General features: G+C 63.5%; 50 protein-coding genes. 36 read left to right on the forward strand and 14 right to left on the reverse strand.

Translation table 11 applies throughout. The features are described from left to right. Positions 1 to 566: 566 nt before the first annotated feature. The 7 genes from ACWGCN_RS25870 (at position 567) to ACWGCN_RS25900 (ending at position 8,417) form a co-directional block, all read left to right on the forward strand. Positions 567 to 767, forward strand: a complete 201-nt coding sequence (locus tag ACWGCN_RS25870) for a hypothetical protein (RefSeq protein ID WP_452457850.1) — start codon at positions 567 to 569, stop codon at positions 765 to 767. A gap of 618 nt (positions 768 to 1,385) precedes the next feature. Next, on the forward strand, positions 1,386 to 2,624 hold the full coding sequence (gene thrS, locus ACWGCN_RS25875) for a threonine--tRNA ligase (RefSeq protein ID WP_452457851.1): 1,239 nt from the start codon (positions 1,386 to 1,388) through the stop codon (positions 2,622 to 2,624). 267 nt (positions 2,625 to 2,891) lie between these two features. After that, the gene (locus ACWGCN_RS25880; protein WP_452457852.1) at positions 2,892 to 3,197 is read left to right on the forward strand and encodes a transposase; all 306 of its coding nucleotides are present in this window, start codon (positions 2,892 to 2,894) and stop codon (positions 3,195 to 3,197) included. 2 nt (positions 3,198 to 3,199) lie between these two features. Further along, positions 3,200 to 4,087 carry an IS3 family transposase gene (locus ACWGCN_RS25885; protein WP_452457853.1) on the forward strand — a complete coding sequence of 296 codons (888 nt, stop codon included), beginning with the start codon at positions 3,200 to 3,202 and terminating at the stop codon, positions 4,085 to 4,087. Between the two features lie 837 nt (positions 4,088 to 4,924). Beyond that, positions 4,925 to 5,566 carry a TetR/AcrR family transcriptional regulator gene (locus ACWGCN_RS25890; RefSeq protein ID WP_452457854.1) on the forward strand — a complete coding sequence of 214 codons (642 nt, stop codon included), beginning with the start codon at positions 4,925 to 4,927 and terminating at the stop codon, positions 5,564 to 5,566. A 41-nt stretch (positions 5,567 to 5,607) separates the two neighbouring features. Beyond that, on the forward strand, positions 5,608 to 6,882 hold the full coding sequence (locus ACWGCN_RS25895) for an oxygenase MpaB family protein (protein ID WP_452457927.1): 1,275 nt from the start codon (positions 5,608 to 5,610) through the stop codon (positions 6,880 to 6,882). A 158-nt stretch (positions 6,883 to 7,040) separates the two neighbouring features. Then, positions 7,041 to 8,417 (forward strand): ABC1 kinase family protein, encoded by a 1,377-nt coding sequence (locus tag ACWGCN_RS25900; RefSeq protein WP_452457855.1) that lies wholly within the window; start codon positions 7,041 to 7,043, stop codon positions 8,415 to 8,417. A gap of 74 nt (positions 8,418 to 8,491) precedes the next feature. Here the strand turns inward: ACWGCN_RS25900 and ACWGCN_RS25905 are convergent, their stop codons facing one another. Continuing rightward, positions 8,492 to 9,142, reverse strand: coding sequence for a TetR/AcrR family transcriptional regulator (locus tag ACWGCN_RS25905; protein ID WP_452457856.1), 651 nt, complete (start codon positions 9,140 to 9,142; stop codon positions 8,492 to 8,494). A gap of 534 nt (positions 9,143 to 9,676) precedes the next feature. On the opposite strand from ACWGCN_RS25905, the gene ACWGCN_RS25910 reads away from it, so the two are divergent. The 16 genes from ACWGCN_RS25910 to ACWGCN_RS25985 all read left to right on the forward strand — a co-directional run bounded on the left by ACWGCN_RS25910 (position 9,677) and on the right by ACWGCN_RS25985 (position 25,720). Next, positions 9,677 to 10,990: an MFS transporter gene (locus tag ACWGCN_RS25910; protein ID WP_452457857.1), complete on the forward strand. Its 1,314-nt coding sequence runs from the start codon at positions 9,677 to 9,679 to the stop codon at positions 10,988 to 10,990. Positions 10,991 to 11,323: 333 nt separating this feature from the next. Further along, the gene (locus tag ACWGCN_RS25915; protein ID WP_452457858.1) at positions 11,324 to 12,046 is read left to right on the forward strand and encodes an SDR family oxidoreductase; all 723 of its coding nucleotides are present in this window, start codon (positions 11,324 to 11,326) and stop codon (positions 12,044 to 12,046) included. Positions 12,047 to 12,059: 13 nt separating this feature from the next. Further along, the gene (locus ACWGCN_RS25920; protein ID WP_452457859.1) at positions 12,060 to 13,814 is read left to right on the forward strand and encodes an AMP-binding protein; all 1,755 of its coding nucleotides are present in this window, start codon (positions 12,060 to 12,062) and stop codon (positions 13,812 to 13,814) included. Between the two features lie 273 nt (positions 13,815 to 14,087). Further along, positions 14,088 to 15,281: an acetyl-CoA C-acyltransferase gene (locus tag ACWGCN_RS25925; protein WP_452457860.1), complete on the forward strand. Its 1,194-nt coding sequence runs from the start codon at positions 14,088 to 14,090 to the stop codon at positions 15,279 to 15,281. 7 nt (positions 15,282 to 15,288) lie between these two features. Next, positions 15,289 to 16,116: an MBL fold metallo-hydrolase gene (locus tag ACWGCN_RS25930; RefSeq protein ID WP_452457861.1), complete on the forward strand. Its 828-nt coding sequence runs from the start codon at positions 15,289 to 15,291 to the stop codon at positions 16,114 to 16,116. Positions 16,117 to 16,214: 98 nt separating this feature from the next. Then, positions 16,215 to 16,928 carry a hypothetical protein gene (locus ACWGCN_RS25935; RefSeq protein WP_452457928.1) on the forward strand — a complete coding sequence of 238 codons (714 nt, stop codon included), beginning with the start codon at positions 16,215 to 16,217 and terminating at the stop codon, positions 16,926 to 16,928. Positions 16,929 to 17,084: 156 nt separating this feature from the next. Then, complete coding sequence (locus tag ACWGCN_RS25940; RefSeq protein ID WP_452457862.1) at positions 17,085 to 18,005, forward strand: NADP-dependent oxidoreductase; 921 nt, start codon at positions 17,085 to 17,087, stop codon at positions 18,003 to 18,005. A gap of 86 nt (positions 18,006 to 18,091) precedes the next feature. Beyond that, positions 18,092 to 19,018, forward strand: coding sequence for a LysR family transcriptional regulator (locus ACWGCN_RS25945; RefSeq protein WP_452457863.1), 927 nt, complete (start codon positions 18,092 to 18,094; stop codon positions 19,016 to 19,018). 197 nt (positions 19,019 to 19,215) lie between these two features. After that, complete coding sequence (locus ACWGCN_RS25950; protein WP_452457864.1) at positions 19,216 to 19,911, forward strand: type 1 glutamine amidotransferase domain-containing protein; 696 nt, start codon at positions 19,216 to 19,218, stop codon at positions 19,909 to 19,911. A gap of 2 nt (positions 19,912 to 19,913) precedes the next feature. Continuing rightward, positions 19,914 to 20,471, forward strand: coding sequence for a TetR/AcrR family transcriptional regulator (locus ACWGCN_RS25955; protein WP_452457865.1), 558 nt, complete (start codon positions 19,914 to 19,916; stop codon positions 20,469 to 20,471). Positions 20,472 to 20,519: 48 nt separating this feature from the next. Next, a complete protein-coding gene (locus ACWGCN_RS25960) occupies positions 20,520 to 21,533 on the forward strand; it encodes an NADP-dependent oxidoreductase (RefSeq protein WP_452457866.1) in 1,014 nt (337 codons plus the stop codon). Positions 21,534 to 21,559: 26 nt separating this feature from the next. Continuing rightward, positions 21,560 to 22,381 (forward strand): aldo/keto reductase, encoded by an 822-nt coding sequence (locus tag ACWGCN_RS25965; protein WP_452457929.1) that lies wholly within the window; start codon positions 21,560 to 21,562, stop codon positions 22,379 to 22,381. Between the two features lie 29 nt (positions 22,382 to 22,410). Then, entirely contained in the window at positions 22,411 to 22,728 is a 318-nt protein-coding gene (locus ACWGCN_RS25970; protein WP_452457867.1) for a putative quinol monooxygenase, read from the forward strand. Next, positions 22,725 to 24,053 (forward strand): aldehyde dehydrogenase family protein, encoded by a 1,329-nt coding sequence (locus ACWGCN_RS25975; protein ID WP_452457868.1) that lies wholly within the window; start codon positions 22,725 to 22,727, stop codon positions 24,051 to 24,053. The genes ACWGCN_RS25970 and ACWGCN_RS25975 overlap by 4 nt, the downstream gene beginning before the upstream one ends. A gap of 25 nt (positions 24,054 to 24,078) precedes the next feature. After that, the gene (locus ACWGCN_RS25980) at positions 24,079 to 24,951 is read left to right on the forward strand and encodes an aldo/keto reductase (protein WP_452457869.1); all 873 of its coding nucleotides are present in this window, start codon (positions 24,079 to 24,081) and stop codon (positions 24,949 to 24,951) included. Between the two features lie 136 nt (positions 24,952 to 25,087). Continuing rightward, positions 25,088 to 25,720, forward strand: coding sequence for a MerR family transcriptional regulator (locus ACWGCN_RS25985; RefSeq protein WP_452457870.1), 633 nt, complete (start codon positions 25,088 to 25,090; stop codon positions 25,718 to 25,720). Positions 25,721 to 25,887: 167 nt separating this feature from the next. Here the strand turns inward: ACWGCN_RS25985 and ACWGCN_RS25990 are convergent, their stop codons facing one another. The 13 genes from ACWGCN_RS25990 to ACWGCN_RS26050 all read right to left on the reverse strand — a co-directional run bounded on the left by ACWGCN_RS25990 (position 25,888) and on the right by ACWGCN_RS26050 (position 43,239). After that, positions 25,888 to 27,591, reverse strand: a complete 1,704-nt coding sequence (locus ACWGCN_RS25990) for an aldehyde dehydrogenase family protein (protein ID WP_452457871.1) — start codon at positions 27,589 to 27,591, stop codon at positions 25,888 to 25,890. A gap of 27 nt (positions 27,592 to 27,618) precedes the next feature. Next, positions 27,619 to 29,631 carry an oxidoreductase gene (locus ACWGCN_RS25995; RefSeq protein ID WP_452457872.1) on the reverse strand — a complete coding sequence of 671 codons (2,013 nt, stop codon included), beginning with the start codon at positions 29,629 to 29,631 and terminating at the stop codon, positions 27,619 to 27,621. Further along, positions 29,628 to 30,605, reverse strand: a complete 978-nt coding sequence (locus ACWGCN_RS26000) for an alpha/beta hydrolase (protein ID WP_452457873.1) — start codon at positions 30,603 to 30,605, stop codon at positions 29,628 to 29,630. Before ACWGCN_RS26000 ends, ACWGCN_RS25995 begins: the two co-directional genes overlap by 4 nt. An 84-nt stretch (positions 30,606 to 30,689) precedes the next feature. Beyond that, on the reverse strand, positions 30,690 to 32,528 hold the full coding sequence (locus tag ACWGCN_RS26005) for an acyl-CoA dehydrogenase (protein WP_452457874.1): 1,839 nt from the start codon (positions 32,526 to 32,528) through the stop codon (positions 30,690 to 30,692). Beyond that, positions 32,525 to 33,661 (reverse strand): FAD-binding oxidoreductase, encoded by a 1,137-nt coding sequence (locus ACWGCN_RS26010; RefSeq protein ID WP_452457875.1) that lies wholly within the window; start codon positions 33,659 to 33,661, stop codon positions 32,525 to 32,527. The genes ACWGCN_RS26005 and ACWGCN_RS26010 overlap by 4 nt, the downstream gene beginning before the upstream one ends. Positions 33,662 to 33,672: 11 nt before the next feature. Continuing rightward, complete coding sequence (locus ACWGCN_RS26015) at positions 33,673 to 35,163, reverse strand: phytoene desaturase family protein (RefSeq protein ID WP_452457876.1); 1,491 nt, start codon at positions 35,161 to 35,163, stop codon at positions 33,673 to 33,675. Beyond that, positions 35,160 to 35,576: a nuclear transport factor 2 family protein gene (locus ACWGCN_RS26020; RefSeq protein WP_452457930.1), complete on the reverse strand. Its 417-nt coding sequence runs from the start codon at positions 35,574 to 35,576 to the stop codon at positions 35,160 to 35,162. The genes ACWGCN_RS26015 and ACWGCN_RS26020 overlap by 4 nt, the downstream gene beginning before the upstream one ends. Positions 35,577 to 36,066: 490 nt before the next feature. Then, complete coding sequence (locus tag ACWGCN_RS26025; protein WP_452457877.1) at positions 36,067 to 37,644, reverse strand: GMC family oxidoreductase; 1,578 nt, start codon at positions 37,642 to 37,644, stop codon at positions 36,067 to 36,069. Beyond that, positions 37,641 to 39,194 carry a long-chain-fatty-acid--CoA ligase gene (locus ACWGCN_RS26030; RefSeq protein WP_452457878.1) on the reverse strand — a complete coding sequence of 518 codons (1,554 nt, stop codon included), beginning with the start codon at positions 39,192 to 39,194 and terminating at the stop codon, positions 37,641 to 37,643. The genes ACWGCN_RS26025 and ACWGCN_RS26030 overlap by 4 nt, the downstream gene beginning before the upstream one ends. 448 nt (positions 39,195 to 39,642) lie before the next feature. After that, positions 39,643 to 40,509 carry a hypothetical protein gene (locus ACWGCN_RS26035; RefSeq protein WP_452457879.1) on the reverse strand — a complete coding sequence of 289 codons (867 nt, stop codon included), beginning with the start codon at positions 40,507 to 40,509 and terminating at the stop codon, positions 39,643 to 39,645. An 82-nt stretch (positions 40,510 to 40,591) separates the two neighbouring features. Beyond that, entirely contained in the window at positions 40,592 to 41,170 is a 579-nt protein-coding gene (locus tag ACWGCN_RS26040) for a PadR family transcriptional regulator (protein WP_452457880.1), read from the reverse strand. A 30-nt stretch (positions 41,171 to 41,200) separates the two neighbouring features. Next, complete coding sequence (locus ACWGCN_RS26045) at positions 41,201 to 41,779, reverse strand: TetR/AcrR family transcriptional regulator (protein ID WP_452457881.1); 579 nt, start codon at positions 41,777 to 41,779, stop codon at positions 41,201 to 41,203. Positions 41,780 to 42,465: 686 nt separating this feature from the next. Continuing rightward, positions 42,466 to 43,239, reverse strand: coding sequence for a FadR/GntR family transcriptional regulator (locus ACWGCN_RS26050; RefSeq protein WP_452457882.1), 774 nt, complete (start codon positions 43,237 to 43,239; stop codon positions 42,466 to 42,468). 177 nt (positions 43,240 to 43,416) lie between these two features. On the opposite strand from ACWGCN_RS26050, the gene ACWGCN_RS26055 reads away from it, so the two are divergent. The 13 genes from ACWGCN_RS26055 (at position 43,417) to ACWGCN_RS26115 (ending at position 57,512) form a co-directional block, all read left to right on the forward strand. Then, positions 43,417 to 44,457, forward strand: coding sequence for an adenosine deaminase family protein (locus ACWGCN_RS26055; protein ID WP_452457883.1), 1,041 nt, complete (start codon positions 43,417 to 43,419; stop codon positions 44,455 to 44,457). Between the two features lie 556 nt (positions 44,458 to 45,013). Further along, a complete protein-coding gene (locus ACWGCN_RS26060; RefSeq protein WP_452457884.1) occupies positions 45,014 to 46,492 on the forward strand; it encodes a 4-hydroxyphenylacetate 3-hydroxylase family protein in 1,479 nt (492 codons plus the stop codon). Then, positions 46,489 to 47,022: a flavin reductase family protein gene (locus ACWGCN_RS26065; protein WP_452457885.1), complete on the forward strand. Its 534-nt coding sequence runs from the start codon at positions 46,489 to 46,491 to the stop codon at positions 47,020 to 47,022. Before ACWGCN_RS26060 ends, ACWGCN_RS26065 begins: the two co-directional genes overlap by 4 nt. A 47-nt stretch (positions 47,023 to 47,069) precedes the next feature. Further along, on the forward strand, positions 47,070 to 48,215 hold the full coding sequence (locus tag ACWGCN_RS26070) for an amidohydrolase family protein (RefSeq protein WP_452457886.1): 1,146 nt from the start codon (positions 47,070 to 47,072) through the stop codon (positions 48,213 to 48,215). After that, entirely contained in the window at positions 48,212 to 48,862 is a 651-nt protein-coding gene (locus ACWGCN_RS26075) for an amino acid synthesis family protein (RefSeq protein ID WP_452457887.1), read from the forward strand. The genes ACWGCN_RS26070 and ACWGCN_RS26075 overlap by 4 nt, the downstream gene beginning before the upstream one ends. Continuing rightward, entirely contained in the window at positions 48,859 to 49,410 is a 552-nt protein-coding gene (locus ACWGCN_RS26080; RefSeq protein WP_452457888.1) for an amino acid synthesis family protein, read from the forward strand. Before ACWGCN_RS26075 ends, ACWGCN_RS26080 begins: the two co-directional genes overlap by 4 nt. 142 nt (positions 49,411 to 49,552) lie before the next feature. Continuing rightward, positions 49,553 to 50,920, forward strand: coding sequence for an aldehyde dehydrogenase family protein (locus tag ACWGCN_RS26085; RefSeq protein ID WP_452457889.1), 1,368 nt, complete (start codon positions 49,553 to 49,555; stop codon positions 50,918 to 50,920). 225 nt (positions 50,921 to 51,145) lie between these two features. Further along, positions 51,146 to 51,685 carry a MarR family winged helix-turn-helix transcriptional regulator gene (locus ACWGCN_RS26090; protein ID WP_452457890.1) on the forward strand — a complete coding sequence of 180 codons (540 nt, stop codon included), beginning with the start codon at positions 51,146 to 51,148 and terminating at the stop codon, positions 51,683 to 51,685. 673 nt (positions 51,686 to 52,358) lie between these two features. After that, a complete protein-coding gene (locus ACWGCN_RS26095) occupies positions 52,359 to 53,099 on the forward strand; it encodes an SDR family oxidoreductase (RefSeq protein ID WP_452457891.1) in 741 nt (246 codons plus the stop codon). After that, positions 53,096 to 54,391 carry a cytochrome P450 gene (locus tag ACWGCN_RS26100; RefSeq protein ID WP_452457892.1) on the forward strand — a complete coding sequence of 432 codons (1,296 nt, stop codon included), beginning with the start codon at positions 53,096 to 53,098 and terminating at the stop codon, positions 54,389 to 54,391. Before ACWGCN_RS26095 ends, ACWGCN_RS26100 begins: the two co-directional genes overlap by 4 nt. Before the next feature lie 5 nt (positions 54,392 to 54,396). Next, positions 54,397 to 54,720 (forward strand): 2Fe-2S iron-sulfur cluster-binding protein, encoded by a 324-nt coding sequence (locus ACWGCN_RS26105; protein WP_452457931.1) that lies wholly within the window; start codon positions 54,397 to 54,399, stop codon positions 54,718 to 54,720. 23 nt (positions 54,721 to 54,743) lie between these two features. Continuing rightward, a complete protein-coding gene (locus ACWGCN_RS26110; protein WP_452457893.1) occupies positions 54,744 to 56,171 on the forward strand; it encodes an aldehyde dehydrogenase family protein in 1,428 nt (475 codons plus the stop codon). Between the two features lie 105 nt (positions 56,172 to 56,276). After that, complete coding sequence (locus ACWGCN_RS26115) at positions 56,277 to 57,512, forward strand: NAD(P)/FAD-dependent oxidoreductase (protein WP_452457894.1); 1,236 nt, start codon at positions 56,277 to 56,279, stop codon at positions 57,510 to 57,512. Positions 57,513 to 57,671 lie beyond the last annotated feature (159 nt).

The raw sequence follows: 57,671 nt of genomic DNA on the forward strand, positions 1-57,671 counted from the left end.
CTGGTACTGCCACGCGGTGAGGATGAAGTCCTCATCGGGAGAGAGCTCGAGCTTCTTCTGTACCTGTACCGCGTCCATCCGCGTGACATTAGCGAGACTGCCCGACAAGTGCTGGCGGATCCGAGCGAACGCAGGACGAGACACGGGCGAGGGTGCTCGCGGGGTCACGGAACGAACGGTGCCTACCTCACGCATCACTCCACAAGGAGTTCGACAAGGTCGGAATACTCTGCAGAACGGTACTATTCGTCGACCAGGGCACCGTTCAGAAGACCGGCCATGCTAGGAGAACAGTTGTGAGGCGCGTAGCTGTTGCTGGATGCATCACAGCTTTGGCGGCTGGGTTGGGCGCATGCAGTGGCGCCGGTATGGACGGCGTGTTCGTGACTCCTTCGGTGGTGGTGTCCACTGGGGCATCAGCGACGTCTGCGGTGAGATCCTCGCTCCCGCCCGCAGCCACTACCGCTGCTGCTGTGGTCGATGCAATGGAGGCTGCAGGCCTTCCCGCCACGGGGCGCGCAGACCGCACCAAAGTAGCTGGATGCGCAGATCTGGGGTGTTCACAGATGATCGCGATTGATCCGGTATCGGTGTACCAGTTCGATGGCGAAGCCGCCGCGGTGAAGTACGCAACCGTCATGTCGAAATCGTCACTGATTTACAGGAACGGCTCGATCGTGCTGCGCTTCAAGCGTGATGGGCCGAGCCCCATCGACAAGACCTTGATTCCGCAATACCAGGCCGCGCTCGACGGGCTTCTTCCGTAGTCTGCGCATCCGTTGCTGCCCAGGGCAATGAGAACCACCACTCGCTTCCGTTGGTCCCACGGTTCGGCGTGGTCCAGCGAATGTCCTCTTAAATCGAAAAGTCCGGCATCGTCAGTCCGTGGGCTCTGGGGCGGTGGATGCCGGATGCTTCCTGGGAAATGCTGTCGGCCGACGCGGCACGGCTTCCCTCATGACTGCCTGGCTACTCGCCGGTACGAGCCGAGGGTGTGGCCGCGTGTGCATTGCCGACCGGTCGAACTCGGCTTGCCGTTCGCGATCGCGCTGGCCGCGCAGTGCGCCTGGGGTCAAGGGGGGCCGAGATCGACCTAGTCGACGTGCCCACTGACTACCGCGCGTCGCAGCCTAGTTGGCGGGCCAGGGAGCCGTACTCGGATGGGGCAGGGCTGGCTGCCGGCGGACGCACCAACGCGCAACGACGCGCATCATGTAGACTACGCCGCCATGGAGGGACATCTCATTTCTACGACGACGCCGGTTACTTCCGGCGACTTCGTGATGGACTGATCACCCCCCAGACATCTCAAGCCCCGGAACAGTGTTCCGGGGCTTGGTCGTTTCCCCGCCTGTTCCGGTACCAACTCACCAGGAGCAGATATTATGGTCGCCGACCACCGGGATCTCAATCTCGACATGGACATCTTCGCCACCGACCCGCTTGCCGGTTCCGGTCTTCCGATGTGGCTTCCTGCCGGGGCCGTCATCCGGGAGGAGTTGCAAAAGCTGGCCAAGGAGCTCGCGTCGGCCGATGGCTGCCTCGGCGTGTTCTCGCCGGTCCTCGGGAAGCGGTCGCTTTACGAGCGTTCTGGCCATCTGAGCAAGTTCAGCCAGGACATGTTCCCCGCCATGCGGATGGGCGAGGACGAGCTGATGCTGCGGCCGGCGAACTGCCCTCATCACGCGTTGATCTATGCATCGGCTCAACGCTCCTATCGTGAACTGCCGCTTCGCTTCAATGAACTGGCTGCCATGTTCCGAGCCGAGCGTTCCGGTGTTGTTTCTGGTTTGAGTCGCGTCCGCCAGATCAACCTCGACGACACTCATGTCTTCTGCAGACCGGACCAGGTTCTCCACGAAGCCGAACTCGGGCTGCGGGCAGCGCTGCGTGCGCAACAGATCCTGGGACTTCCCGTCGATTACGTCCGACTGTCGACCAGAGACGACGCCTCCTCGGCATGGCTCGGTACTAGCGCCCAGTGGGAGCACGCCCAGGACAACCTTCGTACCGCAGGGCGGTCCGTCCTCGACGAGCACGGACTGAACCTGGTCGAAGCACCGGGCGAGGCAGCGTTCTACGGCCCCAAGTTCGATCTGCAGGTTCAGGACGGACGCGGCCGCGTGGAAACCATTGCCACCGTGCAACTCGATTTCAATCAGCCCCAACGGTTCGGCCTCACCTATATCGGCGCAGATGGCGACGAACACCAGCCCGTCATGATTCATCGAGGCACCGTTGGATCGATGGAGCGCGTCACCGCAGCGCTACTTGAACGCTATGCGGGGCGCCTGCCGTTCTGGCTTTCTCCTATCCAGATCGCAGTCCTGCCGGTCGGCGCCGACCAGGACGGAGCAGTGCGTGCGCTCGCCGACAAAGCTCGTCACAGAGGACTTCGTAGCCGAGTGGACTATGACGGGTCATTGGGAGCGCGCGTTCGAAACGCTCGCAAGACGCGAGACCACCTCATCGCGGTCATCGGGCCGACCGAAGTCGCACAGAACAGCGTTCAGATCACCGACGTCGCCAGCCGTGTCCGCACCCAGGTCACCCAGGAACATCTCCTCGAGCTGATGGATGAGGCGTACGTCGACCGTCGGACTGCACTGGATTGGTCTCGGTGAACAGTCGCGTACTCGCTCCGCAGTGCCGAGCGAGTACGCACGACCCCACGCGCTCACGTGCAATCTACCGACCATCATCGACGATCTCCGGCACCGCTTGTCCAGCACCCCGCGGCCCAACCAAGGTCGCCTGGCGGCTAATCGAGAAACGTCAGCCAAGCGACCACAGTAATCGGCGACTTGTCCAAGCGTAATCGAGGCGATGAGGTTCCCCCGCTTTCTCGGAGGGCTCTGACTGTGGTCCAGTAGGACCGGAAGGAGTCATTCGTGGCAGCACCGAAGAAGTACCCGGACGAGTTGAAGGCGCGGGCCGTGCGGCTGTATCGGGAGTCGGACCCGAAGCCGACGATCCGCAAGCTCGCAACGCAGCTCGGGGTGCATCACGAAGCGTTGCGGCTGTGGATCCGCCAGGCAGAAGCCGATGCCGGCGAACGAGACGTCACGCCGACGACCGACATGGCTGCCGAGAACCGGGCTCTGAAGAAGCGGGTCGCGGAGCTGGAGCGAGTCAATGCCGTATTGCGTGATGCGAGTGCGTATTTCGCCTCGGAGCTCGGCCAGACCCGGCGGTGATCGTGGCGTTCGTCAGCGAACACCCACAGCACCCGGTCGAGCTCGTATTACGGGTTCTGGGGATCGCATCGTCGACGTATTACGGCTGGTTGCGGCAGGCGAAGGGGCCGTCACGGCGGCAACTGGCCGACCAAGAGCTACTGGCTGAGATCGTCGACGTTCATACCAGCTCCGCCGGAACCTACGGGTCACCACGCGTGCACGCGATGCTGGCCCGGCGCGGGTTCTCGGTCGGCCGCAAACGAGTCGAGCGGTTGATGCGAGGTGCGGGTTTGCTGGGCGCGTTCCTGCGTAAGAAGTGGCGGCTGGGTTCGACCCGCCAGGATCGGCGTGCCGTCCCTGCCCCGGACCTGGTCAATCGCGACTTCACCGCTGGTGAGCCGGACCGGTTGTGGGTCGCCGACGCCACCCGCATCATCTGCGGTGAGGGCGTGTTCTGGCTGGCCGCGGTCCGGGACGCGTTCTCGAACCGGATCGTGGGCTGGAAATGCTCGGACCGATGCGACACCGAGCTGGTGCTCGGCGCTCTCGAGTACGCGGTCTGGACCCGCGATGTTCGTGACGGGCAGCTGGTTCATCATTCCGACCGCGGGTCGACTTACACGGCGATCCGTTTCGCGAACCGGTTGGCCGACAACGGGATCGCGCAGTCCATGGGTTCGGTCGGCGACAGCTACGACAACGCTCTCATGGAGAATGTCTTCTCCACCCTGAAGACCGAGTTGGTGTATCGAAACAGTTGGCGGACAAGGGAAGACGCCGAGAACGCCTTGTTCGCCTACATCGACGGCTGGTACAACACCCAGCGCATCCAGAAGAAGCTCGGTTGGCGATCACCCGACGAGTACGAAGCCATCTATCATCACCGAGTTCCCTCTGGAACCAGATAATCCGCTCTCCGGATTAGCGGGGGAACCTCACCCGGGCTGGGCGGGCGATTCCGCAATGACATCCAGGCGACGAAACCGGACGAAGCAGCTTGAACCTCTCGGGATGCTCGTCGGGACCAGCTGGATCGGAAGCTCTTGTCGGACTGCGTGGCCGGTCGCGTGCGTATCCGCAATCACTGCTCGCTGCGCGCGCCACCACAAGTCCGAGCTGACCAATGCGAGTGGAGCGACTCGTCCGGCTCGAATCGGTGGCATACGTAGCACGCATCCAGTCGGTGAACTTCCGCGCGTCTCGCCTCATGCGAACGTGCTCGACTTCTTCTGAGCGCGCGGGCGTTCAGTATCGAATTGTCGTCGCTCGGGACAGTCGGCTCCGGGGTGGGCAGCTTGAAGGGCCCCACTGCGCAGGCGCAGGCGGCCCCGCAGCCTGACATCCGGTGTCGGGAGTGCTGTGATGACAGCCGAGTGCAAACGCCTGTCTCGCCCTGCCTGATCGTGCAGCGGCTTCGGATGGGGCTTGGTGGGTGGCTACCCAGTTTGGTCGAGTTCGTCGGTCATCGGTCGCGGTGACTAGGTAGTCAACCTCTGAGCAGGGCGTGGATCGATCGTCTCGATCGAGGTGGCGGGCCGGTACCGTTCGGCCGAAGCCCACCGCGTGGGGGCAATGTAGTGGTCGGAATACGGACGTGTTCGCTGTGGCCTCGGGTAGGAGGTGGCTGAGCGGTGTCCCCTGATTGCCTCATTGGCGAGTTCATCGAAGCCCCGCCATCGCCATCGCCAATCGACCGGCGGGTGGGAGGCGCTGCTACGAGATTGGTGTCCGAGATACTTGCTTCCATGATCGAGAATCGAGGCAGAGGTCGGCCAAAGGCAGGGGAGTCGGTATCGATCGAAGACTTGCTACAGGCGACGTTACGTGCATTCGCCTTGCACGGATACGAAGGCGTCTCGCTGCGCACCCTCACCCGGGAGCTCGGGGTCAGCCACAATTTGTTGTACCAACGCTTCGGGACGAAGGACGAGCTGTGGCGGGCCGCAGTCGACTTCGGATTCGGGCAGTTGGTAGTCCACCTACACGCGCTCGTCGAACCCTCGCCGGCTGATCTGCTCGATCAGCTGAACCTGGCGATCCGCCGATTCATCGTCTACTCGGCCCAGCATCCCGAATTGCTGGGGCTGATGAATAACGAAGGACGCCAAGATACTTGGCGTCTTGCTTACATCTTCGATACCTATCTGGAGCCTTCTCTCGCGTTGGTCAGCGCACTGCTCGAGCAGTTGGTCGACCAGGGCGTGGTGCGGCCGGTGGCACCGCGAACCTTGTTCTTCCTGGTCGCATCTGGTGGGGCGGCACCCTACACGCTCACGCCGCTGGCTGACCGCTTCGATACCGACGCCGTAGTCGACACGGAAGCTGTGGAGGCGCACGCGGCGCTGGTGGCAGATCTGCTCATCGGCGGACTGCGGAAGAATAATTGACAGGTGTCCATTATGGGCCTAGTGTCGGCCCAGTGACCACGATGCCGACTCCATCCGGCTCCGTCCCGAGTGACGAGGCCGACCGTATGCCCGAGGAGTTCACGCGCTACTGGCAGCGTCTGGACGACCCGAGGGTCGTCCGTGCCCGGGCCTTGGCCGAGAAGATAGTCGGCGTCGACCTGTTCCCCTCGGATGCCGTCGTGCGGGAATGGGCCCAGGGGTATTTCGACGCGGACCCGGTCGCGGAAGCCTATGTCGACGAGGCGTACCTGGAAGGCGATCCCCGTCACGGACGTGCGATGCTCGATCAGGCGCTCGAGCGCGGCGTTGGTTCGGTCACCGATGCTCCCGAGACCTTGCACCGACTGATGGCGGAGTTCGAACAGGACCCGGAGTGGGTCGACCGCGACCTTGTCGACCAAGGGGCGCGGGCGTTCCGAAGATTTGGGCCTGCTGTCTTCAGTTTCGCGGGCGCCACCACCTTGATGGCATACACCGAGAACCCGATCGTCCAACCACTGACTCTGACCGGAGCCTACGCCGGAGACACGGCACTGCGCCGCTTCATGGAAACCGCCCGCTTCTGGATCGACGTCTCCGAGCCAGGCGGTCTCGACCCAGCGGGTGCAGGCCGAGCAACCGCGATGCGCGTGCGCATCATGCATGTGTTCATTCGCAGGCGGCTGATGGGTCATCCCGAATGGGACGTCGCAGCATGGGGTGTACCGATCTGCCAGTCCGAAGCCCTGATAACGCTGATGGCCGGCAGTCTGGCGCCCGGGCTCGGGCTCAGGGCAATGGGCTTTCGAACGTCGATGAGCGACGTCGAGGCGATGATGCATTTCTGGCGCTACGTCGGTCATCTGATGGGTGTGCAGCCGCGGTGGTACCCGAACAGCGTCCGCGAAGGCGTGCAACTGTTGGCTGCCTACATGCTCAAGCGAAATTATCGCGCAGCCGACGACGGCATCGAGCTGGTGGAGTCATATCCGCGAGCATTCTCCCCGAGACGAGATATGGGGTGGCCCAGGCGAATTCGAGACGAAGTCAACTATCGTGCGCAACTCGGCTACACCCGGTTCTTCTTGCCTGGCAGCTTCTATCGTCGCTACGACCTGCCGAATCCGTGGCCATGGGCACTGCATCCTCTCGTGCAGTTCCCAATTGTTTTCACCGTCGAGACTGTGCGTCGCCGCAGCAGGAGGGTCGACGATCTCGTCGATCGCTACGCTCGGTTTCGTCGAGAAGCTTGGTGGCGCAACGAGATGGGCGAGGACCGTAGCCGATTCGAGCCAGTCCAACAATTCACGCGCTAGGTTGTGAATTCCTGTTTCTCGATCGTTGGAGCCGACCCCCAGCGTCCCTCGAAACAAATTCGCGAAGTGAACTCTCGGCGCCCGACAGGCGGGCAGCCTTCAGGTGGTTCGGGCGTATCACCCGTTGCTTGCCGACTATCGAAACGGAAGGTGCGGAGATGGCCGGTCACATGCCGCGAGGGCGCTTTGCGCGAGGCGCCAAACTGGGCGGACTTGCGGCGAGTCGAGCTGTTCGCGGCGTCAGTACAAAAATGTCGGTGCTCGGCCGCACCGAGCAGGCACGACAGCGTCTGACCGAACGTTCCGCGATAGTCGCAGCGCAACAGCTCGTCACCGTCCTCGGGGAGATGAAGGGCGCGGCCATGAAGGTCGGTCAGATGCTGTCGGCGCTCGAGCTGGACTTGGTGCCCGAGCCGCATCGAGAGCAGTTCAGAGCCAAACTCGTCGAACTCTGTGATCGCGCACCGACAGTGGCCTTCGCGGACATGCGGGCAGTGCTCGAAGGTGACTTGGGCCGACTGGCGACCGTCTTCACCCAGTTCGACGAAACCCCGATCGCGGCGGCATCGATCGGCCAGGTGTACCGGGCGCAGCTGCGGGACGGCCGTTGGGTGGCTGTCAAAGTGAAGTATCCCGGGGTGGACGAAGCCGTGTCCGCCGATATGCGCAACTTGATGTTTCTCAGCCGGTTGTTGAAGAACGTGCTGCCCAGCGCCGCAGATAAGTCAGTCATCGGTGAGGTGGTCGAGACCATCGGCAGAGAGCTCGATTATCAGCGCGAGGCCACAGCTCAACACCGTGTGGCCACTCGCTACCGCGGGCACCCTTTTATCACGGTGCCAGCAGTGATAGGGGAGTACTGCGGTCCGAATGTGCTCGTGACGGAGCTCATTGATGGGCACTCGTTCGATCGGATTCGGCAGTTGCCCGCGGCTGACAGAGATGGCCTGGGCGAACTGATCTACCGCTTCTATATCAGTGCGCTCTTCGCCGACCACGAGTACTGCGGTGACCCTCATCGGGGCAATATTCTCCTCGGTCGGGACGGGAAATTGGGATTCGTCGACTTCGGGCTGTACAACAGCATCGACGACGCGGACGTCGAGCTCGAACGGGCCGTGATTCGGGCGGCAGCGGAGGGCCGCGCACAGGATGTCTGCGACATGTGGGTCCGCCGTGGCATCCTTGATCCGGATGCAGGCGTTTCGCCGTGGGAGTGCCTGGATTATGTGATGGCGGTCGCGGGGTGGCACCTTGTCGATGAACCGATGACCATTACAACCGAATTGGCCACCAGCGCCGTGGTTCTCGCGGTCGACCCGCGAGTGATGGCGCACCGCGGCATGCGCCATCAGCTTTTGCCGCCCGAGCATGTCTTCTCGCGGCGCACGGACCTGTTCACGCTCGGCGTTCTCGGGCAGTTGGAGGCGACGGCGAACTGGCACACTCTGGCGGCCGAGTGGCTTTACGGCGAGCCTGCAACGACCGATATCGGTCGTGCGATCGAGAGCTGGAAAGCCACCCGGCTTCGTTGATGTGGTTGCCGGCAGGGCTCGATGGCAAGGTCGGTCAACCCCGCTCCACCGCATCCCAGCAGCCCGCCAACGGGCTATTCCCTGCTGCGGGCGCCGTCGAGGAGGAGATCGCAGAAGATATCGGCGATGGCGTCGGTATCGGACGGTCCATCCGGATTGACCCAAGACGACGCCCAGTTTCCGATACTGAGTGAGGCGATCCGGAAAAATTTCGCGTCGATGTCCTGGCGAATCGCGCCCTGGTCGATACCGTCGGCGATGATCTGATCCCAGAGTTGGTCGTAGCGATCGCGAAGGTCGATGATGTCGTCGAGCTTGTCTTCGTCCTTGATCTCGCGGAACTCGGCGAGGACGATGCGGGCTTGTACCCCGTAGCCTGCGCCGAGCTTGAAGTGTGCCCGCATCGCGGAGCGATACCGTTCGACGGCGGGCGCGTCCGAGTTCGCGATCGGCACGACCGTCTTGAGGTAGATCTCCATGTCCAGCCGGGTGATCTCGTAGAGCAGATCCTCCTTGCTGTCCACATGCGAGTAGAGGCTGCCCGACAACAGTCCGAGCCCGTGTGCGACATCGCGGACCGTCGTCGCGTGATACCCCCGCTCACCGAACAATGCGGCTGCGGCGGCCAGGATCTGGTCGCGCATGTCGGGATTGGCGACGTCGCGAGGTGTCGGCGGAGGCGTGATCCGAGGCTTCTTTCGCAACGCGCGTGCTTCGGCGCTCATTGCGTTCTCTTTGACCACGACGCCCACTCCTTCTCGGTTCGGTAGATGACAGGCAGACCCTGCAGGAGCAGTGCACAACTGGACCCTCACGTCGGCCTGGTCGGAATTGTAGATCGCGGCACCTATCCATGCAAGCGCTTGCAAACTGCTGTCTATCTGCAGCTATCCGTGGCGCACGATCGCTTGGTCAGATTCTTGCAACCCCTTGACAATCCCGTCGGCTGAGGGCAAGGTCACACCTTGCTAGCGCTTGCAATCATGCCGAGTCGTTCACAGGCAGAGCGAGTGCAAGGCGTTTCGACGCGTAGGAACTTGACTGACGGCCGGTCCGCGGTGGCTGGTTCGCGGAGTCGATTCTGTCGTCGCGACGCAGTGGCCGGGCAGTGACCTGTGTGTCCGATGTTCACAAACGCTGGCTGACAACGTCAGTGCCTGCTCTGGCGTCGGTGCTGCCCGCCCCTGTCGACGAGGCTGCCCGAGGTAGAGATATCCCGAACCAGTGGATGGCGCTGACCCTGATGATGAGGAGCCGAGATGACCAAACCCGCGCTGCACAGCACGGCTACCGCCAAGGTATTGACGCGGTTGGTACCCCTATTGATGCTGGTCTACGGCTTCAATTTTCTGAACAGAACAAACGTCGCTTTCGCGCAATCTGCGCTCGACGACGCCGCCGGCATCGGCGCCGCCGCCTACGGGCTCGGCTCTGGGATCTTCTTCCTGAGCTATGCCTTGCTGCAGATTCCGAGCAATCTCCTGATGACTCGCGTCGGTCCTCGCCGGTGGATCGCTGTAGCCTCCGCCGCGCTGGGGGTCATTTCGGCGTGCCTGATGTTCACCAGCAACGCGCCGACCTTCTACGCTCTGCGATTCCTGCTCGGCGTCGCCGAAGCCGGAATCTATCCGGCGATCCTGTATTTGATCACGCTCTGGTTCGCAAAGGAGGATCGAACCAAGGTCGTCGGATACGTCATCGTCGGTGCGATCGCTTCCTACGTCATCGGCGGACCGATCAGCGGAGCGCTCATGCTTCTCGACGGTGTGGGCGACCTGCAGGGGTGGCAGTGGCTGTTTCTGCTCGAAGGAATCCCCAGTATTCTGGTAGGTATCGTGATCTGGTACGCGATGCCGGACTCGCCCCGGGATGCGAAGTGGCTCAGTGCCGAGGAGAAGGTGGCGCTGACAAGCGCGGTCGAGGCCGGTAGTGCCGAGGAGATCAAGGGTAGCCTGCTTGCCGGCTTCCGCAATCCGATCATCTTGTGCTTGGCTGCGATCTTCCTGATCAATCAGTTCGCGGGCTATGGGTTCGCGTTCTTCATGCCGGGGATCATCGGGGGGATGGGAGTCTCGGGTTCCTTGGCGATCGGAATCGTCACCGGCTTGGTGTCGCTGGCGTCCGCCTTCGGGGCGGTTGTCACTCCGCGTCTTCAGCGTCGCTATGGCAGGACCGTGGCGCTGATGGCGGTGTGTATGGCCGGCACCGCCGCCTCGGCGATCTTGTACGTGCTGTTCGACGGGCCGCCGGTGCAATTCCTGGCGCTCACACTGGCTGTCTTCTTCATCGACGGGACTCAGCCGATGATCTGGTCGGTCGCGATGGAGCGGGTCTCGGGCACGATGGCAGCCGGAATGCTGGCATTCATCAACACCGTTGGTTTGATCGGAGGTTTCAGTGGTCCGTATGTGTTCGGTCTCGCCCAGGAGATCACAGGCGAGCCGTCGGCGGGTTTCTACGCGCTGATCGCGTCGTTCTCGTTGCTTCTCATCCTGTTCCCCCTGCTGTACGCGGCACTGCGCCGCAGCTCTTCGGAGGCATCGACGGCCGATGTGGTGCCGGTGGCGCCGTGACCGAGATGGTCACCTCGACAGGTCGGGAGGACCTCACACCTCGTCTTGGGCGAGTGGGCGTATCCGCCCTCCCTCCTCCGGCGAAATCTAGCGTCTAACCCGCGAATCTTCTCGGCAGGGCGGGGTTGACAGTTCCATACGGACGGGCCTACATTGCACTTTGCAAGCGCTTGCAATTGCATGTTTTCGCGCTGGCGAGCGCCTGGGTTCCGCGCCGCGGGACGGCGAAATGCAGGCCCGCCTGCACTGGCGGTCCGGCCCGACAACCCCGCCCTCAGAAGCTCCTAGGAAACGCTGACGGCGGTTCCTGAACTCGAAGATCGGAGTACCAACATGAACGAAGTTGCCATCGTGACCGGTGCCGCAGGTGGAATCGGCGCGGCCACCGCACAGCGATTCGCTGACGAAGGAAGGACCGTGCTCGTCGCCGACATCGACTTCGGCGGTGCGGAGCGGGTAGCGGCACGGATCAAGGATTCCGGCGGCGAGGGCGTTGCCGTGGCGCTCGATGTCGCCAACCGTCAGGACTGGGAACGCGCCGCCGAGACCGCGCGCAAGCACGGACGGCTCACCGCCCTGGTCAACAACGCGGGAATCCTCCGCGACAAATCGCTGCGGAAGATGAGCGACGACCAATGGGATGCGGTCATCGACGTCCACCTCAAAGGAGCATTCCTCGGCAGCCAGATGGCCTTGAACGAGATGGCTCCGCACGGCGGTGCGATCGTCAGCATCTCCTCGACGTCGATGCGAGGAAACTTCGGTCAGGCGAACTACTCCGCTGCGAAAGGCGGGATCGCCAGCCTCATGCGCACTGTTGCCATCGAGGGCGGCAAGTACGGTGTCCGGGCCAACTCGGTTGCGCCAGGGACGGTGGCAACGGCGATGCTGGACTCGATTCCCGGTGACGCGGTCGAGCAGGGCTTGTCCAGGATCCCGCTGGGCAGGGTCGCCGATCCCGCCGAGATCGCGGCCGTAATCTGGTTTTTGTGCTCGGCGGAGTCGAGCTACGTGACCGGCCAGCTGTTGTTCGTCGACGGCGGTGTCCTCGGGTGAGGCGGCGATCGAGATGACCGGTACGACGTCGTCGTACTCGGCCGGCCATCTCGACACACGAATCAGCATGGCTTCGACTGCGGTGCGTGCACCGCAGTCGATTGAAGGAAGATCGAAAGGGCGCGTTGTGAGTAATAGTTGGAATGTCGCGGATTGGTTGGAAGTAGTCTCGGGCGCGCGGCCGGGGAGTATTGCGCAGATTCACGGTGAGCGTGCAATCACCTACGAAGAGACGGAGCAGCGGTCGAACGCCGTCGCACGGTGGCTGGTGGACTCGGGATTGCAGCACGACGCGAAGTTCGCGCAGTATCTGTACAACAGTCCCGAATATCTGGAGTGCTTCTACGCGGCGTTGAAGGTCGGAATGGTTCCGGTCAACATCAACTACCGCTACCAGGACACCGAGCTGCAATACGTGTTCGACAACGCCGACGCGGAAGCGATCGTGTTCCACGGTGCGTTCACCGAGCGACTGGAACGCCTTCGCCCGGAGCTGCCGAAGGTTCGTGCGTGGCTGTGGGTCGACGACAACACGGGACCGCGCCCGGCGTGGGCCGCGGACTTCAACGAGATCGTCGCCGTCGGTGCGGACAAGCCGAATCCGGCGTGGGCTCGATCCGGCAATGACATCTACATGCAGTACACCGGTGGGACAACCGGAATGCCCAAGGGCGTCATGTGGCGCCAAAACGACATGCTCGCTTTGTGGTGTGAGCTGGACTACTTCGACCGCTTCGGTCTGGACAATGACCCGGCGACCGCGCTGAGGCAGCTGCCCGACGCCTTGCCCGATCCGGGGCCCCGAACCGTGGTATCGAGTCCGTTGATGCACGGAACCGGTCTGCTGACCGCGCTCGACACCTTGCTCAAAGCCGGAACCGTCATCACCTTGCCCGAGCGCAAGTTCGACGCGCATGCGGTGTGGGCGACCGTTGCCAGAGAACACGCGACCAGCCTCAACATCGTCGGAGACCCTTTCGCCAAGCCGCTGCTGTCAGCTCTCGACGCGGAGCCGAATCGTTGGGAGCTAGACGATTTGAGGGAGGTCACCTCTTCGGGGGCGATGTGGACGAACACGAGCAAGCAGGGCCTGCTTCGACACATCCCTCACCTGACTCTCATCGACTCGCTGGGCTCCACAGAGTCGACTATGGGAATGTCGGTGACTACCAGTGCGAACAACGGGGAGACCGCGAAGTTCGAGCTGAGCGGGCGCACGATCGTGGTCGACGAGAACCACCAGCAGATCAGCGACCCGGGTGTCATCGGACGGATCGCATCGCGTGGCACCGGCGCCGTCGGCTACTACAAGGACCCGGACAAGACTGCCGCCACCTTCCCGGTCATCAATGGCGAGCGGTACACCATCGGTGGCGACTGGGCCGAACTCGAAGCCGACGGAACCATCCGGCTCCTGGGCCGCGGGTCGGTGTGTATCAACACCGGCGGCGAGAAAGTCTTCCCCGAAGAAGTCGAAGTTGTCGCTTGCCAGCACCCGGCGGTCGCAGACGCCGCGGTCGTCGGCATCGCGGATGATCGCTTCGGCGAAGTAGTCGCTGCGGCAGTACAACTGAAAGACGGCGCCCACGCGTCAACCGATGACATCATCGAGTTCGTCCGTGCCCGACTCGCCGGGTACAAGGTCCCCCGCCGCATCGTTTTCGTCGACTCGCTCGGACGAGGCGCGAGCGCAAAACTCGACTACAAAGCACTGCGGGCCTTGGTGATCGCTCGGACATCGACCTCGGAAACAACGCCGGCCCGATAGCGGGTCACCGCCTGCCACGACCCAAGACCTCGCTGCTCGGCGACGTCTTCTCTCGACTGCCCGAGCTCAGTAAGTCGTACGGTCTTCTTTGCGCAGTGAGCTGACTACCGGCACGAAGCTCTGCGCACCGAGCCTGAACGGCGAATCGAACCCATATCGGACGCGTGCTCGAATGCGCCGAGCATCACCGGAGGCGCTCTGCATGCCGGTACATGAAAGCAGTGTCCGCACAGGGCATATCGAACCATGTCCTATTTCTGAATGTGAGAATCAATGAACGCAAAATCTGAAGCGGTCATCGTCTCGGTCGCTCGCACACCGATCGGCAAGGCGTATCGAGGGTCTCTCAACGCGACCTATGGCGCGACGCTCGGAGCCCATGCGGTCTCGGCCGCGATAGAGCGGTCCGGAATCGACCCCGCGCTGATCGACGACGTCATCATCGGCGGCTCACTCGGTGAGGGGACCACGGGCGGGAATATCGCCAGACAGATCGCGATCCGGGCAGGTCTGCCGATCGAGGTCTCCGGAATGACGGTCAACCGCTTCTGCAGTTCGGGTCTACAGGCAATCGCCCTGGCCGCCGGCCGCGTCATCATCGACGACGTGACAGCGGTCGCTGCCGGCGGAGTCGAGTCGATCAGTCTGGTCCAGAATGCTCACCTCAACACCTTCATGGCCGAGGATCCGTGGTTGGCTTCGAACCATCCGGACATCTTCATGCCGATGCTCGAAACCGCCGAGATTGTCGCAACACGCTACGGGGTGAGCCGAGAAACGCAGGATCAGTTCGCGCTCGAAAGCCAGCGCAGGACAGCAGCCGCGCAGATCGCAGGGCGATTCGACGACGAGATAGTGCCTATTTCTACGATGAGGCTCATCGACGACGGCGAGGGGAACGAGCCAAGGCTCGACCCGTGCACGCTGACCGCCGACGAATGCAACAGACCCAACACCACCGCAGAGGGGCTGGCATCGCTGCCGACCGTCATCGCCGGCGGGCATGTCACCGCAGGCAACGCGAGTCAGCTGTCGGACGGTGCAGCTGCCACTGTGGTCATGAACGGCAAAGAGGCCGAACGCCTAGGAATCGAACCGATGGGGATCTTCCGTGGATTCGCCGTCGCTGGTTGTGAGCCGGGTGAGATGGGCATCGGTCCAGTCCTCGCCGTGCCGAAGCTGCTGAAGCGGTTCGGCTTGACTGTCGACGACATCGACCTGTGGGAACTGAACGAAGCCTTCGCATCGCAGGCCGTCTACTGCCGAGATCGTCTGGAAATTCCTGATGACCGAATGAACGTCAACGGCGGAGCCATCTCGATCGGTCACCCCTACGGGATGTCAGGGGCACGAATGACAGGTCACGCACTTGTCGAAGGCAAGCGCCGGGGTGCGCACTATGCGGTCGTGACGATGTGTGTCGGCGGGGGAATGGGTGCCGCGGGTCTATTCGAAATCTACAACTGAGGTGCAGATGTTCGAGATGCCAGGACCGGGCCAACCGATACGCGTCCGAGGACGTGCTCGACTGTTGTTGGCCCCGAACGCAAGCGAATGGACGTTCGAAGGAACGAACACGTGGCTTCTGTCGGAGCCAGGAGACCCGATGTGTGTGGTCGTCGATCCAGGGCCGGCCGACCTCGCTCATATTCAGAGCATCCTCGCCACGATCGGCGGCGATCGTGTCTGCGAGATCTGGCTGACCCACGCCCACGAAGACCATTCCGACGGTGCCGAGCTGCTCGCCGAGATGACCGGTGCCGTCATCCGATCGGCGGATCCACCGCAGGGCGGTACAGCGCTGGCCGATGGCGACCAGCACACGGTGGGCAACCTGGATCTGCAGGTCATCGCCACCCCCGGCCATTCCGCGGATTCGCTGTCATTCTTCGTTCCAGCCGACACGCTGCTACTCACCGGCGATACGTTGCTCGGCGGCGGTACGCCGATCGTCGATCCGGACGGGATGTACGACATGCTGCGAAGTCTGGACAGACTCGCACAGATCGCATCCGAGAGCGCTGGATGTCTCGCCCTTCCCGGCCATGGCCCTGTTATCGACGATGTTCCGGCAGCTGTGGCACACCGTCTGCGCAACCGTCACCGCCGCATAGCGCAGGTCGCGCACTACATGCGAACGACGCAAGCGAGTGCGGAAAGCATTGTCGGCGAACTCTATCCACATCTGACCGATCCCGAGCTGAGAGAAGGCGCGAGACTGTCGGTGACTGCAGCCATGAACTATGTGCTCCAGCATCCGGATCTGGTGCTCGACGGAGCGTCCTACCCCGCCACTCGATAACGAGATAGATCTGTCGTGTCTCGCCGCGTGCGACCACACGGCTTCACTTCGACTGTCCTCGGACATTGTTCTCCAAACCCCACGAAAGGCTTGATGCTATGACGCTCGCGAAGATTGCGGTGCCGGTGATGACAGCAGCTGTCTTGTGCGCAACAGCTGCTATCAGTTCCGCTAGTCCCGTGCCGGACGTTGCACCGCAGAATTCGGTCAATTTCACCGCCACAGCAACAGATACCCAGTCGAAGATCTCGGTGGACTCGGGATCGATCGTCGTCGAAGGTAATGTCCTCAAGATCAAGGCGCCCAACGGAACCGACCTTACCGGCGCGCCGCTGACCTTCCGCGTCGATGATTTCGAGTTCCCGATCGCCGCCGAAGTCAACGGCCGAGCGGCGACGCTGACCCCACGGCTGTCGATGGACGCAGCGACCTACAAGCCGATCGCGCTGCCTTTCGAGGACAAGGCGCCGTGGAAGAACGAGTACGACCGCGAGCAGGCCGCCTGGAACCGGATGACCGCGACGATCGGGCTGGGCGCCAGTCTGGGCACCCTCATCGGCGGCCTCGGTGGTGGTGCACTGGGGTGCGTGCTCGGCGGTATCGCCGGTGCCACAATTGCTTCGGCAACGATCGTCGGACTCTTCGGACCGTTCATCCCCGCAGCCGCACTGGGGTGCATCGGTGGGATTCTCGCCGTTGGCGCACTCGGGACCCTGCTCGGCCAGATGTTGGTCACCGCACCCGTTGCGATCGGCGCCGTCATCCAGTACTTCACCACGATCCAGCAGCCCTTCGTGTCACCCGCCAAGTAAGGGTCGACGGGTTGCCGAGCCGACGAATCGGTCAATTCCGATTCAATTGACTCGACAATGGCTGACATCGAAATTTCAATGGGTAGCCCACGCGTGACGCGCGATACCGTGGTTCCGGCAGCAGCAAATGTCCCCGACCCCGAGGAGTGCATCAGAATGCGTGCAGTGACCTACGACTCGTACGCCCCGGACAATTCCCGACTGCGAGTCGTGGAGGTGCCGGAGCCCCGGGTCGCGCCAGGCGAGGTCCTCATCAGGGTTCGTGCTGCGGGAGTGAATCCTGTCGATTGGAAAGTCATGGCAGGCTATCTGGACCCACTGATGGCTGGAGTGTTTCCGATCATTCCTGGCTGGGATGTCGCCGGTGAGGTCGTCGGCCTCGGACTGGACACGCCGGAGTTCGCGCTCGGCGAGGAAGTCATGGCCTACGCGCGCAAGGACGTGATCCACGCCGGCACGTTCGCCGAGTACGTGTCGGTACCCGCCGCGGCCGTAGCCGCAAAGCCCGATGTGATGGACTGGGCGCAGGCAGGCGGACTGCCATTGGCTGGACTCACTGCCCTGCGCAGCGTGGAACGGCTCGGAATCGAGCCGGGCGCCACCCTGGTCGTCTATGGGGCCGCCGGGGGGGTGGGAAGTCTGGCTGTACAGATCGGTCGCGATCGCGGCGCCCGCGTGATCGGAACGGCATCGTCGGCCAATCACGAGTTCGTCCGGGCACTCGGCGCCGAAGCGGTCGCCTACGGCCCCGGGCTGAGCGATCGAATTCGGGAGCTGGCGCCGGAGGGTGCCACCGCGGTCGCCGACTTCGTCGGTGGTCAGCTCGAGACCACAGAGGCGATCCTCGCGCCAGGGGGAAGGCACGTCTCTGTTGCTGACCCCGCTGTGCAGGATCAAGGCGGAGAGCAGATCTGGGTTCGACCGGATGGGGCGAAGCTGGCCGAACTCGCCGGTTTGGCTGCTCGCGGTGCGCTCACGGTGGAAGTCGCGAGCGCTTTCTCCCTGGACGAAGTCGGTGCGGCGTTCGATCGCAGCCGAACTGGGCGCACCCGCGGCAAACTGGTCATCGTTCCCTGATCCGAGGGTGCTCCGCAGCGGCCAAACCGGCCGAATCGGCTGTCTCCTGCGACGGTGTGATATCGGATTTTCGATAGGGTTGATCGGTGGCCGATAAATCTGCTGATGCTCTGTTCGATCTGACTCAGCTGCGGACGTTCTTGGCGGTGTATCGGGCCGGTTCGATCACCGCGGGCGCGCGTCAGGTCGGGTACTCCCAGCCTGCGGTGACGCAACAGTTGCAGGCGCTCGAGCGACACCTGGGAAGGCCGCTGTTCGAGCGTCTGCCGCGAGGGGTCGCTCCGACACCGGCGGCTCATGAACTGGCAGCGCGCGTCGCTGGTGCGCTCGACACGCTGGCCGCAGTGTTCACACCCGATCGCCCGGATACCCCGCCCGTTCCGGAGCCGCCCGTTCTGCTGGGTGGTCCTGCGGACTTTCTGGCGGTAGTAGGAATGCCGACCCTGGCTCCACTGATCGCTGAAGGGGTCAGAGTGCATGTGCGGACCGGTCTGACCGATGATCTGCTGGCCGACCTACGCGCAGGCAACCTCGACCTGGTCATCTCGACGCAGCGCCCACGTGGCCGAACGCTGATCGCCGATGCGCTCTGCGACGAGACGTTCGGGCTGGTCGCGGCGCCAGAGGTCGCTGCGAGGATCGACCGTGCCCGGCTCGCCGAGGAAGGCTCCACCGCGTTGGCGGGCGTGCCCCTGCTCAGCTACGCCAGCGACTTGCCGATCCTGAGACGTTACTGGCGCCATGTCTTCGGCACTCGTCTCGATGCCGAAGCGGCACTGGTCATCGACGATCTGCGCGCGGTGCTGACGGCGGTGTGTGACGGGGCGGGCATCAGTGTGTTGCCCAGCTATCTGTACGAATCCGAGTGTGCGGCGGGCCGCATCGTCGAGTTACTCGAGCCAGAAGACCCGCCGATCAATACCGCCTTCCTGGCACGCCGGCACGGCGCTGCAGGCCGGGGGCATGTCGACCGGGTGGCCCAACATTTGCTTGCCGAGGCGCGCCGCTGGTGATCGGGCCCTGCCTGGGTATTGAAATTCTTATAAGAGACATCGGAATTGCTATTGGCATTCGGTAACCCGCCGGGGCTAGCTTCGAGATGTCGCCGCTGACAGTTCGTGCGTGGAATGTCAGAACATCCACCCAGCGGACTCGCAGCGCGAGCTTCGACGATTTCAATGCTGAATCGACCGCATACGAAAGGCGGACCATGTCCAAGATCTTGTTCGTAATGACCGGTGTCGACTACTGGACCCTGGCCGATGGAACACGCCACCCCACCGGCTACTGGGCCGAGGAGTTCGTCGTTCCCTTCGAGACTCTGAAAGAAGGCGGCCACGAGATCGTGGTCGCCACACCCGGCGGCGTCGTTCCCACGGTGGATCAGGCCAGCTTGGCGCCCGAGGTCAACGGCGGTCAGGAAACCTCCGACCACAGGACCGCCATCATCTCCGCCAGCGCGGAATTGAACAACCCGGTCAAGCTGGAGGACACCCAGCTCGCCGACTACGACGCGGTGTTCTACCCCGGTGGTCACGGACCCATGGAAGACCTTGCCGTCGACCCCACTTCCGGTGCCCTGCTCGTCGCGACCCTGGACTCGGGCAAACCCCTGGGAATCGTCTGCCACGCGCCTGCCGCGCTACTGGCCGCGACACGTGCTGATGGCGTCAATGCCTTCACCGGTTACCGCCTCACCGGATTCACCAACGCGGAAGAGATCCAGGCCGGGCTCGCCGACAAGGCCAAGTGGCTGCTGCAGGACCGGCTCGTGGCGTTCGGCGCCGACTTCTCCGAAGCCGAGCCGTGGACGCCGAACGTGGTGGTCGACCGCAACCTGGTCACCGGCCAGAACCCGGCCTCCTCCGCGGGTGTGGCCGAGGAGCTCCTGAAAAAGCTGTCCTGATCATGGCCGCCGACCGATTGGACGAGGTCCTCGACGCCGCCTATGAGTGCCTGGCCCGCTACGGTGCCCGACGCACAACCGTCGACGATATCGCCTCGGTAATGGGAGTCTCCCGGTCGGCGGTCTACCAGTACGTCAGGAGCAAGGACGATGCGGTCCGACAGCTCGCCGGGCGCCTGCACGACCAAGCCTTCGCTCGCGCCGCCGACGCAGCCACCGCGGACGGCACTGCCGCCGAACGTATCCGGGGCGTACTGGCCGCAAAGTTCGACCTGGTCCTGGACCTGCGCGCAGGGTCACCGCACGGTGCCGAACTGCTGGACCAGCGGGCCAGGCTGTTCGGCGATATCTGCACCGCATTCACCGACAATCTGCGCAACCTGCTGATCGAACTGTTCACCGCAGCAGATACCGCCGCCCCACACTCTCCCGACCTGCTCGCCGATGCCTGCATCGCCTTGGTTGCCGGTCTGGAATCGAGCACCGAGCCGCGCCGATTGTTCGATCCCGCGGTGACCGCGCTGCTCACCGGGCTACTGCAGACGCACAACAGCCAGTAGCTCTACTTCAACCAATTTGGCGAAACGTCGCCTATCGAAGGGTTTTCCATGTCTTTTTCCAGCCGTGAATGGCATCTCATCGCTCGTCCGTCCGGCGAACCGGCACCGTCGGACTTCCGGTTCGAAACCACGACCGTCCCAGATCCGGGACCGGGCCAGATCGTGGTCCGCAACGAGTTCGTATCGGTGGACCCCTACATGCGGGGGCGGATGAACGAAGGCGAGTCCTACATTCCGCAGTTCGAACTCGGACAAGTGATGGACGGCACCGCTGTCGGCACCGTGGTCGCGTCCGGAACCGACGCTATCGGTGTCGGTTCCACGGTGACGCACTTTCTCGGGTGGCGCGAGTACGCGCTGGTCGACGCGACACAGGCACAGCTCGTCGACGCCGAACGCGTAGCCGCCCAGTCCTATCTCGGGGTGCTCGGCACGACCGGGCTCACGGCATGGGGTGGGTTGAAGGAGATCGCTCCCGTGCGTGAAGGCGATGTCGTGTTCGTTTCCGGAGCCGGTGGGGCGGTGGGATCGGTGGCCGGGCAGCTGGCGCGCAAACTGGGCGCGGCCAAGGTGATCGGCTCGGCCGGCGGACCGGACAAGGTCCGCAGACTCACCGAGGAGTTCGGCTTCGACGCCGGAATCGATTATCGCGCAGGCGATCTGGTCGGGCAGCTCGCCGCGGCGGCACCGGAGGGGATCGACCTGTACTTCGACAACGTTGGGGGCGAGCACCTCGATGCCGCACTCGTGCAGATGAACCGATTCGGGCGCATCGCACTGTGTGGTGCGATCTCGGTCTACAACGACACCGAGCCGCGGCCCGGGCCCAAGTATCTCGCGCTGGCGATCGGCAAACGAATCACCCTGCGGGGCATGAATGTCGGCGACCACGCCCATCTCGCCCCCGACTACATCGAGCAGGCGTCGGGCTGGCTGTCCGACGGGTCCTTGGTGGCTGAGGAGACCGTTGTCGAGGGTCTCGAGAACGCGGTGGAGGCGTTCGGAGCCATGATGCGCGGCGCCAACACCGGAAAGATGCTCGTCCACCTGAACTACGCCTGACCGGACAGGACGCGACCATGAATCAGATCACGTTGAACAACGGTGTCGCCATCCCGCAGCTCGGATTCGGAGTGTGGCAGGTCGAAGACGACCAGGCATACACGGCCGTGCGTCGTGCGCTCGAGGCCGGGTATCGGCACATCGACACCGCGCGCATCTACAACAACGAGCAAGGCGTGGGCCGTGCGGTCAAGGACTCCGGCCTTGCGCGAGATCAAGTCTTCATCACCACCAAGCTGTGGAACGACGATCAAGGCAGGGACGCTACGTTGCGCGGGTTCGAGGCGAGCCTGCAACGACTCGGTACCGACTACGTCGATCTCTACCTGATCCACTGGCCCACGCCGGTCCAAGACCGCTACGTCGAGACCTACCGTGCGCTCGAACAGATCTATGCCGAAGGCAGGGCAAGGGCTATCGGGGTGTCGAACTTCACCGCGACGACGTTGACACGATTGGTGCAGGAGACCGCAATTGTGCCCGCCATCAATCAAATCGAACTACACCCACACTTCGCGCAGGGCGCGATGCGTGAGCTGGCTGCATCGTTGGGGATCGTGACCGAGGCATGGAGCCCGCTCGGCCAGGGTGGATCGCTACTGCGACAACCGCAACTGATCGACCTGGCGCGCAAGCATACGAAGACACCCGCACAGATCGTGCTGCGCTGGCACATCCAGCTCGGCAACATCGTGATCCCGAAATCGGTGACACCGTCACGCATCGCCGAGAACATCGACGTCTTCGGCTTCGAACTCGACAGCGACGACCTGGCGGTGATCAGTGGACTGGATCGAAGCAGCGGCCGGATCGGTCCTGATCCGGACACCTTCAACCTGCTCAGCTGAGCCGCACCCCGCAAGAAAGGGCAATCATCGTGTTCAGCCGGATCGTCACCTTACAGATCAGGCCCGGCGCGCGAGAAGCATTCTCGACCGCCATCGCCGCCAACGCGCACAGCTCCGTGCGAGACGAATCCGGATGTGTGCGTTTCGACGTCTGCGCCGATCGCACAGATCCCCAACGGTTCGTAATCTACGAGGTCTACACCGACGCCGCAGCCGCCGAGGCCCACCGCACGACTGATCACTACCTGCGCTGGCGGTCACTCGCCGACCAGTTGGTCGAGCCGGATTCTCAGGTGATCTACAGCACCGACCTGCAGATCAGCGCCGCAACCGAGTCGCTGTTGTGAACGCAGCTACCGCGCTCACGGCCGCGCAAGTGGTCGCACACCTGCGAGCGACCTTTGCCAGCGGACGAACCCAGCCGGTGCAGTGGCGCATCGACCAGCTCAACCGACTGCGTGCGCTGTTCACCGAAAACCGCGACGACATCCTCACAGCGCTCTACGCGGATCTGCGCAAGCCCAGAGCAGAAGCCGAAGCCGTCGAGATCGACTATCCCATCCGCGAAATCGACTACACGTTGGCCGAACTCGCAAGGTGGCTGGCACCTGAGGACGTCGATTCCGCAGCGTTGGTGCACCTGCCCCTGGGCGCATCAGCAGCGACCCGGCTCGAACCCCTCGGCACGGTGTTGATCATCGCGCCGTGGAACTACCCGATCCAGCTACAACTTGTTCCGTTGATCGGCGCGCTGGCAGCAGGTAATACCGCGCTGCTGAAACCGAGTGAGCTCACCACCCACAGCGCGGCCCTGCTCAGCCGGTTGGTGCCCCGATACCTGGATCCGGATGCGGTGACCGTGGTGCAAGCTGGTGTGGAGGAGACGACTGCGTTGTTGGCAGAGCGTTTCGACCACATCTTCTACACCGGCAACGCCACTGTCGGCAGGATCGTCATGCGCGCCGCGGCAGAACATCTCACTCCGGTGACCCTCGAACTGGGTGGAAAGTCGCCGGCCTACGTGGACCGCGGCACCGACCTGAGTGTTGTGGCCGATCGCCTCGCCGAGTCGAAGTTCCGAAACGCGGGTCAGACGTGTGTAGCTCCGGACTATGTTCTCGCCGACCGCGAGACCAGCATAGCTCTTGCCTCGGCACTCGAAGTCGCTGTCGAGCGCCGCTACGGGCGCAATCCGCAATCGGCAGACTCCTATGGTCGGATCGTCAACGAACGACACTTCGACCGAGTCGCCGCCCTGATCTCCTCGGGGCACATCGCGTTCGGTGGACAAACCGATCGCCAGGATCTCTACATTGCCCCGACGGTGCTCGTCGATGTCGATCCGCACGATCCTGTCATGCGAGACGAGATATTCGGACCGGTGCTGCCGATCGTCGAGACAGCCGACCTCGACGAAGCTATCGCTTTCATCAATGCCCGCGACAAACCACTGGCTCTGTACGGCTTCACTGAAGACGACGCCGTACGTCAGCGACTCGATGCTGAAACATCCTCCGGTGGAATCGGTTTCGGTCTGTCGATCGCCCATCTGCGCATCCCGGACCTGCCGTTCGGCGGTGTCGGTGCCAGCGGAATGGGCAACTACCACGGCTGGTATTCGCTCGCGACATTCAGCCACCGCAAAGCCCGTCTCGATGTACCGCTGCGCTGAGCACGCCCGACCAGAAGGAACTCACATGACAACAGATTTCGACTCCCGACCTGCTGACCGATCCGGCATATTCCGGATCGGCGGCGATCTCCCGGTCAACCGGCTCGGGTATGGCGCGATGCAGATCACTGGCCCTGGGGTGTGGGGTGAGCCCGCCGACCCGGACGAGGCCGTGCGGGTTCTACGACGCGCGGTCGAGCTCGGTGTCACGTTCATCGACACCGCCGACTCGTACGGACCGTTCGTCAGTGAGCGATTGATTCGAAAGGCCCTGCATCCCTACGCTGATGAGCTGGTGATCGCGACCAAAGGCGGACTGACCCGCTCAGGACCAGGCGATTGGCGACCTGTCGGCCGACCGGAATACCTGCGTCAGCAGCTACATCTGAGCCTGCGCAATCTCGACGTCGATCACATCGACCTCTACCAACTCCACCGTATCGACCCAGCGGTCCCCCTCGCCGACCAACTCGGCGAACTCCTGCTATTACAGTCCGAGGGAAAGATCCGCCATATCGGAGTCTCGGAGGTTACCGTCGACCAGCTTCGGGAAGCTCGCCAGATCGCCGACGTCGTTTCCGTGCAGAATCTGTACAACCTCGCGAACCGCTCCGCCGAAGATGTGCTCGAGTACGCCGAGGACAACGATATTGCGTTTATCCCGTGGTTCCCGATGGCCACCGGTGAACTCGCCCGCCCGGGTGGTCCTCTCGCCGCCGCCGCGTCCGCCCACGGTGCGACTGCTGCGCAGCTGGCACTGGCTTGGTTGCTGCGGCGGTCGCCGGTCATGGTTCCGATTCCAGGAACTTCCAGGACGGCACATCTGGAGGAGAACCTCGCGGCGGCTGACATCGCGCTGACCAGTGCGGAATTCACCGCACTGGCCGAGGCGATCTGACGCGTCTCCACGAGTGACCGACATCGCTGGCGTGCTCGGATAGGTCGTTCCTGCCGAGCCGACCAGAGATGTCGACACTGTGCGCGGCAGGACCGATAGAGCGACACGACACTATGGAACGCGGGGCTCGAGGGAAATGCGAATCGGCGAATTGAGCGCCCGGTCTGGCGTATCCATCTCCACTATCAAGTACTACATACGGGAACGGCTGTTGGCGCCCGGCGAGCTGTCGAGGTCCAACCGGGCCAGCTACAACAGCACTCACTTGCACCGGTTGCGGTTGATAGCGGCGTTGTCAGAGGTAGGAGGGTTGTCGATTGCGACGTTGACCGAGGTGCTCGGCGCTGTCGACCGGCCAGATCTTTCGATGGGCGCTTCGTTGCGTGCGGCGTTGACGTGGGCACACAACACGGCGGTTTCCGTCGATGACGACGAGTGGCATAGCGCGCATGACGAGGTGGAAGAACTGCTGGGGCGTGAGGGTTTGGATGGGCGATGTGCGCCGACCGCGATGAGCGGAGTTGTCGGTGTCGTGGTGCAGATGCGGCGGTTGGGCTACCAGGACTGGGGCAACGAGGCGATCGGCAAGTATGCGAAAGCCTCGAAGCTGATTGCGGCAAAGGACGTCGACTATGTCTTCGCACGTGGCAGTAGGAGCGAACAGATCGAGAGCGCGGTAATAACGACGGTGCTCGGTGAGGCAATGCTTCTGGCGATCCGGAAAATTGCTCACCAGAGTGTGCAAGCGAACCGATGCGGCAACCTCTGAGATCTGGCCGCAGATTCAGACACTCGACAACGTCAACGATACGGCTCCCTGTCGCAGTCGCAGGGAGCCGTATCAGTGTGTAGGACGTGGCAGACGTCAGTCGGTTGTGTTCACGCAGAATTCGCGGCCGTGTCGGTGGGGCGAGGTCGGTTTCGGCTCGAGTCCTCTCAGGCACGCATCGCTGAGAGGACGACCCCGATCAGCCGTGCTAGCGATGGCCTGGCCGTGTATTCGGCGATGCGGCGCCCGGTGACGGCAGCGCTGCGAGCGGTCACGAACCATGGTGGCGTCGGGGACAGCGACGCCTCACCGTGCAAGACCGAGCGGGGAAACCGGCGGAACGGACCGCGAACGACCGTGCGTTCAGTGTTGTCGAGTAGAAAGGCGTTGTGCACGATCCCGATGCCGCTTTGTGCGTCGGCGAGCGTGTGCCCGGGGAACGCACCCCAGGTGGCGCGCGGGGTGAAGAACCCGACGGCGCTCCAGGCATTGATGCCGATGGTGCCGTATCGCAGCGGTTCGAGGAATGTATCGATATGTCGACCGAGTTTGCGTTCGGTGGCAGGGTGGATGACAATGCCCGCGCCGAGGGTGCCCATGAGTTCATTGTTGGCGAAATCGACAGCGGTGGTGAGGAATTCGGCGCCGATTCCGGGAAGGGTGCGTATGCCGAGGGCACTGGCGAAGGCTTCGGTGTGCTCGAAGTCGAGGGGGTCGCCGTGGTCGAGGTCGATCAACAGGCGCCGACCGTCGCCGCCATGACGTTCGACCACCGGTGAGTCGGCGGCGAGATCGTCGAGCCGCTGGGCAGCCCCGGGATACCAGGGTGGGCGAGGCGCGGCCACGTCGAAGGCGCGCCGCAGCTCGTCCAAGAAGGCCTCGCGTTGCGGCCAGTCCGAGCTCAGGACCAGTACCTGTGACGACACGCAGGTGTGACCTGCGGTGTGCAGTCGCTGGGTGGCGATGTGCTCGGCTTGAAACCGCAGATCGGCCCGGCTCCACTTGCTCGGCACCACGATCACCGGGGCGACACCGCCGAGCTCACTGCTCATCGGCTTGCGCAGTACCGCTGCTCCCGACCGTTTGCGCTGCGCACCTTCGGGCCCGGCCCCGAACGCGATGGCGTCGTGGGTGGCGAGGCTGCCGGTGACATGAATGTGGGCGATGTCGGGGTGGCCCGCCAAATAGGCGCCGACGGAGCCGTCTCCATCGACAATGCGCAGTACACCGTGTTCGATCAGTGGCCGCAGCGCTGCGGTCAACGTCGGTGTGAGCCGCGCGAGGATCGGGTTCGTTTTCAGTAGCACGACCCGGTTGTTGGCGATCAATTCGTAGAGCACATCCAGTGGGGCGATCGAGGTAATGTTGCCCGCGCCGAGGACCAGACCGATGCCCCCAACTCTGGTCGGGGTGCGTGCGCCGAGGCCGGCGTGTGCTCGGGCTGCGTTTTCGGAAATCCCCGGCTGTAGCCATACCCGAGCCGTGAAGCCGCTGAACAGGATTCGGTCGGCAACGCTTGCGGGCATGGCCTGTACAGTCAGTCGGCCGCCGGGCGCGCGCCCGAATTTGGTTCCGGCGATGGGGGAGTGACCGGCCCGGATTTTGGCCAAGGTCGAGGTGAGTGCGTCGAGGCCGTTGAGGAAAGCGTAGGGCCCTGCAGTCCATTCCTCGCCTACCAGCGGGGAGGATGGTTCGAGGAGCTTGATCGCGGCTGCGGTGACTGCCCATGCGCGCATCTGCGCGGCGGTGGTGTCGTGTACTTGCCGGAGCAGCTCGATCCGATCAGCAGTGGTGGTTTCGGCCCATATCTTGGTTCCCGTTTTCAGGTCGGCTATCGCGGAATCGAGGTCTTGGCGTTGGTTCGGGTCCATGTCGGCTCCGTTGTCTGGGTGGGGGTATCAGAGGGTGGCGGCCAGCCGTGTGCCCTGGTCGATGGCGCGTTTGGCGTCGAGCTCGGCGGCGAGGTCGGCCCCACCGATCAGGTGGGGAGTGTGTCCGAGTGCGATCAGCTCGTCGTAGAGCTCGCGTTGGGGTTCCTGGCCGGTGCAGACGATGACGGTGTCGACCGGCAGAACCTGGGCAGTGCCGTCTATCTGGAGGTGCAGTCCGTCGTCGTCGATTCGTTTGTAGGTTGCGCCGGCGACCGTGCTGACACCGCGGTTCTTCAGTTCGGCGCGGTGGATCCACCCGGTCGTTTTGCCGAGTCCTGCACCGACCTTGGACTTCTTGCGCTGCAGCAGGGTGACTGTGCGGGCCGCGCGGTCATGCTGGGGCTCGAGCAGCCCGCCGGGACCGGTGTAGGCGGCGTCGACTCCCCAGCGTGTGAGGAATCCGGGGATGTCGTGACTGCCGGATTCGGTGATGAACTCGGCTACATCGAATCCGATGCCTCCCGCACCCAGGATCGCCACTCGCTCGCCGACTGGGGCGCTGTCGCGGAGGACATCGAGATAGCCGAGGACCATCGGGTGATCGATGCCGGGAATCTCTGGTGCGCGCGGAGTCACGCCCGTTGCCACGACTACCTGGTCGAAACCGGTCAGTTCGTCAGCAGTGACACGTAGACCGAGGCGGACGGTCACTCCCGTCTCGTCGAGGCGATACCGGAAGTAGCGCAGAGTTTCGTCGAACTCCTGTTTACCGGGAACTTTGCGGGCGACATTGAGCTGGCCGCCTATGGAGTCGGCGGCGTCGTAGAGCGTGACGCGATGGCCGCGTTCTGCCGCGGTGACCGCGCAGGCCAGACCGGCTGGGCCGGCTCCGACAACTGCGACGGTCTTGGTCGTGCGTGTGGGGGACAGCTCGAGCTCGGTTTCGTGGCAGGCTCGTGGGTTGACCAGGCAGGACGTGATCTTGAGCGAGAAGGTGTGATCGAGGCAGGCCTGGTTGCAGCCGATGCAGGTGTTGATCGCTTCGGGGGTCCCGGCCGCGGCTTTGGCCACGAATTCGGGGTCGGCCAAGAACGGCCGGGCGAGGGAGACCATGTCGGCATAGCCCTGTGCAAGCAGTTCTTCGGCTTTGTCCGGGGTATTGATCCGGTTGCTGGTGACCAGAGGCACCGAGACTGCACCCATCACTCGTTTGGTGACCCAGGCGTAGGCGCCGCGGGGCACGGAGGTGGCGATGGTCGGAATGCGTGCTTCGTGCCAGCCGATGCCAGTGTTGATGATGCTCGCTCCAGCGGCTTCGATCGTCTTGGCCAGCGCGACTACTTCGTCGAAGGTCGACCCGTCGGGCACGAGGTCGAGCATCGACAAGCGGTAGACGATGATGAATTCCTCGCCCACCGCTTCCCGGATCTGGCGCACGATCTCGACGGGGAACCGGGTCCGGTTCTCGTAGGATCCGCCCCACCGATCTGTTCGGTGGTTGGTGTGGCGTGCGATGAATTCGTTGATCAGGTAGCCCTCCGATCCCATCACCTCGACTCCGTCGTAGCCGGCTTGCTGGGCCAGCACGGCGCAACGTACGTAGTCAGCGATGGTTTGATCGATCTCGGCGTCGGTCAGCTCTCGGGGCACGTGCGGGCTGATCGGTGCTTGCAGCGCGCTGGGCGCGACCAGGTCAGGATGGTAGGCATAGCGGCCGAAATGCAGGATCTGCATTGCGATCTTGCCGCCTTCGGCGTGGACGGCGGTCGTGACAGCACGATGGGGTGCGGCGTCGGCCTCGGAAGTCATCATCGCGCCGCCTGGGTAGGGCCTGCCTGCCTCGTTGGGGGCGATGCCGCCGGTGACGATCAGTCCGACTCCGCCGCGTGCGCGTTCGGCATAGAAGGCGGCCATCCGCGCGAACCCGTCTGGCGCCTCTTCGAGGCCGACGTGCATCGACCCCATCAGGACGCGATTGCGCAGGGTGGTGAAACCCAGGTCCAGCGGCGCGAGCATGTGCGGGTAGCTCGAGGTGTTCATCGGGTGCTCCAGTTCGAAAGGAAATCGGCGATGTGACCGATTGCGGCCCGGCCCTCCGGAATGACGTCGGCGAAGATCGGGAAGACGTGGACTTGGTCGTTCCATTCCTGGTGTACGACATCGACGCCGGCACGAGCTGCGGTGGCCGCCAGCTCCCTGGCGTCGTCGCGCAGGATTTCGGTGCTGCTGGCGATGATCATCAGTGGCGGGAAACCGCTGTAGTCGCCGTCGCGCGGCGCGAAAATCAGCTCGTTCGGGTGTCGTCCATCGGTGAACAGACGGCCGAGGACCGGCAATTTTGCTGTGGGCAGCAGGTATTCGGACGAGTCGTTGACCCGATGGGATTGGGCTGAACAGCTCAGATCGATCCACGGCGCGATCGCCACGACGGCGGTGGGAAGTTCCTCACCGCGACGCTTCAGGGCGTGGACGAGGGTCAGCGCAAGGTGTCCACCAGCAGAGTCGCCGCCGACGGCGATATCGCGGGGGGAGTATCCCTGCGCGCGCAAGCCGTCGTAGGCGTGGAGCGCGTCGTCGAGCGCATCGGCCGGATTGTGCTCGGGAGCCAGCCGATACACGGCCAGGAACACCGCGCGACCTGTTGCGATCGCCAGCCGCGCGGCGAAACCACGGTAGAGCTTGGGGCTGCCGAAGAAATAGCCACCGCCGTGGAAGTAGAGCACGATCTTGCCGGTGTCGATCCCGTGCGGACGTACCCATTCACCCTGTCCGGGCCCTGTGCCGGTGGGGGTGACCACCACAGACCGCGGCGCTGATACCAGCCGCTCGGTGCGGCCCACTGTGCGCCGCACGCGGACCAACTGCTCAGCAGTGACGGGTCCGGATTCGAGTACCCGGCGCCCGATGTGGCGCAGGACGCGGTTGACGATCGCGGATCGGTGCGTCGGTGCGTCGGTCGGCTGCGCGGTCTCAGCGAGCCTGATACTCCGACGTTTTTCACCGATTGTGGGCATGTCCTCGGTCTCCTAGTGCTGGAAGTTCCAGTGCAGTTGATGGGTGGGGCGCAGCGGCGTCGATGCGCCCCACCGATCCGCCGCTCAGAGGGCGGCTTCGTCGAGCTCCATGACGTCGTTGTCCAGGTTCGACAGCACCACCCGTGTCGCGGACAGCGTGGGCAGGACGTTGCGGGTGAAGTACTGGGCCACTGCGATTTTTCCCTGGTAGAAGGTCTCGTCCTCGGGCGTTCGACCGTGGTCCAGGGCTGCCGCCGCGATGTCGGCGTGGCGCAGAAGTTGCCAGCCGATGAGGAGATCGCCGACGGCAAGCAGATAACGCACCGATCCGAGTCCGACCTTGTACAGTTCTTCGGGTTTCTGCCGGGCGGCCATGGCATGGCCGGTCAGGCTTGCCGTCATCGCGTTCACGGTGGCCAGTGCGGCCGCGAGCTGGGCCCGCTCGGCGGTGAACCGACCCGGTCCCGCGGCGATGAATTCCTCGATCTGAACGGCGAGATGCGACAGAGCGACACCGTTGTCGCGCAAGATCTTTCGGAAGAAGAAGTCCTGCGCCTGGATGGCGGTGGTGCCTTCGTAGAGCGAGTCGATCTTCGCGTCGCGTACATACTGTTCGAGCGGGTAATCCTGTAGGTAGCCGGAGCCACCGAAGACCTGTAGTGACTCTGAGAGGTACTGGTAGGCGCGTTCGGAACCGACACCCTTGACGATCGGTAGCAACAGATCGTTGACCCGCGCGGCCATCGCCGGGTCGGCCCCCGAAACATGCTGCGCGAGTTCGGGGTCCTGGTGCGCGGCGGTGTACAGGTAGACAGAGCGCAAACCCTCGGTGTAGGCCTTCTGCAGCATCAGTGAGCGACGCACGTCCGGATGGTCGATGATCCGTACCCGGGGAGAAGTGGGGTCGTCTTTGCGAGTCAGGTCGGGACCTTGCACTCGGCCTCGGGCGTAGTCGAGCGCGTGCAGATAGCCGGTCGACAACGTAGCGATCGCCTTGGTGCCCACCATCATTCGTGCGTTCTCGATGATCCGGAACATTTGGGCGATGCCGTCGTCTCGGTTGCCGATCAGCCAGCCAGTGGCGGGTATCCCGTGACCGCCGAAGGTGAGCTCGCAGGTCGCCGAGGCTTTCAAGCCCATCTTGTGTTCGAGGCCGGTGGCGAAGACTCCGTTGCGGTCACCGAGTTCGCCGGTCTCCAGATCGAAATGGAACTTCGGAACGAAGAACAGCGACAGCCCCTTGGTGCCCGGGCCCGAGCCCTCGGCGCGCGCGAGAACCAGGTGGACGATGTTGTCGAACAAGTCGTCGGAGTCGGCGGCACTGATGAACCGTTTGACACCTTCCAGGTGCCAGGTTCCGTCCTGCTGCGGTATGGCTCGGGTCCGTGCGGCACCGACATCGGAGCCGGCATCAGGTTCGGTGAGCACCATGGTTCCGCCCCAGCCCTGTACTGCTGCCGTTCGGGTTCGTTGCTGCTGGTCGGCATCGCCACCGTGGAACAGCGTGGCCCCGGCGGTGCCGAGCGCGAGAATGAACGCCGCGGGCTGGGACCCGAGAACCATCTCACCCAGTGCCCAGTACAGTGCCCGAGGGATGACGGTGCCACCCACTTCCTCGGGGACACCGAATTTTTCCCAGCCGAGATCCTGGAGCGCGCGGTAGCTGCGCTTGAACGACTCGGGCAAGGCGACCGTATGGGTTTCGGGGTCGAAGCGAGGTGGGTTGCGGTCCGCGTCAGCGAAAGAAGCACCCAGCGGCCCTTGCGCGAGGTCGCGCATCTGGCGCATCATCGCCTCGACCGTGCCGGTGTCGAGGTCGGCGAATCGGTCGTGGCCCAAGACCTTTTCGAGGTCGAGTGCCTCGAAGAGGTTGAACCGCAGATCGCGCAGATTGCTGCGATAGTGGCCGTCGTGTGTGGTCACAGCTCAAGCTCGACATCGGTGATCGGGTAGGCCACGCAGGAATGGGTGTAGCCGGAGGCAGTGTCGGACAACCGCAGTTTGGCCTCGTCCGCGGTGTACACCTTGCCTTTGCAGATCCGCACGCGGCACAGGCTGCACTCACCCGACCTGCAGGCCGCTTCGGGGCGGATCCCGTTGTCCTCCAATGCATCCAGCAGCGGCCGATTGCGTGGCGTCCGGAATACCTGTGCGCCGACGGTGACGCTGACCTCCTCGGTGGGGTCAGCCCCGGCCGGCCAGCCGGTTTGCGCGGTGGGATCGGCGGGCGCGCCGTTGGCTTCGAACCTTATCCGCTTGCGGGGCTGGCCGAGCGCGGTCAATTGGTCGAGTGCATAGGGGTAGAGCGCCTGTGGGCCGCAGACATAGACCATGCGGCGGTCGAGCTCGCCCGCCAGTGCCGAGATCGTATCGGCAGTCAGGAAGCCGGTGGCACCGGTCCAGTCTGCGTCGGGCTCGGCGATGACATGGTCGACTGTGATGGTGGGCTGCGCGGCAGCGATCGCGTCGAGTTCCGCGCGGAAGATGATGTCGGAGCCATCACGTGATCCGTAGATGAGGTGGAAGGTCCGTTCGAGACCGCGGTCGGTGATCTCGCGGATCATGCTCATTGCCGGTGCCACACCGGACCCGCCTGCGAGGAAGATGACGTCGCGGCCGTGGAAGAGCGGGTTGTGGTGGAAGGTGCCCATCGGCGCGGTGGTGGTGAGCTGGTCGCCGACTCGGGCGGTGTCGATGAGTAGATTGCTGATTCGTCCGCCGGGTACGCGGCGCACGGTCAGGTCGTAGTAGTCGCGACGGGCCGGACTCGAGGAGATGGCGTAGGGGCGGCTGGTGTTGCCGACGAACACGTTGATGTACTGCCCGGCCAGGAACGGCGGCAAGGTGAGGGCGTCGCGTCCCTCGAGCCGGAAAGTTCTTGTGCTCGGGGTTTCCTCGGTGATCGCGGTGACAACCAGGTGCAGTCGCTTGGGGTGGTAGGTGTCGATGGTGGACCGAGTCAGGGCGTGGTGGTCTTCGGTGTCGGGGATGCGGGTTTCGATACGGGCGACGACATCGGCGCCACCGTCGAATCGCTCGGCGAGAGGGTGTTTCACAAGGTGCTCCTTCAGGCGGCTTTGCGGCGCAGCAATCGGCGGGCCACGCGGGCGCCGGCTTCGAGGGTGGGTTGGAACCCGCCGACTCCGGCCCACGATCCGGCCAGATGTAGTCCGGGAAGGTGGGTTTCGCGTTCGCTGTTGCGGAACAGCCAGCCTTCAGCGATCTCCTGGTCGTAGCCATAGATCGCGCCGCCTGGGTGCCCGAGGTAGCGCATCATGGTCAACGGTGTGGCGACGTCGACTTCTTCGATTGCATCGCGCAGACCGGGGGTGAGGGTCTCGCACATGTCGATCAAGGACTCGGCATAGGCGAATTTGGTGCGCGCGTAATCTTCCGGGGCCACCTTGTACCAGGGGTCGGCGTACTGCAGCGTCATCAAGCTGATGTGCGTGGCGCCGGTGGGGGAGAAGCCGATCGGCGCGACATCGTAGGCGGAGACGCACACGAACCGAGCTGGTGCACTGAGTGATTTACTCGAGGCGTAGGCGCGGTCGGCGTCGGCGTCGGCGCTGATGAAGCTGGTGCTGGTGGTGAAGCCCAGTTCGGCGGGACTGGCGTCCAGGCCCATGTGCAGCACGAATCCGGATACGCCGATACGTCGGGTCGCGAGATCGGAACTGATCTCGGCAGGCACGTCGACGCCGTCGAGCATGCCGTAAGTGATCGGAAGGGAGGCGTTGGACACGACATCGGGCGCGATGACGTCGGTGCCGTCGTCGAGGTGGACGCCGAGCACCCGGCCGTCCTCGGTGAGGATCGAGCGGACCTCGGTGTTGAATCGGACATCGCCCCCGGCTTGCAGGAAAGAGTCCAGGATCGCTGTCGACATCGCCTGTGACCCGCCGCGCACGTGGAACGGCTTGTATTCGAAGTAGGCGAACAAGGTGATCGCCAGGTCCTGGAATGCCAAGTTCGACGGCGGCTGGCCGAGATAGGTCCAGTAGATGCCGAGCGCGTACTTGAGACGGTCGTCATCGAAAAACTCGTCGAGTACCTGCTGCACGGTGCGCAGACCGTACTTGAACAGCATCGGATCGAGCTGGTCGACCGGCATCCCGCGCATCGCCGCGACCTGCCAGAACGTGATCTTCTTGACGAGGTCGAAGAATTCGCGGGTTCGGGCCGCATTGCCGGGAAACGAGGCTTCGACGGCGTCGATCGCACCGTCCCAGTCCGCAGGAAGGACGAGATCGACCTGGCCCGGGATGACGGCCCGGTAGAGGTCGTCTTCAGCGACGAAGTCCAGTTTGTCGGCGATGCCGAGCTGTTCGAACAACTTGTTGCGCAGGGTCATCGGCTGGCCTTCGACGCCGACTCCGGAGAGTTGGTGCAGCGCGACCTCGAACTCGAAGCGCCCTCGGCGAAACGAGGTCCCGCAGCCGCCGGGCACGTTGTGACGTTCGATCAGTAGTGTCCGTGCACCGGAGCGCTGCAAAGTCGCCGCAGCGGTCAGGCCCGCGTTGCCGGCGCCGATGACGATGGCGTCGTAGTCGTTCACGCCGTGCCCGCTTCTGCAGCGATCTGGGCTGTGGCCTCAGCTTCGATCCTCGGGATCTGCGCTCCCATCGCGTCTTTGAGGGCCAAGGCCGCCGAGAGCGGGCGCACCATCACCGTGAAGTCGTCGATCTTTCCGTCTTCATCGAAGTGCAGGAAGTCGCAGCCGGTGACCTTCTTGCCGCCGACGTTGGCCTCGAAGACGAACGCGTGGTCGCGTCCGCCGACGTCATCGAACTCGCGGACGTAGTGGAAGTCCTCGAACACTCTCAGCACGGCGCGCAGAAACGCGATCGTGATCGCCTTGCCCGGGTACGGCTTGAAGACCACGGGGCTACTGAAGACCACGTCGTCGGCGAGCAGCTTCTCGAGTGCGTCGGGGTCTTTGGCTTCGACAGCCATGCGGAACGGATGCATCACACCTCATATAGTCAATTTGTTGAGCATGTTGACGCTTCGAACTCTAGCGCGCGACATGTTAGTAGTCAACAAAGTTAATAGTCGTGTTTGTTTCTATCGAAGTTGTTCTGGTCTTGAGTGCGAGCCCTGGTCGTGAACGTTTGAGGTGAGCGTTGCCGACCACAGGGGAGGGGCCAGCCGCGGATGGTATGACCAGCAGCGATGTCTAGGTGGTCCGTGCCCGATCAGTGGGCCGACCTGTAAGGATCTCGGTGTTTGCTCCCTGGACCTTGTTCGGGGAGCAGGGTCGGGTCGATCTGACTGCGAGCGGATCGCGCGTGTCGATTAGCGCGCGTGTGGCGGCGCCTACCGGTCGGCGAATCGCTGCGCACATAGTGGTAGTGGTGCCTTGGTCGGTCCGGTGGTCACGAGATTTTGCACCGGGTCGGTGTCTGCCCGGAACACGGATGGTCGGGAGAGGCTCGTGCAGACCATCCGCGTGCGGGGTTCAGGATGTGAGAAGAAGATCCGCGCAGCGCTCGCCGACGACCACGGCTGGCGCGTGGGTGTGACCTCGGATGATGGTCGGCATGATCGAGGTGTCTGCGATGCGCAACCCGTGGACCCCTCGCACTCGCAGCTGAGGGTCCACCACGGAGGTTTCGTCGGAGCCCATCCGTGCGGTGCCGACCGGGTGATAGATCGTCTGTGCGATATCTTCGACTGCTGCGGTGACCAGCGCATCAGGGGTTAGTCGGTGGCCGGCGACCGGGCGAATGTAGCGGCCGTTGCAGTGGCCCGCTCGGGTCATGGTCTCGATGAATCGTCGACAGATGTCAACCCCAGCGCGGAAGGCTGTGTCGTCAGCGCCGTCCGGGTCGCTGAGGTAGCCGGGATCGATGATCGGCTTGGCCGCCGGATCTTTGGAGGCCAGTCGGACTGTTCCGCTGCTCTGCGGGCGCAGGAGCACCGTGCCGACGGTGAATCCATGGCGGTCGGGCTCGGTCAGCCCCTCGTCGATGAACGGAACCGGCAAGAACACGATCTCGAGATCGGGCAATTGTAGGTCGGCATTGCTGTGGACGAACCCACGTGCTTCGACGACGTTGGATGTCAGTGGACCGCGTCGGCGGGTGAGGTACTGGGCGATATGGCGAGCCCGACCTGCCGAGAACAGCGTCGGCGCCTCCGACTCGACGGCCAGGCCGGTCACGAGGTGGTCGACCAGGTTGGTTCCCACGGCGGCAGCGGCGGCAACGACGTCGATTCCCAGGCTGCGCAACTCGACGGGGTCGCCGATGCCCGACAGCATCAGCAGCTGGGGCGTGTTGACAGCGCCGGCGCTGATGACGACCTCGCGGCGCGCGATCGCTCGACGGATCGAGCCTTGCGCGCTGTATTCCACGCCGATCGCGCGCTGGCCATCGAAGATGACCCTGTTCGCTCGTGCGCCGGTGACGATCTCGAGATTGCGTCGGATCTGAGCGGGTCGCAGATAGCCGTCCGCGGTGCTGAAGCGCGCGCCGCGCGACTGGGTTACCGTAGTCGGCGCGAATCCGGTGAACATCGAGTCGGCTGCGTCACTGGTGGAATAGCCCAGTTGTTGGGCTGCGTCGAGGAACTGTGCCGTGTACGGGTTCGGTGACCGGAGCTCTTCGATGTGGATACCCAGACCCGAAGAACGACTGGTGATTTTGTCCAGGTACTTCGAGACGGCCGCGAAGGACCAATCCGGTCCCGCGATCGAGGCCCACTCGTCGTAGTCGGCAGGAAATCCTGGCACCCACATCATGGCATTCATCGACGAGCTGCCACCGAGGGTTTTGCCGCGGGGCCAATAGACGCTACGACCACCGAGTCCCTTCTGGGGTTGTGTCGTGTAGTCCCAGTCCACCTCGGTCCGGAACAGCTGCGGGAAGGCCGCCGGGATACGGATCGCGGTCTTGCGGTCGGCAGGCCCGGCTTCGAGGAGCACAACAGAGTGCCCAGCCGCGCTCACTCGACCCGCGACCGCGGCGCCTGCTGAGCCGGCGCCCACGATCACATAGTCGGCAACGTTGTCGGCAGCGTCTGTCTCGGAGCTCATCGGCCCAGCTCCCGCTTGAGAATCTTGCCAGTCGAGGTCATCGGCAGCGTTTCACGGAACTCGACGATTCGAGGATACTTGTACGCGGCGAATTGCTCTTTGCCCCAGGCGATCAGCTCGTCTTCGGTGGTCGGGTCACCGACGGTCTTGAGCACCACTGCTTTGACTTCCTCGCCGAGGGAAGGGTGCTCGACGCCGATCACCGCGACCAGCGAGACAGCCGGATGAGTGATGATTACCTCTTCGATTTCTCGGGGGTAGACGTTGTAACCGCCGCGAATGATGACTTCCTTGGCCCGGTCGACGATGAAGTAGTAGCCGTCGGTGTCGCGGCGGGCAAGGTCACCGGTACGGAACCAGCCGTCGTGCAGGGACGCCGTGCTGGCTTCGGGCCGGTTGTAGTACCCCTTCATGATCGGGTGGCCCTTGATAGCGATCTCGCCGATCGAGTCGGGATCGTCGGGTATCTCGTTCCACGCGGGGTCGATCAGTTTCATCTGAACTCCCCAGATCGGCTTGCCGATCGATCCGGGGCGGTTCTGCCCGTTGATCGGCGTGAAGCAGACCGCGGGGGAGGTCTCAGACAGTCCGTAGCCCTCCAGGACGCGCACGCCGAGCCGCTCGGTGACTCGATTCAGCAGATCGACCGGCATTGCGGCGCCGCCGGACAGCGCGAATCTCAGGCTGGCGGTGAGTTGGTCGGCGTCGTCGGCATTGGAGAGAGTGCCGAGTAAACCGTGATACATGGTCGGCACTCCGGCGAAATGGGTGACGGATTCGGCTCGCATGATCTGCAGTGCCCGGGCCGGATCGAATCGGGGCATCAGAACGACAGTCCCGGCTGAGGCGAACGCGGTGTGCAGTTGCAATGTCTGTCCGAATGAATGAAACAGCGGCAGAGCCACCAAGTGGACCTCAACGCTGTTCTCATCGCAGATCAGCCGTTGAGCGCTCAGGGCGTTGAGGACCAGATTGCCGTGTGTGAGCTCGGCGCCCTTGGGCTGTCCGGTCGTACCAGAGGTGTAGAGGATGACCGCGGTATCGGTGGACTCGGTCGGCACGCTGTCGAAAGCGGGAGAGCGCCCGGACAGGGCTTGGGCCAAGGTCGCGACTCCCTCGAATGGGGAGGGTGTGGTGGGGTCGGCGGTAATGACGAAGAAGTCGCGGCAGCTATCGGCTTGGTCGAATCCCGCCCGCCCTTCGGCTGACATCGGAAGTTCTGGGGTTCCCTCGAAGCAGAAGTAGGCTACGGCGTCACTGTCGTTGAGGTGGTAGCCGATCTCGCGGGCTTTGAGCAGCACGTTCAGCGGTACGACAACACCGCCTGCCTTGAGGATGCCGTAGTACACGATCGGGAACCACGGCACGTTGGGACACGACAGCGCGACTTTGTCGCCGATCCCGATCCCGTGCTCCACAAGGAGTTCGGCGACCTGGTTGGCGGCCGCATCGACTGTCGCGTAGGTCAGCCGAGTGTCCCCAACAACCAAGGCTTCGCGGTCGGGGTGATTGCGAGCGGCGTCTTCTAGCAGCACGGAGAGGTTGAGCACGTCACGCGCCCCGTCCGTGATCGGCGCAGTGTCGAGGGGGAGGTGGGCGGTGTTCGAACATCATGACTCCCATAGTCAATTCAGTTAATAGGTGCAACTGCGAGCATATGACATGGATCACCACCTGTCCATGGTTTTCTGGGTGCAAAAGTTAGTAGTACTCAAATCCGCTTTTGCTGTTCCTGTACCTATGTGGTCCCGCAGGTCAGGTTGATTCAGCTCGCGGCAGGCGGGCGGTATCGCTGGGAGTATGCCGAGGAGGCTCGCCGTCGGGATATCGCGACTGGGAGGCGGTGGTGCAGGCACGCGGCACCAGTATCCGGAGAGGGTGAGGGGGTTGTATCTGCGTGTTCGGCACCGATGAGGATCGATCGGGGATCATTGTGCCGAGGTTCTACGGCGTCGGCGAGCGCGAACTACGGCGATGGAAGTGACGCGGCTCGGGAAGTCACGTCAGCGTGGGTGGAACGATCCGGCGCGCTAGGCGAGCGGGGTACGACGGGGGTGGGCGCCACGGTGTCGCGTCGTCGACCGGCCACGCATATGTGGGAACGGCACCGCGCAGCAACAGGTGAACGTCGGGCCGGCCCAGCTCGATCGCTGACCACTCGTAGAGTGGCCGAAGACGCGGAGCGATCACGCCGATGTCGAGCAGTCGTCCGAACCCGTGCTCGTCCGCGATGTAGGTTTCGACATCGTCTCCGAGCGGGTAGCGATGAGGCAGGATGCGTGAGATCGACAAGAACACCCCCGTCATCCCGAGTCTGGGATCGCCCAAGGCAGGTGCCACCGGGGCGAGCCAACCCAGCGCAAGTCGCGGTGCCGACACCAGGGCGTGCGCGTACAGAACTCGCAGGAGGACCAGATTCATGAAGAACCGCTCGGTTCGGCTCTCCTGGGCGGCGAGGTCGATGTTCGACAAGTACGCGGCGACAATGCTTCCGTTGTGAGCGCGATACCAGTTTTGTGCTGTCGGCTTCGTGATGAACTGCAGTGACAGTTGCACGCTCGGCGACGACGGAGTTCCGGCCATTCCTCGCGCGATCGCTCGAGCTTCCCAGCCGTCGCGCAGCAGCTGCTCGTTGACCGCCCGCCACCAAGGGCTGCCGGGTCGCGGTCCTGACGCGGGGTGGAGCAGACCGCGTCGTAGCTGCCATTGCATGAATGCAGACGCGGCGCGTCGGAACGGCAACCGCGGCGAGTGGCTGTCGTCTTCTTCGTAGAGGCGGCGGAGTGAATCGAGACGTCCCTGCGGATCATCGCGGACGCCAGCCACCTTCTGTGCCGCATACATGCTGGCAGGGGAGGTCGGCATGCAAGCATTGTGTCACCACGAGGCATGGACTGAGGCGACATGTCGGTGGTTTGGGTGAATCGGAGCGGACTGTCGCAGTCGATCAATTCGCTGCGCGTACGGGGACGGCAGCGGCGCGCCGGTCGATTACTCCGAGTGTCAGCTCGGCCCAGCGTAGGTTCTCCTGCTCGAACGCGATCCCGCGAAGCAATGTCAGATACGGGCCGATTCGCTCGGCTTCGTCGAAGTAGGCATGTTCGTCGGTGCCGTCCAGTAGCCGAGCCCGAAGTCGCTCGTAGCGGGAGAGCTTGGCCTGCGCCCATTCGCGCCGCTCGGCAACGGATGAGCGGATGGCAGCGACGTCGCCTACATCCACAGCCTGCACCATGACGAGTAGTTCCTCGCGAATTGCGGGCGGTTTCGCGCACTCGGTGGTGAACTCGACCAGCGCCTGCACTCCCGCCTCGGTGAGGGAGTACATGCGTTTGTTGGGTCGGCGCTCCTGCTCGACGAGGCGGGCCTGGATCAGGCCCGCCTCGTCCATACGCTCGAGCTCTCGGTAGAGCTGTTGCGGGGTTGTCGTCCAGAAATTCGCGACCGACGCGTCGAAGCTCTTGGCCAGGTCATACCCGGACGCTTCGCCTTCGAGCAGTGCAGCGAGAACCGCGTTTCGGAGAGACATACCCTTCAGTTTATCAGTAATGAGTAATATTCAAATTGTTGACCTTACCCGTGACACGGCCGGTTCGGATTCGAGGCTGGTCATGATCTCTTTCGCCCATGCGGTGGTGACTGCGTTGGGCTCGATCACTCGCATGGCGGCCATAATCGACAGAAGTGCTCCGGTGGACATGAAGGTTCGCGCTTGCGACACGTCAGCGCCGGTCACTTCCCGGAACAGCTCATATACTCGGCCGACTCTGGACCTCAGTGCGTCGCCGATGACTGGATCGCCGCTGGCGGACAGACCATGCAGCAGAACCAGAAGCAGCTCGGGCTCGTTGCAACACAGCGCCCGACAAGCCTCGGTGACGGCGTCGAGTCTCGAGTTGGCACCAGCATCTGGAGTGGCCTGGGATCGTGCCACGAAGCCGACTTCGAGACGGTCACACGCGCGGCAGACAGCAGCGAGAAATAGTTGCTTCTTGCTGCCGAACAGTCGAAAGACGTAGGTCTGCGATACCCCAGCGCGGCCGGCGATGTCGCCGGATCTGGCTGCTGCGTAGCCGGTCTCGGCGAACGCGCAGACGGCGGCGACCAGTACCTGTTCCCTGCGTTCGGTCGCATCCATTCGCGTTCTTGGCACGCTGTGTCACCTACTCTCTGGGATCCAGATGGTCACCCGCGTCTGCGTGCTGCTGCCGACATCGCTGGTCAGGTCCGCAGCGCCGGCTCTCGGCGGTCGGTCTGACATGCCGGAATGCAGTCGAGCTTCCTTGCGCAGAGGCAATTACTCAAATAATACAATAGTAGTGTTGTTGTCCGGTTTCAATGGCTCGGGTGGCGAGCCGTCTGCTCGGCGGGCACTGCTGCGGTGGCGTCGCTTCGAACACGCCTTTCATCCAGGACGGCCGCCTGCGCCCTTCGTCGTCTGCCGGTGATGCCTGGCAACGAATAGCCAGGTCGCGGACGCATCACGGGTCGTACGGGTCGCGACGCACGAGTGGTCGACTGCCAGGGCGGCTTGTATCGGCACGTGGGGGGACAACAGCTCATCTGTGCGAGCTTTCGGAGCCGCGCCGGGTGGACGGCCACGCGGGCCGGCCCGCCCTCGCCATCTGCGGGGGTTGCGGGCGGTGTCGTCGCGTACGCAGCAGTTGGCAGGTGGGGGGAGCGCCGCGCTTTCGGTGTGGTCGAGCAGATGGTGTATGCGAGTGGGGGAGAACGCTTGTCAGCGGTCCGGGCTTCCTGTCTCGAAAGTCGACCGAGCAATGTGTCCGAACGGGCGGCAGGTTGACGCGGTTCCGCGAACCCGTGTCAGTCTGGGCTCGACTCGCCTGGGTCTGCTCGTGGATAGGAGGATTGCCCGTACATCGCGGCAGTGAGGTGGCTACGTAAATGAGCGACGTGGGAACGAGCAGCTGTTTCGGCGGCCTGGGGATCCCGGCCGAGGATGGCGTGCACGATATCGTCGTGATCTTTGCGATCGGTCAAACTGTGCAGGTAGGGGTAACGCGTTCGCTGTTCGTTGAGCAGTGGCCGCATGACCGTCATGAGCTGCTGGATGATCAAGTTGTGTGACGCTTCGTAGATGATGTCGTGGAGCTCTACATCCGTGGCTGCAAGCGCATCTCGGTCGTCGGTAGCCGCAGCGTGCCCACCGCGGGCGTGGATATCCATCATCCGCGCGATGTCCTCCGGCGTCGCGCGCATCGCAGCAAGCCGCGCAGCTTCCGGTTCGATCGCTGCACGGAACTCCATGACATCGATGAAGACCGAACGAACATCGTGTCGAGTCATCCGGATCAAATCCGCGAACAACGTCGATGCGGCCGAGGCGTCCGGCTCGGCGACGTAGGTGCCATCACCGTGGCGAATCTCGAGAACGCCACGCGCCGACAGTCGAGCAGCGGACTCGCGCACCACCGTCCGGCTCACGCCGTATCGGGAAGCCAGCGCCTCGACCGACGGAATACGGTCGCCAGGACCGAGCTGGGTGGTGATCATCTGCATCAGTTCGCTGGTGACACGTTCGACGAGCGACCCGCGCGCGGCCGACGTACGAGGCGCTGCTCGATCTGAAGCATTCATAAGGCGATTGTGCCAGCCCGGCCACGTAAGACATCACACGTGTCCACATCTCGACGCCGCAGCGCCGCAGCTGTTGACTACCGGTCAAAGACATCATATGTCTGTAGCTGTAGACATCATGTGTGTATGCCCTTAGGATCGAGGAAACGAGCAGCAGTCAGAGAGGCAGGTCACAGCGTGCACTTCGATCAGTTCCTTCGGGAGGTCCCCAAAGCAGAGCTGCATTGTCATTTTTCGGGCACGGTGCGCCACAGCACGCTCGTCGAGCTGGCGCGCCGGAACGGGTTCGTGCTGCCACCGTCGTTGGAGCAGGCCTACAGCTTTACCAACTTCGAAGAGCTCATCGACATGATTCGCGTGGCCACGCAAGTCTTTCGTACTGAGGAGGATTTCGCTCAGGCTGCCTACGAGGCCATGGCCGATGGTCTGGCTGACGCAAACGTGGTTCACCGTGAGTTGTATCTCGAGGTGCAGTACCACATGTCGCAGGGCGTGCCGTTCAAGGTCGTGATGGATGGAATCACAGCCGGATTGCGGGCGGCCAAGGAAGATTTGGGGGTCACCTCGCGCGTGATCGTCGCAGTCGACCGCCAGCTCAGTTCCGGCGAGGATGCCGTCGACATCGTGCGCCAGACCCTGGCTTACGAAGACGAGTTGCTGGCCGGGATCGGGCTCTCCGGACCGGAAGGTGCCGGACCGCCGCAGTTGTTCACCGATGCGTTCGAGCTCGCGTACCGCGAGGGGCTGCACCGCACCAATCATGTGTGTGAAGACAATCAGCCACTGGCACTGGCCCCGGCATCTCATTACGCGATCAGCCGCGACCTGCTGCATTGCGAGCGCTATGACCATGGCAACAACCTCGTGCACGACCCCATCGCGCTGCGCCAGGCGGCAGCCGACGAAGCGTCTTTCGCTGTGGTGGCCTTCACCTCGGCCGAGAGCCGTCGGCAGCGACGCTGGGACTCGATCCATGCGATGGCCGACGCCGGCCTGAGGCTGACGATCAACTCCGACAATCCCACGATGTTCGGCGTATCCGTGAGCGACTCCTATAACCGGATTTTCGATGAGTTCGGATGGGGAGTATCGGAAGCCCGCACCGTTGTTGAGGAGTCGTTCCACGCATCGTGGCTTTCCCCGGCGGAGAAGAGCGCGGCCTTGTCGAAAGTCGACGAGGCATTCGGCGCCCTTGCGAAGAATTTGGTTGCCGATTAGCCGGACGGTGCCCACGGGATTTTTCTCATCTGCCGGAATGGCGTGAGGGCTGCTGGCTCGGTCGAATTGCTCCGGGATCGGATCGGCGGAGATTGTGATTGGTAGGGTGCTGCCGCGCGGAACCGGGAGTGGTCGCCAGCCGCCGGCGGTCGACCGATTCGAAGCGAGCTCGCAGGCGTTGTCACCTGTGTGTCCTCTGCTCTCGTAAAGCTCCGCTCCGCCCGTCACTCGCATCGGAAAATCCCGCGCAGTTCGATTTGGTGCGACGGGGCGCGCCGAATCGGTCTCCCGTCATCCTCGACGTATCGACATATCCGAAGGCGGCCGAGATCTCCGCCTCGTGCGTTCGGTGTGTGCCGAGAATTCTCGTACTTCGGTGCGATTGTGCGTGCTGGCTGATCCGCCTGAGCGGCGTGGTCAGCGTGCAATCGTAGATGCCGAAGAAATTTCGCCAAACTATATGCGTAAGAATCTTACGCAATGTACTGTTGTGTTTTCCTGCACGGTGCGGAAACATCCGCCACAGTGCGTCATTTCGAAAGGAAGAGTGCACCCAATGCGAAGCGGAGCAGAATACCTGGCCAGTCTTGACGACGGCCGATGTGTGCTGATCGATGGTGAACCGATCGACAGCGTTGTCGATCATCCAGCGACAGCGCCGATCGCGCGGACGGTCGCGAAGATGTACGACTTTGCGGCCGATCCTGCGAACGAGATGATCTACGTGGCGCCGGAAACGGGCCGGGAGGCCAACCGGGCATACATGACACCGAGGTCGGTCGATGATTTGCGGACCCGCCGCGAAGCGCACATCAAATGGGCTGGCTTGACCAACGGCTTCGTTGGTCGCAGTCCCGATCACGTTCCCTCGACGATCGCGGCCATGGCGGCCCATCGCTCGATTTTCGACGAACAGGGCACACAGTTCGGCGATAACATCGCACGCTTCTACCAGCGTGTACTCGACCGCTCGTTGTTCGTGGCTTACGTGATCATTCCCCCTCAGGTTTCCCGCGATACCATCGCCAGTGGCTGGGGTGAGGACTTCCTGCAGCTCGGAGTCGTCTCATCGGACGAGAAGGGCATCATCGTGCGCGGGTCGGCGATGCTGGCCACGTCCGGCGCCGTAGCCGACGAGCTCTTCGTATCGTGCATCAAGCCGTTGAAGCCCGAGGACAAGGACTTCGCGGTCAGCTTCGCTATTCCCATGGCGGCTGCCGGACTCAAGCTACTCGAGCGCCGACCCTATGCACCCTCCGCCACCAGCGTCTACGACTATCCGCTGACCGCCCGGTTCGATGAGACCGACGCCTTCGCCATCTTCGACAACGTATTCGTCCCGTGGGACCGGGTATTCGTCGACCGCGATCCTGACGTGCTCAACCGCAGCTTCCACCAGTCGGGTGCCCACGTGTTCGCCAACTGGCAGGCGCAGGCCCGCCTGTCGGTCAAGCTGGACTTTCTGTTGGGCATCGCCCACTCCATCGCGTCGATGAACAAGGTCGACAAATTCCCCGGTGTTGTGGAGAAGCTGGGAGAACTGGCCAGCTTGGCGGCCTCGGTCACCGCGAGTCTGCATGCCGCCGAGTACGACGCCGTCATCGACGCAGACGGCTTCGCAGTGCCTAGCCGACCTGCCGTCTACGGACAGGTCGCCCGCCAAGCCGACCTCTACCCCCGCGTCATCGCGATCATTCGTGACCTCTGCGGGGGTGGGGTACTGCAGGTTCCTTCCGGAACGGCTGACATGCACAGCAGCATCACCCGTCCCGACATCGACAAGTACATCGTGTCGCCCGGTGTGAGCGCCGAGGAACGGATCAAACTGTTCAAGCTGGCCTGGGATGCGGTCGGGTCCGAGTTCGCCGGCCGCCATCAGCAGTACGAGATGTTCTACAACGGGGCGCCGTTCCTGACCAAGATGTGGGCCTACCAGCAGTACGACTACGCTGCGGCAATCAAGCGGGTCGACGACTTCCTGAGTCAGTACGACCTCGACACGCCGATCGTACCCGCAGCGGCGGTGCACTCGTGACCACCACAGTCGGCGACGAGCGAGCACTACCGGACGTGGACGCCAGTGATCTGCGCCGGGCGATGGGCCGATTCACCACCGGCGTCGCGCTTGTGCTGACCGAGACCGGCGGGGAGCCACACGGCGCAACGATCAACTCTCTGACATGGGTTTCGCTGCAGCCTCCTCTCGTGCTGGTCAGCCTGGCCACCGCCAGTCGAGTGGCGCGGGCGGTCCGCACCAGTGGCTCCTTCACGGTCAATATCCTCGGCTCGCGCCAACAGCGGATCGCGTCGACCTTCGCCAAGCCTGGCGATGGCAAGTTCGACGGCCTTGAGATCCATCGCGGGACCACCGGATTGCCCGTGGTCCCGGGTGCGCTTTCGACCCTGGAATGTTCGGTCGAGCGCGAAATCGAAGCCGGTGATCACTCCATCCTGCTCGGTCGGGTGCATCACGCCCGCCACCGCATCGGCGAGCCCCTGGCGTTCTACTCCGGCCGCTTCGGCGGATTCAGCGACCCCGACAGCGAATTGGACATCTGGTTCTGAAAGGAATTGCTTTCGTGTCTGTAGCAATCATCAATATCGGCGCCTCGTTGACCGGTGCGCGCGACGGAGCCGAGATCGACGGCGACGCCATCGTGACCGATCACGGGATCATCACCTGGATCGGACCAACCGGCGAGGTAGATCGCGCCGCTCACGAACACATCGTCGACGCCGTCGGCGCCACAGTCATACCCGGTCTGATCGATTCGCACGTGCACTCGACCTTCGGCGACTACACCCCGCGGCAGAACACGATCGGATTCCTGGAAAGCTATGTGCACGGCGGAACCACCTCGGCGATCTCGGCCAGCGAGGTACATGTGCCAGGCCGACCCACCGACATCGCGGGCGTCAAAGCATTGGCGGTAGCCGCGAACCGCTGCTACCAGTCTTATCGTCCAGGCGGCATGCGGGTTTACGCTGGCTCGGTCATCCTCGAGCCCGGTCTCACCGACGCCGACTTCCGTGAACTCAGCGACAACGGTGTCTGGCTGGCCAAGGCCGGCTTCGGCGCGTTCGCCACTCCAGAGGCTTACGCGCCGGTGGTCGCGGCGGCCAAGCGCAACGGAATAAAGGTCATGTTCCACACCGGCGGAGGCAGCATCGCCGGGAGCCTGGCCAAAATCACCGTCGACGCACTGCTGGAAGCACGCCCCAATATATCCGGCCACTGCAACGGAGGACCCACAGCGCTGACTCGCGACGAAAGCCGACGTCTGGTCGTCGAGGGCCACGACATCGCCCTGCAATTGGTTCACGCCGGCAACCTGCGGTCGGCCATTCACTATGCCGAGCTAGCTCTCGAACACGACCAGTTCCACCGCATCCTTATCGCTACCGACACCCCGACAGGGACCGGGGTCATCCCGCTGGGGATGCTGCGCCAGATCGCCGAAATGGCTTCGCTGGGACCTTTCTCGAGCCGGCAAGGTGTCATCGCGGCGACCGGAAACGTCGCAGAGGTCTATGAGCTCAATTCCGGCCGGCTCGAGGTCGGACGCGATGCGGACCTGGTCGTCTTCGACGCACCTCTGGGCTCAACCGCAGACACAGCCTTCGACGCTCTTGATATCGGCGACATTCCCGGCGTGGCCTGCGTCATCACCGACGGGGTCATCCGCCTCACCAAGAGCCGCAACACCCCTACCCCGAAACGGCAGGTTAGTGTCACCTCCCAGACGGTGGCAGCATGACCACCCCAGCCGCCCAACTCCGTCCCGAGGATCCGACCTCGATAGAGGCCAGATGGGGTCTGCGCAAACTGCTCACCCTCAGCGAGGAGATTCTCACCGAACAAGGACGCGCGGTGGACGGTTCGATCACCCGCGTCGCCGCTATCGCGGTCATCGCCAACCCCTGGATCGGAGATCCCGTCGACTCCGACCTGTTGACCCCCGGACGCGAAATCGCTGCCAGGCTGGCGAAACTGCTCACCGACCGGATCACCAGCCACCTGGGCGGAGCCGAGCACATCGAAGCCTTCGGCAAAGGCGCGGTCATCGGCACCGCTGGCGAACTCGAGCACGGCGCAGCGCTGATCCACACCCCCTACTACGCCAACCTCCTGCGCGCATTTCTAGCCGGCGACACCGTGATCGCCTTCGCCGATGACCGCGGGGACGCCGGGACCGCATTGGTCGTACCACTCGGCCGCAAGGACGCCGGACCCACCCGCAACCACTTCCAGACCGTCACTGCGCGAGTACCCGATGCTCCCGCACCAGATGAGATCGCCATCGTCGCCGCGGCATCGAACGGTCCACGGCCTTTCCCCCGTTCCGGAGATCGGACCACCGACCAACCCATCTCGCTCGAAGACCTCACAGGAGTCCTGCAATGAACATCCGCAAGATCGTCACCATCGTCGAAGAAGTCCTGACCGAAGGCGGACGCGCCGTCACCCCACCGGCTCGCCTGGCAGTGGTCGCCGCCGTCATCGAAAACCCCTGGAAAGGCCAGGGGTTCGTCGCCGACCTCAGTCCCGGCATCGATGCCAACGCCTCCGAGCTGGGCGCATTGCTCGCGCCGCGTGTGGTCGCCGCACTCGGTGCCACCCCCGAAGCGTACGGCAAAGCCGCAATCGTGGGCATCGACGGCGAAATCGAACACGGCTCCGGCCTGATCCATACTCTCAAGTTCGGCGACCACTTCCGCAAAGCCGCACAGGCGACCACGCTGCTCCCCGCAGTCGAAAAGCGAGCAGCGTCGGGCACCGTGTTCGACATCCCTCTCAAGCACATCACCGACGCCACGATCCGCTCTCACCATCAAAGCGTCGAAGTGCGCATTCCCGACGCGCCTCACCCCGACGAGATCGTTATCGCCCTTGCCGCCGCCGCGCAGGGTCGCCCGCAGGAGCGCCTGGCCGCGCTGTCCACCGAGCAGTAGATCTCGTCGCCATGCCATTGTCGAAAGGCACGCTATGACTGACACGCTGTCCACTGCGCGAGCATCCCAGCTCTCGCCGCGCGTTCAGCATTGGATCGCGGGGAACAGCATCGAATCCGCGATAGAGATGCACCGTCGAGCGGTGAACCCATCAACCGGCGGCCCCGGCGCCGAGGTCGCCACCGGAACGCCCGCCGATGTCGACATCGCCGCCCGGGGAGCGCACGACGCTGCACGGCGATGGCGCAAAGTCGCTTCTGCGCAGCGCTCGCGCATCCTGTGGCAGGTCGGACAACTGATCCGCCGAGACCTCGACACCCTCACAGCGATGGAGATCGAGGACACGGGCAAGCCACGTGCCACCGCACTTGCCGAGATCCGCGGCGCTGCCGAGTACTTCGAGTTCTACGCCGGGCTGGTCAACCTGCCCGCCGGCGAAGTTCTCGATGTCGCACCGGATCTCCACGTGTACACCCTGCGTGAACCGTTCGGTGTCATCGGTGTGATCACGCCGTGGAACTTGCCGATCAACCAGGCCGCACGAGCAATCGCGCCCGCGCTGGCCGCGGGCAATGTCGTCGTCGCCAAGCCCGCGGAAACCACCTCGCAAACCACCGTGGCCCTTGCCCGGCTAGGTACCGAAGCGGGCTTGCCTGACAACGTGCTCAACGTCGTCTGCGGAAGCGGAACCGAAGTAGGTACAGCGATCGTCGAGCACCCACTGATCAGAAAGGTCGTCTTCACAGGTTCGGTCGGAGTCGGCCGACAGATCGGACACATGGCGGCCGACCGCATCCTGCCGTTGACCCTGGAACTGGGCGGCAAGTCGGCCAATATCGTTTTCGAAGACTCAGACCATCAGTTCGCTGCTCGCGAAGCTGTGCGCGCCTTCACGACGAACTCCGGGCAGGTGTGCTCCTCTGGAACCCGGCTGCTGGTGCAACGTACGATCCACGACGAATTCGTGCAAGCGGTGGCGAGCCTTGCCGCCGAGTTGCGTCCCGGCGAGAACCTCGGGCCTTTGATCACCCACGATCAATACCGAACGGTGCTGAAGTACTTTCAGATCGCCGAGGAAGAAGGCGCGCATGCCGTGGTCGGGGGCAACTGTCCGACCTCGGACCATCTCGGCAACGGCTTCTTCGTCAACCCGACCATCTACACAGGAGTCCACAACCAGATGCGGATCGCCCGCGAGGAGATCTTCGGGCCCGTCCTGGTGGTGATTCCCTTCGACACCGAGGACGAAGCGATAGCAATCGCCAACGACTCGGACTTCGGCCTCGTCGGCGGTGTCTGGTCACGAGACCTCACGCGGGCGCTTCGTGTCGCCGAATCCATCGAAGCAGGCCAGATCTACATCAACACCTGGTCCACGGCCGCGGTGCAGGCACCGTTCGGCGGCCATAAGGCCAGCGGCTATGGACGAGAAAAGGGCATCGAAGCTCTCAACCACTACACACAGGTCAAGAGTGTCACTATCGCTCTGAAGTCTGCCGGCCCGGGATAGGCAGGTCCTGCGATCCGGCCCGGTGCGACACGCGGCACTACTGCCCGAATACACGACCAACGCGGAATTCCATCAGATTCTTACGTAAGCTGGATTCGTATCGGGAGCGAGGTCGTCGGGTGCGGCCCGGGCGCGGAAGCGAGGCATCATATGGCGGGGCAAGATCCGAGCGCCTCCGACGGGGGGTCATCGCCAGTGGCGGTGACTGCGGCACAAGCTGCTCCGTTGACAATCAATCGTGAGGAGCTCCTCCGCAACGGCAGCGATCTGAAGTTTCGTGAGCTCGTTCACGGCCTGATCGCTCTGAGTGCACGCCACCAGCAGGTCAGGGCTGGGCACGCGCGCGTGATCGGATTGAATCCTTCCACCTACACAGTGCTCGTAGCGGCCGCTCACCTCGGTCGGCGAAATGGCGAAATCCTCATCCGCGAGATCGCCGACCATCTCATGGTGACGCCGACCCACGTCTCGGTTGAGACCAACACGTTGGCCAAACGGGGACTCATGTGCAAAGAACGCAGCAAGGAAGATTCGCGGGTCGCTGCGATCACGATCACCGACGCTGGCTGGGAAGCCTTGGCACACCTGGCCCCTGTCCAGTCGCGAGTCAACGACGTCCAGTTCGCCGATCTCACCAGCGACGAGTTCGACCAGATCCACAGGCTGGTCAGGCTGCTGGTGCGAAACAGTGACAGAGCGATCGAAATCCAACGCCACCTCGTCGCCATGGGTGATGACGACACGGCGCCGGTCGACAAGCCCTGATTCCGAAGTGAGCGTCACGTCGACCGCCCGCGGTCTTCGTCGTCGGATTGCACCGTGGTGGTGTGCCGACTCCTCGCTGACCCGTCGCATCACAGCGACGGGCGGTCTGCGGCTATCCCATGGCCGCGTCGGGGATCGCTGCTTGCCTGATGTCCCTCCCTCGGCGGGCGCCGTGACCTTATGTGCTCGCTGGTAGAACCCCCGCGGGAATAGTTTCTGTCGATGTGCGGGCGCGGTGGGTACCGGTGAATGCTGATGCTGCATTCGGAGGCCGGCAGTTGTATCTGCTTTCGCGCCGCGCGGACTCGCGATATCCACGCTGGTGAGCCTCGGCTCGGGCTGTCAACTCAAAGTTTGCTCAAACATCGCGTGTGGCTTGTTACCTGGAAGTTATGGTCCAGTTTCAAATAACTCAATGTATTGACGAAGAAACTTAGGTAATCTACTGTGTGGTGGAGCACACGCGAAAGGTACGACCGGCACCGCCGACGTAGCGGCACAGGACCGCTCGACATCCCGACAGTGCGGGGCTCCAGCGGCGGAAGTGATCCGCCCACACCCACGGAAACCGTGTCGCAGAGCGGCAGGTTACGCGCCCTCCACGCGCTGCATTACGCGCCGGGTACCTGCAATTCGTCGTGGCTCTCACAATCGGTGGAAGGAAAACGAGTTCATGAATCTTTCGGGCAAGGTGGCCATCGTCACCGGAGGCGCCTCCGGCTTCGGCGCCGCCATCACCGCGGTCCTCGAGAAGCAGGGCGCGATGGTAGCGGTATTCGATCTCAAGGACGAGCCCGAGGGCTCTGGGCAAGGCTCCGGCGGGCTTCACTTCAAATGCGACGTCGTCGACAGCCGACAGGTCCAACAGGCAGTCGACAGGGTTGTGGAAGAACTGGGCCGCGTCGATATCTTGATCAACAATGCGGGATGGAGCTATCCCAACAAGCCAGCCGTCGAGAATTCAATCGACGAGATCGACAAGGTGCTGAATGTCAACATCAAGTCGGTGTTTCTCATGTCGCAGGCCGTCGTCCCTGTCATGAGGAAGCACGGCGGCGGCACCATCATCAACATCGGTTCGGCCACCGCTCTGCGGCCCATCCCAGGTCTGACCTGGTATGCCGCGACCAAGGCCGCGATCAACCTCGTGACCAAGACGATGGCGCTGGAACTGGCCGCCGATGGCATCCGTGTGAATTGCGTGGCCCCTGGCCTGGCAGCGACCGCCTTGTTCGAGGCATTCGTCGGCATGCCGGACACCGAAGACGTCGAAGCTCAGTTCGCCGCTATGAACCCGACGCGCCGGCTGACGGACCCGATCGACGTCGCCAACGCCTGCGCGCATCTGGCTTCCGACGACTTGGCCTACATCAACGGCGTGATCCTGCCTGTCGACGGAGGGGCCTCGGCATGACGACCAACAACCCGAAAGGTGACGCGATGCCCAGCCCTGTGGGTTGCCCGTACCAGCGAAAGACCGCACCGGCAGACCTTGTTCAGAGCACGTCGACCTCCGACGTTGCCCCGGTACCCACTGTCGACATCGACCCGTACGCGGAAGAGTTCTTCCGCGACCCCTATCCGTGGCACGAACAGATGCGCGAGGCGGGCCCAGTTTTCACGATCGATCGCTGGAACCTGTTCGGAGTAGCTCGTCATGCCGACGTGCGAGCGGTACTCGCCGACCCGGACTCGTTCTGTTCCGGCGACGGCGTCGGCCCCACCAACTATTCGAAAGACGGCCCGCCGCGCCCACCGATCATGGTGCTCGAGGACGACGGAGACGAGCACTCGCGGCTGCGCGCGATTTACAATCGGGTGCTATCCCGCAGATCCGTAGCCGCCTTGCGCGAACATTTCACGGACGTGGCCGAGAAAATGGTCGACCAAGTATTGGAGATGCGTTCCTTCGACGCCGTCCCGGAACTCTCCGAAGCCTACCCGCTCTCGGTGTTTCCCGATGCGATCGGGCTCAAGAAGGAAGGTCGGGACCGACTCCTGCCTTTCGCCGACCTTGCGTTCAACACCCACGGCCCGGCCAACGACCGCCGCCGCGAGTCCATCGAGAAGATGCAGGAATACCTGCCGTTCCAGATCCAGTCGTGCCAGCGAGAGAACATCGCCGACGACTCGATCGGGGCCACCATCTTCGCCTACGCCGACGAGGGCAAGATCTCGCACGCAGACGCAGTAGCCCTGATGAGCCCGTTGTTCACCGCCGGCATGGACACGACCGTGAATACGCTCTCGGCTGCGCTCTACTGCCTGGCCGTCAACCCTGACCAGTGGCAACGGTTGCGCGAAGACCCGAGCCTGTCGAGGAGCGCCTTCGAGGAAGCTGTCCGCTACGAGACACCGATCCAGAGTTTCTGCCGCACGACGACCCGTCCCGTCGAAATCGGCGGCACTCCCATCGGAGCCGGGGAGAAGGTCATGATGTTTTTCGCCGCCGCCAATCGTGACCCGCGGCGATGGGAGCAACCGGATTCCTACGATCTCTCGCGCGATCTGTCCGGTCACGTCGGCTTCGGCGCCGGAGTCCACATGTGCGCCGGGCAGCTGATCGCCAAGCTCGAGGGCGAGATCCTCCTGGGTGCTTTCGCGCGAAAAGTCCGCTCCATCGAGATCACCGGACCGGTCACCCGCAGGTACAACAACGTCATGCGCGGCATCCGCAGTATGCCGATCACCATCCTGCCGAAGTGAGTGCCATGCTGAAAATCGTCTACATCCAGGCAGACGGCTCCTCGCACACCGTCGAATCCAACCCCGGCGAAAGTGTCATGAACGCCGCGGTGCGGGCAGGAATCGACGGGATAGTCGGCGAATGCGGCGGCAACGCGATGTGCGCCACTTGCCATGTCTACGTCGACGAAGCAAGTGCCGACGCCTTCCCGCCGCGCAGTGATGACGAAGACTTCCTGCTCGATGACGCCGCCAGTGAGCGCACCGACGCCAGCAGGCTCGGCTGCCAACTGATCGCGCGAGCAGACACCGACGAAGTCACCGTCTACGTCCCCGAAACCCAGTACTGACACCAAGAGCAACCGAGGTAGTGGTGAGAAATCAAAAACTCGACGGCCCCTTCGTCCTGTCCATCGCCGGTCGTACCCGCGCGAGCACAGAGACCGCACCGGTCGTGAACCCGGCAGATGGAACAGTGGTCGCCGACGCGCCCATCGCGTCTGCCGCCGACCTCTCCGACGCGCTAGCCGCGGCCACCGCCGCCTTTCCCGCATGGTCGGACAAGTCGATCAAGGAGCGTGGCGACTACCTGCGCACCTTCGCCCAGGCCGTATCCGACCATCTCGAGGAGTTGGCGACCTTGCTGACCCTGGAGCAGGGAAAGCCCCGGCACAGCCTGGCTGCCGAGGAAATGTACGGCGCGATCGAATTCCTCACCGGCACCGCAGACCTCGATCTTCCGGTGCAAGTGCTGCGCGACGGTCCCGAACTTCGAGTCGAAGCGCATCGAGTCCCACTCGGCGTCGTAGCGGCCATCACGCCATGGAACATGCCCGTCGTCCTCAGCATCGCGAAGCTGGCGCCCAACCTCCTCGCCGGGAACACGATCATCCTCAAGCCTGCACCGACAACGCCTCTCACTCTGCTGCGCATCGGGGAACTCGCGAACTCGATCTTCCCCCCCGGCGTCCTGAACGTCGTCTCCGGCGGCGATCTCGTCGGCCGGCGGTTGTCCGAGGACCCCGCGGTCAAGAAGATCACCTTCACCGGTTCGACCGCAGTGGGCAAACAGGTCCTGCGCGCTGCCGCAGACGGCATGAAACGCGTTGTCCTGGAACTCGGGGGAAACGACCCCGCGATCGTTCTCCCCGACGCCGACTGGCGCGCCATCGTTCCACGATTGTTCTGGGGGGCCTTCTACAATTCCGGACAGGTGTGTATCGCCACCAAACGGCTGTACGTGCACGAAGGTATCTACGACGAATTCTTGCGTGAGTTCGTCGAATTCGCTAAAACGATCACAGTCGGCGACGGTATGGACGGCGCCACCGACTTGGGTCCCGTGCAGAATCGCGAACAGTACGGCAGGGTAGCCGAACTCATCGCGGACTGCCGGGCCAACGGCTACGAATTCGCCTACGAAGGCATCACCGCAGGCGACGAAGCGGGATACTTCATCCCGGTGACCATCATCGACAACCCGCCCGAAGACAGCAGGATCGTCCAGGAAGAACAATTCGGACCTGTGCTGCCCATCCTGCGCTACTCCACTGTCGACGAAGCAGTGCAACGCGCGAATGCGACCACGATGGGTCTGGCGGCGTCGGTGTGGGGCCCAGACGCCCCGGCAGTTGCCAATCGCCTGAACGCGGGAACCGTGTGGATCAACGGTATCCACGTGTTCGGGCCGGACATCCCGCTGGGCGGACACCAGGAGTCCGGGTTCAGTGTCGAGCGCGGCGTGGCCGGCCTGGAAGCCTGCACGAACCTGAAGATCCTTACTCACGTTTCATCCGCCTAGCGCGCTCCGACACGGAGCCCGCTTGCTCCCTGCACACCAGCTGCCAGCAGAGCACGCTGGCAGCTGGATGTGCTCGGGGGACGGCCTCATCTGAAAGAAGTGATTATGGCGAACTCACACGAGAAGGTCGTCGTCATCGGTAGCGGACAAGCCGGAATCGAACTGGCGGTTGCGCTTCGGGCACGAGGGCACACCGGCTCGATCTCGATCATCGGTGACGACCCCGAGTTCCCCTACCAGCGCCCGCCGCTGTCCAAACACCTGCTCGAGTCCGCTACCGACACTCCGATGCCACTGCACGGTGGCCCGGTCTTCCGCGACAAGGACATCGACTTGCGTCTCGGCGCCGCGGCCACGGGGATCGACCGGGAGCGCAAGGCTGTCGGCCTCTCCAGCGGCGAACGAGTCCCCTATGACCACCTCGTACTTGCCACCGGCGCACGCAACCGTCTACCGAACCTGGCAGGTCTGCATCGGGATCGAGTGCTCGGGCTTCGCACGCTGGCAGACGCGAGAAGGCTGTTCAACGTCCTGGCCGATCTTCGCCACGTCGCGATCATCGGTGGCGGGTTCATCGGACTCGAACTGGCAGCTCTGCTTCGCGAGCGCGGTATCGCTGTCGATGTCGTGGAACGCGCGAGCCGGTTGATGTCGAGATCGTTGTCTGCCGCGGCATCGGATCACTTGCTGGAGTTTCACCGGGCCTTGGGAACTCGTATCCACCTCGACACCGAGATCAGCGGTCTGACCTATACATCACGGGGAACAAGTTTGCGGCTCAACGAGGCCGAGGTCTTACACGTGGATCAAGTGATCATGGCCGCCGGAGTACAACCGAATACGGAACTGGCTGATGAGGCCGGGCTGGCTGTGGGCAACGGTGTTCTCGTCGATGCAACGATGGCGACCGAGGATCCGGCGATCTCGGCGATCGGTGACTGTGCGGCACACCCGAACCCTTTCGCGGGTGAAACGATCATTCGGCTGGAGTCAGTGCAGAACGCGGCCGACCAGGCGCGGACCCTGGCTGCCCGACTGACGGGCAATCCGCACCCCTACAAAGCGGTGCCGTGGTTCTGGAGCAACCAGCGTGACCTCAAGCTGCAGATTGCGGGCTTGTGCCTCGGGCACGATGACACGGTGGTGCGTGGCGACAAAGCCAGCGGTCGATACTCGCTGTTCCTTTTTTCCGGGCACCGGCTGGCGGCAGTGGAGAGCTTCAACACGCCACGTGACCACATGGTGTCACGCAAACTGATCGAAGCCGGGGTTCCTGTCCCCAAAAAGCTCGTCGCCGACTCCGAATTCGATCTCACCGGACTCATGCCGTCACGGCGCTGACGGCTGTCTTGTACATCTCGATTCGGATCGCGATTGCCGACATCGCCCAGAATGGTCAGCTGGCTGCACCCGAGAAGATTGATCGTCTTCGGGGTCATCTGTGCCGGCTGCGTCACTCGTAGGCGCCCCGAGCCGTGCCGTGTTCCTACCTGTATTGCG

The sequence above is a fragment of the Nocardia sp. NPDC055050 genome, from assembly GCF_053608345.1.

Coding starts and splice junctions, on each gene's coding strand:
- ACWGCN_RS26100 (WP_452457892.1), top strand. CDS start 53,096: ATGACGACCAACAACCCGAAAGGTGACGCGATGCCCAGCCCTGTGGGT.
- ACWGCN_RS26035 (WP_452457879.1), bottom strand. CDS start 40,509: ATGCCGACCTCCCCTGCCAGCATGTATGCGGCACAGAAGGTGGCTGGC.
- ACWGCN_RS26080 (WP_452457888.1), top strand. CDS start 48,859: ATGAACATCCGCAAGATCGTCACCATCGTCGAAGAAGTCCTGACCGAA.
- ACWGCN_RS26000 (WP_452457873.1), bottom strand. CDS start 30,605: ATGCCCACAATCGGTGAAAAACGTCGGAGTATCAGGCTCGCTGAGACC.
- ACWGCN_RS26075 (WP_452457887.1), top strand. CDS start 48,212: ATGACCACCCCAGCCGCCCAACTCCGTCCCGAGGATCCGACCTCGATA.
- ACWGCN_RS25955 (WP_452457865.1), top strand. CDS start 19,914: ATGGCCGCCGACCGATTGGACGAGGTCCTCGACGCCGCCTATGAGTGC.
- ACWGCN_RS25900 (WP_452457855.1), top strand. CDS start 7,041: ATGGCCGGTCACATGCCGCGAGGGCGCTTTGCGCGAGGCGCCAAACTG.
- ACWGCN_RS26040 (WP_452457880.1), bottom strand. CDS start 41,170: ATGTCTCTCCGAAACGCGGTTCTCGCTGCACTGCTCGAAGGCGAAGCG.
- ACWGCN_RS25925 (WP_452457860.1), top strand. CDS start 14,088: ATGAACGCAAAATCTGAAGCGGTCATCGTCTCGGTCGCTCGCACACCG.
- ACWGCN_RS25920 (WP_452457859.1), top strand. CDS start 12,060: ATGACCGGTACGACGTCGTCGTACTCGGCCGGCCATCTCGACACACGA.
- ACWGCN_RS25890 (WP_452457854.1), top strand. CDS start 4,925: ATGATCGAGAATCGAGGCAGAGGTCGGCCAAAGGCAGGGGAGTCGGTA.
- ACWGCN_RS26115 (WP_452457894.1), top strand. CDS start 56,277: ATGGCGAACTCACACGAGAAGGTCGTCGTCATCGGTAGCGGACAAGCC.
- ACWGCN_RS25895 (WP_452457927.1), top strand. CDS start 5,608: ATGCCGACTCCATCCGGCTCCGTCCCGAGTGACGAGGCCGACCGTATG.
- ACWGCN_RS26050 (WP_452457882.1), bottom strand. CDS start 43,239: ATGAATGCTTCAGATCGAGCAGCGCCTCGTACGTCGGCCGCGCGCGGG.
- ACWGCN_RS25940 (WP_452457862.1), top strand. CDS start 17,085: ATGCGTGCAGTGACCTACGACTCGTACGCCCCGGACAATTCCCGACTG.
- thrS (WP_452457851.1), top strand. CDS start 1,386: ATGGTCGCCGACCACCGGGATCTCAATCTCGACATGGACATCTTCGCC.
- ACWGCN_RS26025 (WP_452457877.1), bottom strand. CDS start 37,644: ATGAGCTCCGAGACAGACGCTGCCGACAACGTTGCCGACTATGTGATC.
- ACWGCN_RS25950 (WP_452457864.1), top strand. CDS start 19,216: ATGTCCAAGATCTTGTTCGTAATGACCGGTGTCGACTACTGGACCCTG.
- ACWGCN_RS25905 (WP_452457856.1), bottom strand. CDS start 9,142: ATGAGCGCCGAAGCACGCGCGTTGCGAAAGAAGCCTCGGATCACGCCT.
- ACWGCN_RS25870 (WP_452457850.1), top strand. CDS start 567: ATGATCGCGATTGATCCGGTATCGGTGTACCAGTTCGATGGCGAAGCC.
- ACWGCN_RS26105 (WP_452457931.1), top strand. CDS start 54,397: ATGCTGAAAATCGTCTACATCCAGGCAGACGGCTCCTCGCACACCGTC.
- ACWGCN_RS25930 (WP_452457861.1), top strand. CDS start 15,289: ATGTTCGAGATGCCAGGACCGGGCCAACCGATACGCGTCCGAGGACGT.
- ACWGCN_RS26020 (WP_452457930.1), bottom strand. CDS start 35,576: ATGCATCCGTTCCGCATGGCTGTCGAAGCCAAAGACCCCGACGCACTC.
- ACWGCN_RS25960 (WP_452457866.1), top strand. CDS start 20,520: ATGTCTTTTTCCAGCCGTGAATGGCATCTCATCGCTCGTCCGTCCGGC.
- ACWGCN_RS26095 (WP_452457891.1), top strand. CDS start 52,359: ATGAATCTTTCGGGCAAGGTGGCCATCGTCACCGGAGGCGCCTCCGGC.
- ACWGCN_RS25915 (WP_452457858.1), top strand. CDS start 11,324: ATGAACGAAGTTGCCATCGTGACCGGTGCCGCAGGTGGAATCGGCGCG.
- ACWGCN_RS26060 (WP_452457884.1), top strand. CDS start 45,014: ATGCGAAGCGGAGCAGAATACCTGGCCAGTCTTGACGACGGCCGATGT.
- ACWGCN_RS25910 (WP_452457857.1), top strand. CDS start 9,677: ATGACCAAACCCGCGCTGCACAGCACGGCTACCGCCAAGGTATTGACG.
- ACWGCN_RS25980 (WP_452457869.1), top strand. CDS start 24,079: ATGACAACAGATTTCGACTCCCGACCTGCTGACCGATCCGGCATATTC.
- ACWGCN_RS25985 (WP_452457870.1), top strand. CDS start 25,088: ATGCGAATCGGCGAATTGAGCGCCCGGTCTGGCGTATCCATCTCCACT.
- ACWGCN_RS25990 (WP_452457871.1), bottom strand. CDS start 27,591: ATGGACCCGAACCAACGCCAAGACCTCGATTCCGCGATAGCCGACCTG.
- ACWGCN_RS25995 (WP_452457872.1), bottom strand. CDS start 29,631: ATGAACACCTCGAGCTACCCGCACATGCTCGCGCCGCTGGACCTGGGT.
- ACWGCN_RS26045 (WP_452457881.1), bottom strand. CDS start 41,779: ATGGATGCGACCGAACGCAGGGAACAGGTACTGGTCGCCGCCGTCTGC.
- ACWGCN_RS25935 (WP_452457928.1), top strand. CDS start 16,215: ATGACGCTCGCGAAGATTGCGGTGCCGGTGATGACAGCAGCTGTCTTG.